We start from the raw sequence: 57,671 nt of genomic DNA on the forward strand, positions 1-57,671 counted from the left end.
GCAGGAGATACAAAAACATATTTTTCTAATAGAGGATACGAATTAAAGTATAGTAGCGTAAATAGTTTTGATGGAATAAAGAATTCTGTTAGAAATGATAGAATAACAGGGATATTATTAGCAAATGGAATAGTCGATTGGCACTGGGTTTTAGGTGTTGGTTATAGAGAATATTCTAGTGGAGATAAATTTATAAGAATAGTAAATGGTTGGAACAATACTATAGATAGATTTTATAAACCTGGTTCAGGCTCTCTTTGGATATCTGCTACGGAGTATTGGATACGATGAAGCTATCAATTACTATTGATAAATTAAAACACACTATTATACAGATGTTTATTTTTATCTTAACTTTTGTAATTTCAAGAAAATATTTTAATAATGTGTATGTATTTGAATGGACTAGCCATAGATACTACTTGTATCTATGGCTAGGAGTCTTAATATTAACCTACCTAGATAAAAAGTATATTTCTTATGCCATAACCTTAGCAAATGTAATCGGATTATTTATTGGGCAATATCTGGGCGACTATATTCAATCAATAAATATAGCAAAAATTACAAACAATACAGATGCCGAAAATATTTATAGGCTAAGCAAGCACTACGGAGTATTTATATGGATTTTCTCTATCATGCTTGCAATATTAATAGCAATCATGATTGGTTTTATTAAGAGATATAAAAAACTAAAGAATTTAAGCTATAAGTAAATCAAGGTATTAGAGAGATTTAGATTATTTATATATTAGGATGGATTTATAATTGAAAAAATTATATTTAATCAAATATATTTTAAATTAAACAAATAAAACATTATCAGGAAAGGTAAAGATAAATTCATATGTAAGATAGTGAGGAGGTGAAATAGTGGATTTAAATCCTATGAGATATAGTAATGGCGATTAGTTTAGAAGCTATATTCTATAATATAGCAAGAAATAACAGTTGGAAAAATAGAATATATTTGATTTTAATGTCAAATATATTGAGGTTAAGCAAAATTATATGATGGAGGTAATTATGAAAAAGTTTAATAAATTTTGGATGGTTTCGTTAATACTATGTCTGGTGGTTGGAATATTCTTACCTAGTTCAGCATTAGCACAAGAAAATAATCAAGCTAATACTTCGTATACTCAATATGAACAGTATATAAGTGAGGGCATATTAGGAGAAGATGTTAGTTATGACGAGTGGAAAAATCTAGTAGAGTCCTCTCAGAAATTAGAAGAGATACTATCTAACTCAACAGATTTTTATGAAGTGTATTCTTCTGATGCCACAATGGCAAGAGCAAGTTTTACACCTAAAAAGGGAGACGTTATAATAACAAATGGAACAAGCTCAGCTGGGATTTTAGGGCATGCTGGGATTGCAACTTCTAGTGGGTATGTTTTCCACATTGCAGGACCAGGATATCATCCAGGATATATTGCGTTTTCTAGCTGGCATAACAACTACACAAATAAAAACAGAACTTCATGGACAAAAGTATATAGACATAATAGCAGTACGGTAGCTAATGCGGCTGCAAATTGGGCAGTTAATACTTATGCGGGTTCTAATGCAGAATATAAGATAACTGGTAATTTAGCTAGTACAGACGTCACTTATTGTTCTAAATTGGTATGGCAAGCGTATTATTATGGTCCATCATCCCATCAAGCTAACGGTCCAACAATAGGATACAGGTTACCATATGATTTACCAGATACAATACACAGTTTAAGCTACAAGCACACTTACTAGGACTTAGTATTATGATAAAGAAAAAAAAGATGATATTATTAGTAGTAGGTATAATCATATTTGGTACAGCTATATACCAATACCCATTACAAAAAGCATTAGCACAGAGAAGCTTTGAAAATTATATAAGTAAACAAGGAATAGCTTCTGAAAACATCAATAGTAAAAGATTTTTTAAAGACTGGAAACAAGGAGGATACTTGGTAGTTGTAACTTTTAATGATGATATAAACAATAAATATTATTATCATTATGATGTGTGGACGCATAAAAAATACGATTCATTAAAATTTAATAGAATGACATTAACTATTATCGATGAAAAAAATTCTGTTACATTAGACCCTCCGTATGACGGTAAGTGTAAGTATCCTCCTATTGATGAGTGATGAAGATGTGGATGAGTAAGCAAAGACTGATAAGGATAGAAATCGTATATTCTTGAAGCTTCATTTAAAATACTAGACTGAATGATGTTGAAAAATACGGATAATGTAACAAATCATGAATAAAATAGATGCAGGGAAAACAATTCCAAGTCCAAAAACTGCTAACGAGATTTCAAATGCGCTTGGAGTTTGTATATTTTAAGTATTTGATTTAGATGTACAGGGAATGTTTATGTGTCCAAATTGTAGTTGATAACTGTGTGTTAAGACTTGAGCTTCAAATATATGAAAGTGGGTTGAACTTTATAAATTATAGCAACCCTCAGAGATATAAGAACGGTGATCAGTTTAGATGCTATATTCTATAATATAGATAAAAGAACTGTAAGAAAATAGATTATATTTGATCTTAATGTCAAATATATTGAGGTCAGACAAAATTATATGAGGAGGTTAGAAATGAAGAGAAGATTTACTCTATTAATAGCCGTGGTGATGCTGTTAACAGCAATGGCAACAAATGTATTTGCTTCATCAGCAAATAATAACTCAAAAGTCAGCCCTAAAGAATGGCAAGAATGGTTTAATGGTCTAAGTAAAGAGGAACAATTAAGTGTAAACTATGAGCCAAGTCAAGTTTTAAAAGCACTTAGTGCTAATGAAGTTTCAAAAGTTAATATTGACGACAAATATGAAACCAAAACCTTTTTGACAGAACTACAGAACCTATATCCGACCATGGAAAAAAAGTCTATAAATCAATATATATCATCTTATATTGAGATTTTCAATATGTACAGGGGTATGTATCCAAATCTTTCAAATAAGGCTATCGCAGAAAAAGCAAAAGCGAATATGTTAAATAAGATAGAGTATACGATTGATGATTCAGAGTATGAAGCTAAGGATATTATAATCCGCTCAGCTAAAGAACCTGATGGGTATGAAGCCATTGTCGACTATATAAATAAAAATCTCAAGCCTAATTACTACGCTACTTTGGACACGACAGAAGAAAATATAAATATTCTAAAAAGACATATTAATAGTTTACCAAACGAAGTCAAAGAATCAGCATTGTTATATATTGAGGATATGGAATCAGAAGATAATTTCGACGAAACAATTGCTAAAAAATATTTGAAAACAAATATTTTATATAGAAGCTCTGAAAAAGATGCAGCTTCAAAATGTGTTGCTTATGCAAAAGAGTATTGGAAAGATTATAATCCCAGTTATCCTGATTGGGATGTTGATTGTGCTAATTTCGTTTCTCAATGTCTGTATGCGGGAGAAAAAAAGATGAAACACGAATATCCTAAAATAGACGATAGTAGAAACTGGTTTTCTTATGGTTCAAAAAAAGAACCAAGCCAAGTATCTTCTACATGGCGTGGGGCAAATATGTTTAAGTGGCACTGGGTCTCAAGATCATATGCTTATAAGGATTTCGATCTGAGTAAAAATGGAGAACTTTCAAGGTTATACAACTATGCACAAGCTGGATACCCTATATCTTTTTTAAACTCTAAAGATGGCGCATATCATACTTTAATAATAACTGGCTTCAACAATAATACAAAAGATGTTGGCGTAAGAAACCATTCAGGTAGAGTCAATAATGAAAATACAGGTGTAAGATGGCTTAGTGGAGATAATGTTAAAGTAAGAGTATATGTCGTTTATAAATTATAACTAGGGTTTGATGAGTTAAGTGTAACAAGACAATACATTAGTCTTTTGGAACGAGGAGAAGCTCAACCAACGATTCCAGTAGGAATAGAAATTGCAAATAAACTAAGTACATGTATTTATACATTATTTGGTTTTGATAAATTTGAGTGTGAGCAGTGTCGTGGAGGCGCAGGAGGAAATTAAATGGTATATTTAAATCCACAAAGGTATAAGAATGGCGATATAGACTGTAGTATATAAACCATAAGAACACAATATATAAGCAAAAAATTCACAGGAAGTCAGTATGAAAAAGATTAAACTTTTTATTGGATATTTATTAGTGCTGGTATCGTTTTTAGCACCAAGTGTTGTATTTGCGGGTAGCTATGTAGATAAGGATATTAAAACAGAAATAGATGAAATATTGAATGATTTTAATTTTAAAACGCAAGGCACTAATATACATTTCTATAGTATGAGTGCTAATGATACTAAAGGTGAAAATATAGAAATAAGAAAAAATGATGGTCTTATATCAATTGTATCTGATGAAGGTAAAAGAAAAATTACTTTAACAGAAAATCTGGATGTAGTCTCTGTAGATCAATATGATATTGCGGATAGTTTATCCTTATACAGATGAAAATGAGAAGTATTTTATTGATACAGATAAAAAATATATTGATTTAATAGTATCTAAATATGTGCCTAATGATTACAACATTATTGAAGTAAAACCTATTTTGGATGGATTCCATCAGATTATTTGTTTGAAAGATAATCAATACGATATAACAAATTATTATGATTCATATAAAATAACAGTAGATTTTAAAACGCATACCGTTTTAGGGTTTAATCAGTGCCATGAGTATATTGTAAATGGTCTACCAAAGATTGATAGAAATGAAGCAATGGAAATAGCAATTAATTATTGTGAGAATAATAATATAAAATTCAATTATTCTGGGATTCCTTTGATAGAGTTGGAAGTCAGAAAAGAAAATGACTATTTTGAAAATAATTCGCTTGAAGGATTAAACGATATTGACTTAGAAATCTATGCCAATAGACAGTTAGAAAGACCATTACATTGTTCATATGTTGTTACATTTGATGATTTTTCTGTTTTGGTTGATGCTTATACCGGTGAAATAATAGGTGGAGATGAGTTTGCAGCGTCAAAAGATGGGGCTTCATATTATGGAACACATAAGGGCAAAAATACAAAATATTTTACTAGTTCAGCATCCAACATTAATTCTATCCTTAATTCGTTGGGATATAATTCATATACAGATTCAGCAGACAATGATAATGGGGTAAGCTTAAGAAGATTTGTTCGAGGAGATGGAAACAATTATGCGTTTGCATTTTCCGGTCATGCCTCACCAATATCTTTAGGAAATGGGTTAGAGTATGGTTATGTAAGATATTTAGGTCTAAACGATGTTACTTGTTGTTGGAAATTTGTTTTTTTAAATGGGTGTAATACGGCAGAAGATACAAGGTGGAGAGACGCTTTTGGTATTAGCGGATCTTCAAATGGGAAAATATTTTTAGGTTGGTATAAAGGGATTAAACTAGGTACAATGTTAGATTTTACTGGAAATTTAAAGCATCAAGTCAGAAGAAATCCAAGCAAAACATTTTATTCTAATGTATTAAGAGCTATTGAGAAGCCAGGAACATATTATTATATACGTTTTTGGGGTGATAAAAATATATCAGGTAGAGTTTAGTAAATACCATGCAAGTGACTATGAAAAATAAAATAATTTTAAAATATTTAATATGTATTTGTTTAATATTTTTATTAATGGCATGCTCCAAGAAAATGAATTCGATTGATAATTTAGATAAAGTTAAAATAATTAGTACCTTAAAGGATTTCGGATATAATGAAAAAGATGGAGAAATGCTCTATAAAGAAAGAGAAAATCTGGATAATGGAGGGATAAAAATTGAGTCTTCTGAAGGGGCTATCTTTATTTTTGATAATAACAGTGATGTGATTCATGTAGATGCTTTATCAACTCTTAAGTGGGATGAAGATAGTGCGGAAGATTTAGAATATCCAAAAAAAGAATATGTAAAATTTATCAAAGATAAATACATTCCATTTGACTATACAGAAGAAGAAATAGGCTATTATACAAAAGAATATAAGATGCATTCTTTTTATAAAGCTAATGCTGCTAATATTTTCAACCCATACAATCAAATTAGAGTAGTATTCGATAGAAATAAGAACGCTATAATTCTATATGATAGTATAGATGACTTTATAATAAAAGAACCACCTAAGATAGATGAAATAAAAGCTAAAAATATAGCAAAAGATTTTTTATCAGCATCTAATGAAAAGGAATCAGAAAGTGTTCAAAATATTTCGTTAAAAGTAATCAAATCTAATAACTTTTTTAAGGATTCATCATTTTTAGTAGACAGTAAAAACAATATCAAAGTTCAAAAAGCTGGTGTTCTTCATTTAGCTTATGTTATAGAGATTGAAGATGTATTAATATATGTTGATGCTTATAATGGTAAAATAATTGGAGGAGATTCGTTTTAATTCATTACGAGATAAAAAAACTTAGCTAAGAAGCATCTAGAAAATCTAGGTGCTTTTTTGATGCCTAAAATTAAGGAGGTGAGATATTGGCAAATAGAATAAAAGGGATAACTGTTGAGATTGGTGGAGATACTACCAAATTACAGACCGCACTAAAACAAGTAAATACAGAGATAAAACATACCCAATCAGAACTTCGTGATGTCAATAAACTTCTTAAACTTGATCCAGGCAACACTGAACTTATCTCACAAAAGCATAAGCTATTAGGTCAGACCTTAGAAGAAACAAAAAATAAATTAACCTCTTTAAAAGAGGCTCAGAAACAAGCTGAACAAGCTCTTGCAGAAGGTAATGGAGAGAAGCTAAAAGAAGAAAAGTCTAAGCTAGAAGAAGAGATTAGAGATAAAGACAATAAGATAGCTCAATTGAATAAAGAAATTGAGGGTCTTAAAAACTCCAATAATGATGAACTAATAGCAGAAATTACTCAGCTTAAAGATGAATTAAAAAGATTACAAGATGAAAATGCAAAACTAAAAGAAGATTATTCATCTACAAAATGGGAGTTAGAAGCTGAGAAAGAAAAGACCGATAAAAACGAAAATAAAATCAAAGAAATGCAAGAAAAGCTTGAGTCTTTAGAAGGAGAACTTGCAAAGAAGACTAAAGAAATTGAGGATAAAGGCAATAGAATTAAGGACTTAGAAAAAGCTATTGATGAAAAAGAAAAAATCTAAACCAAGACTTAACTAAGAAATTAGATGAACTTCTAAAACTCCAAAAAGAAAATAAAGAGAAGAAAGAAGATAAGAAATCTCAAGATAAGAAGTGGGACGAAATTTTGAAAGCTGATGACAAGAATATTCTAAATCAATTTGATTTTAACAAGATGAAAAAGCAAGAGGAACAACAAGGCAAAAAACAAGTTAAAGATGAAAAAGAATTTGCAGTTTTCCAAGTAGACAAAAACTTCTATAACATTATCAACAAAGATGATAAGACAACAGTCTATATGGATGTAAAAACTTATGTAGATCAAGGAAGAACTATGATTCCAGTAAGATATATTGCTTATACTTTAGGTTTTAATGTTGAGTATGACAACTCTACTCGTGAAGCCATTTTCTCAAATAAAGAGAATAATATATTAGCTAAAAAAACGTTAAGACTAAATATTGATACTGGTGTTATGAAAGATTCAGATGGAAAGGTCTACAATTCAGATGTTAAGCCAGTGATTTTAAATGGAAGAATTCATGCTTCAATTTCAAATATTGCTAAAGCTTTTGGAGCAAGTCATGGAGATATTAAAGATGGCAAAAACCAAACAATAGAATGGGACAATGCTAGAAAAGCAGTCTATGTATTTAAAAATGTAAAATAAGAAAGGATAGAAAAATGAATAAGAGCATTAAACGAGGAGTAGCCATAGCGTTACTCCTTTTTACATTTACAGTACCAAAAGCTACATTTGCGATGACAAATGAAGGACAGATTGAAAGTCAAAACGAATCAATCTATGAACCACAAAAAGAAGAATTTGAAAAAATGTTGAAAGATGATGTTTTTACACCATCAAAAGAAGAAATTCCTTATCAAGATGTTCCAAGAATACCAGGAAATACAAGTGAATCAAACATGCCTTCAAATAATCCTCCTAAGAAAACACCACTTGTAAAAGGTGGTAATACAAAGGCAGTAAATAGTCTAGCAACACAGGAAAATAAGGCAAGAGGTTCAGTAATTGAAAATGTAGATAGGAATGGAAAAGATATTACACCAAGTGGAGACACAGAAAAAGATAAAGAAAATCCAGTAGATGTAAGACAATTTTTAACATTTCAAACTAAAAGTGGAAAAACTATGCACCTAATAGTGGATCACTCATCAAATCAAGATAATGTAAGGCTATTAACAGAAGTAGGAGAGCAAGACCTACTTAATATGATTGAATCAGAAGATAAAAATACTATAAAGGTTGAAGAGCCTAAGAAAGAGGAAGTAAAAAAAGAAGAGCCTACGGTTGTTCCAGTAAAAGAAGAAAAGAAAAGTGGTATAGGTTCATTTCTAATTGTTGCACTTGTAATTGGAGGAGTTGTAGGAGCAGGATACTATTTTAAGGTAGTTAAAGCAAAAGAAGATAAAATGTTGGAAGACTTTGAAGAAGATGATGAAGATTATATTAGTGAGTCAGAAGATGAATCTAACAATGAAGAAAGTCATGAAGAATCTTTAGATGAAGATGATGAACTATTATAAATCTCAAGTCCTATCATCGAATAAACAATACAAAAATATGGTATAATTAAGTATAATGTTTGCCAGAGAGGAGGGATACTTTGAACTTAAAAGACTATCTTGGAGAAACAAATCTATATGACAAAAAAGAAAAATTAGAAAGGAACAAACCAAAAGCTTGGTTAAAATCTGTGTCTGCCTTTGCTAATGGTAGAGGTGGGAAGCTAATATTTGGAGTAAGAGAAGATAACACAATTCTTGGAATTAGTGACTATCAAGAAGTTTCCGAAAATATTTCTGAAATCATAAAAATTAAAATGGATCCGAATCCGGAATTTGATATGGAAATAAAGGAAATTGATGGAAAAATTATATTGATTTTAAGTGTATTTGTTGGGAAGAATACACCATATTTTGTAGTTGATGGAGGAAGCAGAACTGCTTATAAAAGAGTAGGAAATCAAAGTGTCCCTGCAAGTCGAATTGATCTTTTTAATTTGTCTTTAAAGGGAGAACATGTAAGTTACGATTCACTTGAGTCAAAGAAAAAACTAGAAGATGTAAGCTTTAAGGAACTTAAAATCGAGTACAAAGAAAGAACGGGAAAAGATTTTGAAGAAAAAGATTTGAAATCTTTCGGACTTGTAAATGATCAGGTAAATCTAACCATAGCAGGAGCTTTATTTGCAGATAACTATCAAGTTTATCAGTCAAGGGTATTTTGTACTAGATGGAATGGACTTACAAAGGCAAATGGTAGAATAGATGCCTTAGATGATGCTGAATTTGAAGGTAATATAATTTATCTTTTAAAAGCAAGTTTGGACTTTGTAAAAAGAAATTCAAAAAAGATGTGGAAGAAAGGTCCAGTCTATAGAATAGAATATCCAGAATATCCTGAAAGGGCAGTCCAAGAAGCTCTAGTAAATGCATTAATTCACAGAGATTATTCTGTTATAGGTAGTGAAGTCCATGTAGATATCTATGACGATAGGTTAGAAATATATTCTCCTGGAGGTATGTATGACGGAACTTTTGTCCAAGACCTCAATCCATTAGATGTATCTTCTATAAGAAGAAACCCAATCATAGCAGATGTATTTGCAAGAATGGATTTAATGGAAAGGCGTGGTTCAGGACTTAGAAAAATAATAGAAGCTTATGAAGCAGAAGAAAATTATAAAGAAGAATTAAAACCAGTCTTTAAGTCAACAGAATCTTCATTTACTACAATTCTAAAGAATTTAAATTATGACACTCAAAATGACGGTCAAAGTGAGGGGCAAAATGAGGGTAAAAATGAAGGTCAAAATGACGGTAAAAAGTTAAAACCAAAAGATAGGCGAAATAAGATAGCGAAACTTATGAAAGAAAATTCAAACATAACAACAATTGAATTATCTCACATATTATTGGTATCTGTAAGCACGATAGAAAGAGATTTAAAAGTTCTCACAGATGAAAAAACAATTGAGTATATAGGCAGTGCTAAAGATGGATATTGGAAAGTAAACAAATAAAGTTAAAAAAGAAAATAGAATTCTCCCGAAAATAATAAGATATTCAGGAGAAATACTTTGAGCGAGAGAGAAATCTTTCGCTCTTTTTTTATTTATGGAGGTATTAATGAAGTTAGTAATAGCAGAAAAACCAAGTGTAGCAGTTACAATTGCAAAAGTAACCCACGCAAGAACAAGAAAAAACGGATATTATGAGGGGAATGGATACATTGTTTCATGGTGTGTAGGTCATTTAATTCAAATGGCAAGTCCAGAAAGACACGATGAAAAATGGAAGAAATGGACAATAGATAATCTTCCTATAATCCCAGAAGAATATATTTATGAAGTATCTAAAAGCACTAAGAAACAATATGGAGTTTTAAAGAAACTTTTAAACGATAAGAACATCGACACAGTTATAAATGCTTGTGATGCTGGAAGAGAGGGAGAACTTATTTTTAGGCTTGTATACAATCAAGCTAAATGTAAGAAGAAAATTCAAAGACTTTGGATATCTTCAATGGAAAACAAAGCTATTGAAGATGGCTTTAGAAATCTTAAAGATGGAGAAAACTTTGAAGACTTATATAGATCAGCTAGTGCAAGAGCCATTGCAGATTGGCTGGTGGGGATGAATCTAAGTAGGCTTTATTCTTGCATTTACAAGGAAACATATTCTGTTGGTAGAGTACAAACACCAACTCTATATTTAATAGCTAAAAGGGATAGTGAAATAAACCTATTTAAGAAGCAAAAATATTATACGGTAGACCTATCTTATGGAGAATTGAAGCTTGTATCAGATAGGATTGATAAAATTGAAGTTGCTGAACAACTATTAAATCTACTAGAAGATGAAATAGTTATTACAGAGGTAGAAGATAAAGAAATAAGCACAAAACCAGATAAGCCTTATGATCTCACTACCTTACAAAGAGAAGCAAATAAATATTTTGGATATTCAGCAAATGATACTTTAAATCTGGCACAAGGTTTGTATGAAAAAAAGCTAATCACATATCCAAGAACAGATAGTAGGTATTTAACCGATGATATGGTTACTACTATGAAAGAATTATTAAAAGGACTTGAAGATGATTTTAAAATCAATGAATCAAACTTTAAGTCTATTTTTAATTCATCTAAGGTTACAGACCACTATGCAATTATTCCTACTATATCAGGTATTGAAAAAGCTAAAGATATATCTGATAAAGAAAGTAAAATCTATAATCTAATTAAGGATAAATTTCTTGCTTCATGTTCGGATAACTTAAAGGAATCTAGCAGAAAAATCAGATATGAATATGACAAGTTTAACTTCAATGCAAGTGGCAAGACTATAATCAATGAAGGTTATACCAAGTATCTAAAGGCTTATGGAAAGGAAAAACAAGAAAATGAATTACCAGATATAAAGACTGGAGATAAAATTAAGCTAACTTCTAAAAATATATCGGAAAAATTTACCAAAGCTCCAGGTCATTATAATGAAGATACACTTTTAAAGGCTATGGAGAATGCAGGAGTAGAATCCTTGGATAAAGATATAGAAGTGGAGAGAAAAGGCTTAGGAACACCAGCTACAAGAGCAGGAATTATCGAAAATCTTATCCATAAGGATCTCATAAGAAGAGATAAGAAAAATTTACTTGTAACAGAAAAAGGCAATAGGCTTGTATCGATTGTAGAGGATAAGTTTAAGTCGGCAGAAACAACATCTGAATGGGAAATGAAACTTGCAAAGATTAGCTCTGGCGAAGTAGATAAAGAAGACTTTTTAAGAGAAATAGAAGATAGTATAAGTGAACGACCCAACCTTATATGCTGAAATTTTTAAATAAAGGCATAGATAACAGTTTTAGAGGGCTACTAAAAGTGATTAAAGATTTTTCTTATACTATTTCTACAAAACAAATGAGAGTACCTAATTCTGGAATAATAGATACTGGAAATGGTCAGTATAGGTATTTAACAGAAAGAGAATGTTTAAGACTCATGGGTTTTGATGATAGTGATATTGACAAACTAGAAGAGGCACATCCAAGAAGAAAAAATTGCACCTCAAGTAAACTATATAAGCAGGCCGGCAATTCTATTGTGGTTGATATTTTAATGGCGATTATTAAAGTGTTAATGTAGATTAGTGTAAATAATATTCTAAAAATGATATAATAACTACAAACAGATTTTTTATATACTAGTAGAATCTGTATGCTATTTTATAGGAAGGGAATAAAATGAAGAAAATATTTTTTAGAATCTTTTCAATAGTTATTATTTTAGTAGTTTTAGTTTTTATTCTTAGAATATATAATGACCATAAGTATAAAAATATCAATACTTTTAAATTTCCTGAATATTATAAGGATGTTACTAATATAAGTTTATATCCTACAGATATTGATGGAGTTGATGTAATTTATGTAGATGAGGGTAGGATGCAAGGCTTTAGATTTGTACCTAAGGAAAAATCACATAAGGGTCTTGTAATTTGTTTTGGAGGTTCTGAGGGAGGTCCAAATTTTGAAACTGCCAAAAGATTGGCTGAAGAGGGATATGAAACCTTTGCACTATTTATGTTTGGCATGAAAAGCCAAGAACAAACTCTGACAAAAATTCCCTTAGAACAATTTGAAGACGTTATCAATTATATAAATGAAAATATTAAAGACAATAAACCGATAAGTGTTTTGGGAGCGTCAAAAGGTGCAGAATATACCCTTAATTTGGCTAGCAAATATCCTGAAATAGATAATCTGATTTTAATGGCACCTTCATCTTATAATTTTGCTGGCTTAGATTTTAATGACTATGGTTCATCATGGTCATATAAAGGCAAGGAACTTCCATATATAGATATTAAAAAATCATCATTTAACTCATTTTTAAAAAATATTATTGCTCCGTCTATTATTGAAAGTCCGATTAGCTATAAAGAAACTTATAACAGTGCAATAAAAGAAGACTCATCAAGCCAAGAAAAATTAATACCAGTCAAAGATATTAAGGCAAATATATTGATGATTGTAGGCGAGGATGATTTGATGTGGGATAGCCTTGCTATGGCAAATAAAATAAAAGAACAAAACTCTAAGGCAAAGATTTATTCATATAAAGGGGCAGGGCATATATTTGCTGGCAATGGTGTTTTAAATTTAGGAAAAATTAGAATTGCAACAGGTGGAACAGCTGAAAGCAATGATAAAGCAGAAAGTGAATCAAGAAAAACTATTGATGCTTTCTTAAAAGAAAACCATAAATAGAAAATTACTTGGATATTTAAGGACGGTAGAAAATTAAAATCTATCGTCTTTTTTTGTTGATCTAAAAAGGAGATAAGAAAGGCTCTATGTCAAATATTGGGGAGACTCGTTAATTCGAGTCTCTCTTTCCATTAAAAAATCAATACTTAGGCGCTATTAGAATATCAAAACTAAAATAACTAAAAAATTACTAAAAATAGGTATAGCAAACAAAACCCCTAGGGGTTTTGCAAAATTTTCCCGTTTTCATATCATTACTTACAAGCAAACATGATTCTCTTTCTAAACAAATTGAAATTTTTCATACCAAAACAATTTCTTTTTAAAGTCTTTATCTTAGTATGAGTACCTTCAAGTGGACCATTAGACCAAGGATAATCAAAAGAATTACATATCTCATCAAACCAGTTATTAAAAGCAGTGATACAAGATTTAAATTCTTTTAAATCAGATTCTTCAGCTCTTCTTATCCATTCCCTTAAAGATTTAGATGCTCTAACTCTATTGGGTTGACTTAGAACATATTGGTAAAACAGTTCCTTTAACCTATATGCTAACTTCAAATCGTTGTTTAAATCAAGCATTAAAGAAACTTCTTTAGCTTGTTCAGTTGTTAAATTAGAAGCAGGTTTTGTAAGTAGACTCCTACTTCTCTTAAAATACTTTCTAAGCTTAGAAGAAATATCTTTTTGAATCCTCTTTCTAACATTCTCTAAAGCCCATGAAACTTGTCTTATGAAGTGATACCTATCAACAATATGGATAGAAGTTTTAAAGAACCTATTCTTAACAGACTTAAAGGTATTGGACATATCACTTACAAAAAACTTAACTTCTTGTCTCTCCTTGTTAGGAACTTTTTTAAAGTATTTAAACAAAAAGTTCTTATCCCTAGTAGGCAAAATATCAATGACAGAGTGCTTATCACCATTAAGAAGAGAAGTTTGATACTTAATATTTCCACTATCACCTTTAAACTCATCTATACACAATACACTTGAAAGTTTTGCTCTTGAAACATATAAACAATGTAAAATTCTCAAAACAGTATTAGAAGAAACATTATACCTACTAGCAATAGAAGAGCTAGAATGAAGTTCATTAAATTCAGCAACAATAGCAAAAACAAGCCTATAAGTCATAGTGTGACCCTTAGCAATAAAATCAAGTTCTCTTTCAAAACGACAACCACAAGACTTACAATCATACCTAGTCTTCTTTAAATGAATAAGACATTTCTTACCATGAATATGAGTATCCTTAATCTTTTGAATCCTATGATCATGAACCCAAATCTTTGTAGAACCACAGTGAGGACAAGTATCCATCTTTGTAACAGAAGCATAAATGTGAACAAATTCCTTATCCTCACAAAAACTATCAAAAATTACATCTTTAAAACCCAACAAATTCATGTTATTATTATTTTGCACTTATATGCACCTCCTAACAAAGTTTGTTGTTATTTTAAGTTTAGGACTAAATGCGTATAGGACTAAATGCGTATAAGTGCAATTTTTTTTACATAAAAATATCTGTTAGAGATTTACTCCCCAACAGATATTATAGAGCCATAAGAAATGCAAGTAAATGATTTTAAGAATATACAAGAATCTATAAAGTATGAAGTTTTGCAAGATGAAAAAGAATATTTAAATCTCTTAAAAGTTATAGGCAATAATCAGAAATATGATTTTTCAAGCCAATTAAGTATATACAACAAAGAACCTGAAGCTAAAGCTTGTGCGACTTTTGATATGTGGAAAAAATATTTTGGCAGAGTTGTTATGAGAGGTCAAAAGGGTATTCCAATTTTAGTTGGAAGTGATATAAACAAAAAAGTTTCATATATTTTTGATATTAGTCAGACCACATCAAAGGATAGGAATATTAATGAGGTTAGCTTATGGCAGTTTGACCACGAAAACCATAACGGGGCTTTAAAAGAAATAATAAGAGATTTTTCATTTGAAGCTAGTGATTCACTCAATGAAAATCTATTTTCTAGGGGTAGTGTCACAAATGTTTGACTTCTCTACAGATAAATTCTAATATATAATGACAATGTGTTGACTACACACGAATTTAGTCATATAATAATCTCAAAGGAGATGATGAAATGGCTACAACAAATTTGAATATAAGGACAGATAAAGAAATAAAAGAAGCAGCAGAAAAAATATACTCCAGTTTAGGTTTAAATATGACCACTGCAATTAACATGTTTTTAAGGGCGAGTATTAGAGAAAGCGGCATTCCCTTTGATTTAAAACTTAATGTTCCAAGTGATGAAACTATAAAAGCGATTGAAGAAGGAAGAATGATAGCTAAAGATACGAATGTGAAATCCTATGACAATATGGATGACTTGAGGAAAGCCCTTGAAGTATAAAATAAAGTTTACAAAGAGATTTAAAAAAGACCTAAAGCAGGCTAAAAAACAAGGGAAAGATATTGAAAAGTTGTTTGATATTATTGAAAAAATAGCTAGAGATGAAACTCTTGATGAAAAATATAGAGATCATTCATTAGCTGGAAATTACAAGGGGACTCGTGAATGTCATATAGAGCCAGATTTTATATTAATATACGAAAAAATAGATGAGGTTTTAGTATTATCTCTAGTAAGAACTGGTTCACACTCTGAATTATTTAAGTAACAACGATGAATTTAAAAAAGCAGGAATGGAATTAAATTGTAAAAAATAAATTATGGTTGATACTAGCAATAATCGCATTTATCATACTTATACTATCAATATTTATGTCATATAAGACAGGAAAAACAGAGTATGCATGGATAATTGGTTCTATGCTTTTTGGTATAGGGTGTGGAAGTAAATATAATAAAGAGAAAAAGAAATAAAAAATTAAGGAGGAAGTTATGTGGTTAATTTTTGGGATAGGTGCCATTGTATTTGCACTATTAAATGTGACAACAGCAATAAAAAATAAAAATGCAGAAAGATATAGATTTTTGAGTTTATCTTTAACAGCTTTGACAGTATGCGCATTCTATTTTGATGGAGCTAGCCGTGTAATTAAAGAAGACTGGAGTGGTCTTATGGACATTATGCCTACAATGAGCAAAGCGTTATGGGTTCTAGTTATATTGTCTATAGCTGTCAACTCTGTATCTATTTTTAAAAAGAAACGACTAAATGAAAATTGATTTTAAATTAATATTGAATAATGTTTACAGCACTTACTAATTTGTAGGTGCTTTTTTGATGCCTAAAATTAAGGAGGTAAAAAATGCTGAAGGGTAGATCAGTCATTGAACTTACAGATGTAAGGACTAGTGAAAAAGAGATGTATGAAGATGAGAATTTAATTACTAATGCCGTTCCATACATATTTAGACTAAATCCTATGGGACTTATGTATCCAATAGGAGATTATAGGGTTACACAATATGACAAAGAATTATTTCCAATAGCAAATAAATGTTATGGTGGAATACTTCTTTTTGAAGATACATTGGAAGAAGATCCAAATAAGATATTTGCTCCATCTAATAATCAAATCATAGGTTACGCATCTAATGACGTAAATTCAATAGATGCTCCGAAAAGAGGATCGGCAAATTTAACAGAAACAACACCACTTGAAAATGGTTATAAGTTTGTTTGGGATTTTTCTACATCTCAAGCTAATGGAAGAATATCATCATTGGCATTAACGCACTATAGGGGAGGAAGATACTTTTATGGAGACACACATGGAAAAGATCCATTTATCTTACTAAACAGGACTCATTTATATAATAACCGAGATATTTCAGATAGCTATAATGGTTGTGTTGAGATGGATTTAGAGAAGAAATTGCTAATATCAATTTGGCCTTTAGATGAAAAGTCTATAGAACTAGTTAAGTTAAAAGTTCCATTTACAAGTATTGGTTTGAATAACTCCATCCATGGAAAAGCTTATAAAGCAGAAGAAAAAATTACTATTGATGTATCAGAATTTTTTAATGAGTGTTACAACTGGTATGATACTTGTTTTCACGATGGGAAAGATGGATACTGGTATGGTTTTGGAACTAAAAATGAAAATTTAGTGAGAATAAAGATTAATAAAGAGGATTATTCTACTAAGATTGACGTGTGGTCTTTAAATGATATTCGTCTACCTAAGCTAGGCAGTTATAATAAAAAAACAGGTAGTTATTGCTATCGTTATACCTATTGTTGTATCAAAAATGGATACCTTTATGTGTTTAGCCAATACACAACAGATAAAATATATAAAATCAACATAAATAATCCTGTAGATATCTCAATAATAGAATTGGGCAAGAAAGTTAATTCTAGTAGATATTCAGCAGAGTTCAATTATTTATATAATTGGGGTGATTATATTTTGGGATTTAAATTTGTTATAGACAAAAACGATCAAGTTATAGTAAGTGATGTTTCTAATTATGATGGAAGATTACCTAATAATTTAATGACAGAAGTGAAAACTATAGGGCCACTAGCTATAGGTTTTGGAGGATATGAAGAAAGGTTTTATAAACTATTATTTCTTCACACTCCATATCTTGGAACAATTAATAACTTATCAAGTCCAATATTAAAAACGGCAGATAAGACAATGAAAATAACTTATACATTAACAAAGGAGGAATAAAATGAACAAATTCTTTGAAATATTAAAAGTATGCTTTACAGCCATTGGAGGATGGTTGGGATTTTACCTTGGAAGTGTAGATGCCTTTATTTATACGCTGCTAGCTTTTGTAATAGCTGATTATATAACTGGAGTTTTAAGAGCAGGAGTAGAAAGAAAGCTGTCCTCATCCATAGGATTTAAAGGAATAGCAAAAAAGATTATGATTTTTATAGTTGTAGGAATAGCAAACCTATGTGACGTAAATTTAATTAAAGGTGATGGAACAATGATAAGAACAGCCATCATCTTTTTTTATATTGCAAATGAGGGTCTTTCTATCTTGGAAAATTCTGTGGCTTTAGGTATGCCAGTACCAGAAAAGTTAAAAAGAGTATTAGAATAATTCAAGGAGGAAAAATAAATGAGTAATAGCCCATTAGTACAAGCAACAATTCTTTCACCAAACCATAATGGAAGAAGAAATCAGAAAATAACAAAAATAGCTATTCATCACGCAGCTGGAGTTATAAATGGTAGAAATCTTGCTGGAGTATTTGTGCCAAAGTAAAGACGAGCCTCGGCTAACTATAACTTAGGATCTGATGGAGTAATTGTTTTAGGAGTTGATGAAGTCAATAGAGCGTGGACAACCTCATCTGGATGGTGTGACAACCAAGTAGTAACAATTGAAGTAGGGAATTCTACTAGAGGGCCTCAGTGGTTGGTTTCTGATTACGTTTTAAATAGACTAATTGATTTAGTGACAGACATCTGCAGAAGAAATGGCATCTATCCTTGTACCTATACTGGGGGTAAAGATGGTGTACTTCAAAAACATGAGTGGTATTCAAGCACTAATTGTCCAGGTCCATATCTTGGCAGTAAGTTTCCATATATTGCAAGCGAGGTTAATAAAAGACTAAGAGGCGATAAGACTGTTAGTAAATCAGTAGGTGGACTATATAGAGTTAGAAAATCTTGGTCTGATGTAAATAGCCAGAAAGGTGCATTTAAGAATTTGGAAAATGCCAAAAGATGTGCTGATAGATTTAGATTAAAAGTATTCGATGCTAATGGTAAGATAGTTTATCCAAAAGATAAAACAATCGACCAATTAGCCAGAGAAGTTATAAGTGGAAAATGGGGAAATGGAGAAGAAAGAAAAAGAAGGTTAATCAATGCTGGATATGATTATTATGCTGTTCAGAAAAGAGTGAATCAACTATTATAATATTTAAGTAAGAAGCCTGTGCCGATTTTGGTGCAGGCTATTTTTTTATTTCATAACAAAGTTGACAAAATTTAACTGTTATATTAAAATAAGAACAGTTAAAACAGAAATAACAGTAGGTGGTTAAAATGGATATACAAATAAATAATTCCTGTGATGATCCCATATATTTACAAATCAAAAATCAAATTAAGGCACAAATAATTTCTGGAAAGCTAGTAGTTGGGGAACAGCTACCCTCGATAAGGTTTTTAGCAAAAGAATTAAGAATAAGTATGCTAACAGCTAAAAGAGCTTTTGATGAATTGGAAATGGATGGTTTCATTAATTCGGTACAAGGTAAGGGGAATTTTGTTGCTCCACAAAATAAAGAACTTATACGTGAAGAATACTTAAAGGAAATTGAATTAATGTTACAAAAATCAGTTGAATTGTCAGAAATCGCAGATATATCGATTGACGAATTGATAAATATGCTAAAAAGTTATGTGGAGGGTGATTATGATTAATAACGCAATTGAGATTCAGAATTTAGTAAAAGAATTTAACGATTTTAAATTAGGACCAATAAATATTTCTATTCCAAAAGGAACAATTGTTGGATATATCGGTCAAAATGGTGCTGGAAAAAGTACAACCATAAAATTATTATTGGGTTTGTTAAACAAAGATTCTGGAATTATTAAAATATTTGATAGCCAAGATTATAATAGTATTCAAATAAAAGATAGTTTAGGTGTAGTGTTTGATGATTTGTTATTTCCTGAGGAGATGAATTTATTAGACGTTGAAAGATTTTGTTCGAGAGTCTATTCAAAGTGGGATAAAGTTTTTTTCAATAAGTTGAAAGACAAGTTTAATTTGCCATCAGAAAAAATGATAAAAAATTATTCTCGAGGAATGAGGATGAAGCTTTCAATAGCAATAGCTTTATCGCATAATGCTGAAATTCTTATATTAGATGAACCGACAAGTGGATTGGATCCTATTGTAAGAGAAGAAATATTAGATTTACTTTTGGATTATATGCAAGATGAAAATCACACGATACTAATATCATCACATATTTTATCAGATTTAGAAAAAATTGCTGATTACATTGCTTTTATACATGAAGGTAAAGTTTTATTCTTTGAAACAAAAGAGGAACTAGAAGAGAATTATGCGCTTTGTAACTTATCAGATAAAGAAGTGGAGAACATTGATGATGAAGCAATTGTAGGAAGAAGAGTTCACTCTTTTGGTCAACAACTATTGGTTAAGAGAAATCTTGTTCCAAATGGGATAACATTACAGAAGCCGTCAATTGAAGATATAATGGTATATTTTGTGAAAGGAGAGAATAAATGATGACTGCTTTAATTATAAAAGACATAGCAACTTTGAAGAAGACACTTTTATTATCCTTTGTAATATGTATTGCTCTAAGTGTTTACGCCATATATAGTAAAACATTAATCATGATTCCCTTGATGTGTGCTTTCATGCCATTAATTTTAAATTCTATAGCTTTTGGCTACGATGTTCAATCTAAATTTGAACAGTTTGCTTTTTCGATGCCAATTAAAAAGAGTTCCTATGTTTTTAGCAAATTATTCTTTGCATTTGCATTTAGTTTAATTGCATCAATTATTATTTTTATATATCTATTTATAGAAGGAAGTCTTGGTTTAGATAAAATAATAATATTATCACTTTTGAGCATCGTATCAATAAATTTATTGCCTGCAATTCAGTTGCCTTTCATTCTTAAATTTGGTGCGGAAAAGGGCAGAATTATTGTTATGATAACATTTTTGATAATATTTGCCATATCTAATTTACTAAAAGAGAAATTGGGTATCATACCCAATTTAATCGATACATTTAGCCTATATTCATTTAAGATGACAACCATAGGCATAATAGTTTTATTCCTTATAGTCCTTGGAATTTCCATAAAAATATCAATTAAAATTATGGAGAAAAAACAATATTAAAAACATAATTTTTATTCGTTAGGAGGAAAGTTCATGGAAAAACAATTTATTTATATTTCAGCGACAATATTATTAGTTTTTGGATTAGTAGATTTAGGGCGAAGTTATATATTGAGAAATAATACTGAATATACTGTCGGTAAGGTAATATCAATATGGCAACCTAATCCTGAATCAGTAAAAAAGGGCAATTCAAAATGGGCGCAATTTGAATATTCAATAAATGGGAAGACTTATGTATCAAAGAATAAAATTCAAGTGCCTATGAGCATGGAAAAGGGAGATATAAAGAAAATAAAATATAGCAAAAGAGAGCCTGAAAAAATATATAGCTTTTCGCTGACAAGAGCCTTTGTGCTGTGTGCAGTTTCTGTTGTGTTATTTATTGTTGGTAAATTTAACTTACTTTAAGGAGGTGTGGGATATGGGTAAAATACCTACAGTATGGGTGTATATTTTAATTGCAATTCCAATAATCAGATTAATTTATTTATGGCTGAAAAATAAAAAAGATAATGAGTAATTGTAAAATAAGGTCGTATACGAAGTGACAAGAAAGAATTATTGAAAAATTAATAAAATACAAGAATTAGAAGTCTGTGCCGATTTTGGCGCAGGCTATTTTTATGCCTACATTTCTAACGCCATATTTCTCTTTACATATATTAGAGATTATAAACTTTACTCAAAACTAATCCATTTGTCCTAAGGAATATAGAGGAAAGAAAATTAGGGTTAAAAATAGACCTGATTTCTTTGCCTGTGATATAGGAGGTGGAGCATGAGAGTAGAAAAGTTGGAAGGCAGAAAAGAAATTTTAAAAACTGAATATACAGAGATAGATTTAAAAGCAGAGCTTAACTTTTATCTATCGGATAAGTTCATCCAGGATATCTTTCTTTTAGATGAAATTAGCCTTGAAGAATATAGGAAAATTAGGAGAGAAAACATTAAAAAATTCAGACCTATTCTTTCAGAATTATTGCTATAAGACTTGATAAATACTCACTTGTACGGGAATATAGCACTAGCAGAAAGGAGGTTGAATGGATGAAAAAGATAACAAAAATAGAAGCAAATCAAAGAGAAGAATCCATATTAAGAGTAGCTGCCTATGCAAGAGTATCGACAGATGAAGACGCTCAGCTTGTAAGTCTTAAAACGCAAAAGAGCCACTACGAAAAGATGATATCTGAAAATGAATCATATACATTTGCAGGTCTATACTTTGATGAAGGCATCACTGGAACCAAGAAAGAATGCAGGGATGGACTTCTAAAAATTCTAAAAGACTGTGAAGACGGAAAAATAGACTTTATCCTAACTAAATCAATCTCAAGGCTTGCAAGAAACACAACAGACTGTTTGGAAATTGTAAGAAGACTCCTTGATTTAAATATTGGTATCTATTTTGAAAAAGAAAACATTGATACAAGAACCATGGAAAGCGAGCTCATGTTATCCATACTTTCATCCCTTGCAGAAAGTGAATCCAGGTCTATATCAGAAAATAACAAATGGTCTATAAAGAAGAGGTTTCAAAGCGGAACGTTTATTATATCAAGCCCACCTTATGGCTATGAGAATATAGACGGAAAGATAGTAGTGAATGAAGAAGAAGGAAAAATAATAAAAGAGAATATTAAAAAAACCATCACAAGTGATGGAAGTGGAAGGATAGAAAAAATAGACAAAAAATGCTGAAGGCCTAGGAAGAGCTTTTGAAAATTGCTAATGCAAAGAAAGACTACACTGGACTTGCAAAAAGGGTGGAAAAGTTAAGAAATGAAAAAGAAAAGATACTTTTAGATTTATCGGAAGAGAAGAATGAACAAAGCAGGCTAATGGAATTAGAAGAGTTTTTAGATAATCAAGAATTAGAAATAGAAAGATACGATGAAGACTTGGTAAGGAAACTTATAGAGAAGATAGTGGTTTATGAAGAAAAACTGAAAGTAATGTTTAAGTCAGGAATTGAAATTTATATCAACAAGTAGGCAGTACTTATATAGGATTGTTGTTCTTCCTTGGAAATGGCATAATACAATTAGTTGAGATTTATGGAGTAGGTGTATGGTTGAACAAGAAGTGATATTAGAATTGATAGATCTTAGGCGGGAAGTTGGGTACTTGGATTAAAAAAAGAAAGGTATAAATCTGATAAAAAAGGAAAGCAAGATTTGCTTCATGATATTATTTTCATGGCTGATAGTAGAGATGCTTTCATGATAATAGGTGTTGACGAAGAAGATAAGTATAATATCAAAGATGTCAGGAAAGATAAGGGAAGAAGTAATACTCAAAATGTTGTTGATTCTCTAAAGCTTAAAAATTATAATCAGCTTGTAATAATTAATTTACTTTATCAGTGTTGATAATATAGTAAAATTGATTAACATAAGGAGGTATTTTATGAAGTATGAAGATATTAGATTAAATGTTTCAAATGATACTATTAGTGATTATAAAGCATTCAAAGGAATAAAATTATATTCTGAAATGTTTAAAGCAGAAGATGGGAAAAAACTCATTAATAAAAGAGTGTTTGTAACTCCAAAAAGAAATTATGTATATTATGAAAGGACAGATATAAATTGGAATTATTGGTCAGATAAAACAAAATATGACTCGAGTTTTGATTTAAGTGATAAAAATCATAATATAATATTTGAAGTAACATCTGAATTGGATGATTTCTCAAAATACTTAGATGAAGAAGTAATCAAAAAAATTATAATGAAAGAAAAAAGAGAAGAGATAGTAGAAGTACTAGATATTTGAGACTGTGTAAAATTCTGTGTATAGAAACCTCCTGATTATGGTTAAGAAAAACTAATCAGGAGGAATTTTTATGCCATAAGAAAGCGATCAGAAACAAAATCTCTAAGATGTTAATTGAAGAATATTAACAAGAAACAGCACAAGATTTACAAGATGCTCTAAAATACCTTTTAGGTAATACAATGGAGCCTTTGTTGAAGAATATGAAAATGCATTAGTTTTAAATAAAATGTTAAAAGAATTTAGAAATAATTGAGAATAAATATATTCCCACATACGAAGCTTCCCTAAAATATTAAATATTATCCATACTGACCACTCAAGCCATGTAGAGACTGTAGCATTGCTGACAAGAAAATAAGATAAGAGACTAAAAGTGTTTAGATTAGTTTATAATAAATGCAAGTAGAATGTTTTAAGAAAATTAAGGAGAAAGAGAAATACGAAATACGAATTTATTGATGTAGCCCTTAAAGGAGAGTTAAAGACTACGAAAACAGAAGCCTTTGATGAATGTAAAAAAATCATTCAAGAAAAAGCTGCTATGGGTTGGGAACTTGTGCAAGTAATTGCAGTTAAAAATGAAAAAAACTGGAATTGGAATGCTTGTTCATTATACCATTATTTTTAAAGTTAATGATTAAGCAATAGACAATATTGTGTTATGTATTTTTTGCTTTTCAAGAAACCTCAGATTTCCCTGCAAATAACTTATAAAACAATATTTAATGTAAGGATTTTATTTAGGTAGGAGGATAAAGGCAAATTTAGAACAAGTAGAAAGTTTAATGAACTAGCAACTAATACAAAAGCAAATTTACAGGCAAGTTTAAGAGTCTTAATATAGGAAGTTCATGACTTGAAGATACTGTCGTAAAGATTATATACCTACAAAAGGAAATCAACAGAGACATATATAAGTTATTGTAATTAAAGAAAAAATTATTAGAGCGATAAAAAGGATTGAAGATAAGAACTTCAAGTGGTTCTAGAAAAAAATACATTTGTTTTGAATCTTGAGAAAAGATAGTGGTTGAGATGCATTACTTTATAAGAGTATATTTTTAGGCTTCATAGTTATGTTTTTAAAATAATGTTTCTGATCTATTCAAAACAGGTTTAACTATAGTGTCCATTATGATATAATTACCATATAGAAATTATATGAAGGGAGATTAGTTATGAACTTAAAGACTGCTCTAATGGAATTGCAATGTGAAATGGTTGCAGAAAGAAATCTTGTAAATCCAAAAGAAATTACATGGCTACAATATGATATTTTATATCAAGTTGAAAAAGAAGGAGAAATTTTGCCTTCAGATTTAAGCTTAATCTTAGGGGTATCTAGGACTAAATTATCAAAAGCATTAAAAAGCCTAAAGCAAATGGAATATATAGAACAACTTCCTAATAAATTAGATGGAAGAGAGTTATATACTTCTTTAACTGATAGTGGTAAAGAACTTTTAGAGAGTATTTCAGAAAAGCATAATTCACTTTATAAAATAGCTTTAGAATCTTTTGACAAAGAAGAACAGAAAGAGTTTATTCATCTGTCCAATATTTTATCCAATGAGTTACGAAAGACAAGGATAGAAAAAGATGAATGATTATATACTTGTAAAAAATGCTAGGATAAATAACTTGAAAAATATTTCAGTAAAAATCCCTAAGCATAAAATCGTTGCAGTTACTGGAGTTTCTGGTTCAGGCAAGTCTTCTTTTGTATTTGATACTATTGCAAGTGAATCACAAAGGTTGCTTAATGAAACCTATTCTTCTTATGTGCAAAATCTTTTGCCCAAATATAGAAAACCACCTGTAGATTCCATATCAAACCTTCCAGTTTCTTTGGTTATAAATCAAAAGAGAATTCGTGGAAATTCTAGATCAACAGTAGGTACAGTTACAGACATATATGCAGATTTAAGGCTCCTTTTCTCTAGACTTGCTCATCCTTTTATAGGTTATTCTATGAAATATTCATTTAATAATCCAGAAGGAATGTGTAAGACCTGCCAAGGATTAGGAGAGGTTAAGTCAATAGACGTTTATAAATTAATAAATTTTGACAAATCTTTAAATGACAATGCCATAAATTTTCCTACCTTTAAAGATGGTGGTTGGAGATTAACTCGTTATACAGAATCGGGATATTTTGATAACAATAAGAAAATATCTGATTTTACTGAGGATGAACTTGATTTGCTTTTATATTCTCAAAAAATAAAACCTGAAAACCCAAGTCCAAATTGGCATAAGACAGCTAAATATTATGGCGTGATTCCAAGAATTATGGAAAGTTTTGTAAATGTGGAAAATCCACAATACAAAAAAGACTTGGATAGGATTTTAATAAAAGAAACTTGTCCAGTTTGTCACGGAGCAAGGCTCAATGAAGAAGTATTAAGTGCTAAAATAAAAGGTAAGTCTATAGCAGATTGTACCAATATGGAAATTAATGATCTCTTTGATTTTGTAGCTGAAATTAAAGAAGAAATTGTAGGGGAAATTACTCGTGGATTGAAAATTAAATTAAAAAGTTTATCTCTTGTTGGTTTAGACTACTTAAAATTAAATCAACCCACCACAACTTTATCCGGTGGAGAATCCCAAAGAATTAAGATGGTAAAATATCTTAATAGCTCTTTGTCTGATGTGCTATATATTTTTGATGAGCCAAGTGTAGGACTTCACCCAGAGGATATTAAGGGAATTATAAATATTTTTAAAGGGCTTAAAGGAAGGGGAAACTCTATCTTATATGTTGACCATGATCCGGGTATGATTAAAGAATGTGATTACCTTATAAATTTTGGAGAAGGAGCAGGAAGCAAAGGGGGAGAAATAACCTTTCAAGGAAATTATTCTCAACTTTTAAAGTCTAATACAATAACTGCAAGGGCCTTACTTAAGGACCATCATATAAACAAGAAGAGGAAGGACTTTGCTGAGTTTTTTAAATTAGATAATGTTTCAAAATATAATATCAAAAACTTATCTGTAAAAATTCCTAAAAATGCTCTCACCCTAGTAACAGGTCTAGCGGGTTCTGGCAAAAGTACTTTAATAAGAGAAATATTTAAAGATAAGTACCCTGATTCTACAATATTGGATCAAAGTTTGCCAGTTGGTTCTAGTCGTTCTAATATTGTCACTTATTTGGGAATATATGATGAGATTAAAAAAATATTTAGTAAAGAAAATAAGGTTGACAAATCCTTATTTTCAGTAACAGGCAAAGGGGCTTGTCCTGAATGTAAAGGGAAGGGTATTATAAAACTCGACTTGGCTTACTTGGGGGAATCTGAATATGTTTGTGAAAAATGCCAAGGTAAAAGATTTAATGCCAAGGCTCTTTCCTATTTATATAGGGGTGAAGACATTAGTCAGATATTTGAATTGACAGCTATAGAAGCTAGGGAGATATTTTGTGACAATCCTAAAATAAATGCAGCTTTAGAGTCATTAATTAAAGCAAACTTATCCTATATTAAACTTGGACAGACCTTGGACACTTATTCTGGTGGAGAACTTCAAAGACTAAAGATAGCTCAAATGCTATTAAATAATACCTATGAGACAATAATATTAGATGAACCGACTACTGGACTTCATGAATCAGACATAGATAATTTAATGAGCCTTATTCAAGAATTAATAAGAAAAGGATATACTCTGATAATCATTGAACACAATCTTTCTGTAATTAGTCAAGCTGATTGGATTATAGATCTTGGACCAAAAGGAGGAAAACTTGGAGGTGAGCTGATGTTCCAAGGTTGTCCTATAGATTTTATTAAATGTAGAGACTCTTACACAGCCAAACATTTAAGAGAATTTATTAACAGAGGTAAAAGTATCTTATAGGATTAAAAATTATTCATCCTAGTTGTAGAAAAAGTAAAAAAGATTTTTTAAAATATTGTTTTATCAATTAGATATCTATTGAATAAAATTTATGAGATTTTAGAATGTATTTTTTGAGTGTTCTATATAAAGATACATTATTTTAAAAGATATCATAAAAAAGAGAATGTTTCGACTGCTAACACAATGCTATTGATTTCAAGACTATATTTTTACTCACTTAAAGGAATGATGGGTAATATTTTTTATTCAAACAGACCCTGCAGGAAATATAAAAGTAGATAAGGAAAAATCTACAGAGAAGATAGCCAGAGTTATTGCTACCATCATGGCACTTGATAGAACAATAAGATGTGGCAATGATACAAGAAGTGAATCTGTATACGACGACAGAGGGATAATAGTTTTCTAAATTGGGTATATGTTATAAAAATAGTATTAGGAGGTACAGATAAATGATTAATACAAATAGTTTTCTAAATAACTAAGAGAGGAAAAGAAATCCTCTCAAAAAAACATAGGAGGATTTATGATATATATACAAAACTTGATAAAAACTGTTCCTAATAGAAGACTATTTGAAATCAATAGCTTATCAATAAATAAAAATGATAAGATAGCCTTAATAGGTGAAAATGGAACGGGTAAAACTACTCTTTTAAGAATAATATTAGGCTTAGATAAAGACTATACTGGTCAAGTAAGAGTGGATAGTGAGCTAGGTTATTTATTAAATTATGATAGTAAAGTCAACGACTTTTCTAACGAAATCTATTTTAGATCACAGTTAAAGGTTGATGATAACTATAGTCCAGGAGAGGCACAAAGATTAAAAATAATAGACCTATTATCAGATAGTTTTAAATTTCTATTAATAGATGAACCTACATCTCACTTAGACTTAAAGCAAAAGGAAGAACTTATAGAAAAGCTAAATTCAAGAAAAGTAGGATATCTTCTAATTTCACATGATCGTGATTTCATAAATAGAACTTGTAAAAAGATTTTAGAATTAAAAAACGAGAAAATTGAAGAATATAATGGAGATTACAAATTCTATCTTGAAGAAAGACAGAAAAGACTTAAGTTTAAAGAAAAAGAGTATTCAAATTATATAATAGAAAAAAGAAGACTTGAAAATTTGGCTATAAATATAAAAGACCAATCATCAAAAGTAAGAACCACTCCAAAAAGGATGGGGAACTCAGAAGCAAGACTCCATAAGATGGGCGGTCAAGAAAACAAGAAAAAACTAGATAAACAAGTAAAATCTGTAGAGTCCAGAATAAATAAACTAGAAGTAAAAGAAAAACCTAAAGAAGATACAGAAATACAACTATCCATTCCTGATAATAAACGACTTCACTCTAAAATTTTGATAAGAGGAGAAAAGCTAAATAAAGAGTTTGGAAATAAAATTTTATTTGAAAAATCAAACTTTGTAATAAAAAATAATTCTAAAATAGCTCTTATAGGAGAAAATGGAAGTGGGAAATCCACACTTTTAAATATGATTCTCTACAAAGAAAATGTATGGGTGCATCCAAATCTTAAAATAGGTTATTTTAGTCAAATGAGTGATATTTTAGAAGAAGATGCTGACATTCTAGAAAATGTATTAAATACATCTATATACGACGAAACAATGACGAGGATTGTTCTTGCAAGATTAGGATTTAAGACTAATGATGTCTACAAGATTGTAAGTATTTTAAGTGATGGAGAAAAAGCCAAGGTAAAATTAGCTAAAATATTAACATCTGATTTTAACTATCTTATTTTTGATGAACCAACAAACTTTTTAGATATAAATGCTATAGAAAGCTTGGAAAATCTATTGAAATCTTATGATAGACCATTTATATTTGTAAGCCATGATGAGGAGTTCATAAATAACATAGCAGATACACTTTTAATTATAGAAGATAAAAGAATCAAAAATTTTAAAGGTAATTTATCACAATACAAAAATAGAAATAAGAAGACAATAAATGGCAAGGAGAGAAATAGTTTATTACTTGACTTTAGAATATCTTCCATAAGTTCTAGACTAGCAATGGAGATACCTAAAGAGGAAAGAAAAAAACTAGAAGATGAATATAATAAACTCATTGAAGAAAGAAAAAAATAAATTTTAGCATCTACATTAGTAGGTGCTTTTTTCATACCTACTTTTAGGAGGTGGTAATATAAACATTTTAAATTTAATATTCAAGTAGAGAGACAAACCTAAAGACGGGGAGAGGATATCTTCATCGTCTTTTTTATTTGGGAGAACAACAGCAGGTAGGAATGTCAACGAATTTACTGCTATGCAAATGACGGCAGTTTATTCCTGTGTAAGAGTCCTTGCTGAAACTTTAGCAGGACTTCCTCTTCATCTGTATAAAAGAGGTAATTCAAATTCAAATGAAAAAGCAAAAGACCACATCATATATTTTCTTTTGCACGATGAGCCAAATACTGAGATGACTTCATTTGTATTTAGAGAAACACTAATGACTCATCTTTTATTATGGGGTAATGCCTATGCTCAAGTTATTCGTAATAGAAGAAATGAGATACCAACCAATAGCCATAGCATCAAATGAGGCTCAATTTTTGGAAACAAGAAAATTCCAACTAAACGAGATAGCTAGAATTTTTAGAATTCCACTTTATATGATTGGAGATTTGGAGAGATCAAGCTTTTCAAATATAGAACAGCAGTCACTAGAATTTTTGTACATTTGTAAATGATGTGATACCAAAAATATAAAAATAAATATCCTATGTACTAATCTATTATTGGGGACTAGCCATAAATAATAGATTTCGTTTTTCAATAGGCGTCAGCCAATTTAGTGCTTGCATTGGTAATCTATTTGATTTATATAAATACTTTTTCATTTGAAGTTTTAAATCATCGTAGCTATAAAAGATAAATATTTATAAAATATCTCATTATCATTTCTATGAATTCTTTCGACCTTACCATTATGTCTTGGTGTTCTAGGTCTTATTAACTGATGTTTTATGCCTAGTTCATTACATAAAATATCAAAGGGATGTATCTTTTTTGTTTCCTTAAAATGAGTAAATTCAAATCCATTATCTGTTTGTATAATTTCAGGTTGATATCCAAAATAATCTATAGCCATTTTTACAAACTCTACAGTTGAATATGAAGACTGTTCTTTAAAGGGATATATGAATCTTTCACGCCTTGCCTCATCTATCATAGTATATTGATAAAATTTATCGGGAATTTCACCTACGTAACATTTTTTGGAACGTATTTAACGTCTAATTGCCATTTTACACCAATATTTTTAGAAGTATTATACGGTTTAGGAATGTAAGGCTTTTTCTTTTTAACCTCATCTTTAAAATATCCCAATTTCCTTAAAACTCTAAATAATGAACAAGGATGTCTTTTATATCCTTTATCAAACTTAAGCTTTGCATATAGTTCTATCATGGAAATATTAGGATTTCTTTTAATATAATTTTTTATCCATAAAATTTCCTCATCAGTATGAGTATTAGGATGTTTACTTAAAGGCTTATGAGATCTATCCATAAGAGAAGCCTTTGTTCCACCAAATCTTTTATTCCATCTCATTAAAGACGACTTAGAAATTTTGTATCTCCTTATTACAAAGGCAATAGAATATCCACTTCTATAAGTTTTAACAGCGTGATATCTTGTATCTAAAGTATGTGGCAAATATCCTTGGTTTTTTGATATAATTGTATTCGTAGAGTATCCTTTCTTTTTATATTTGGTTAATTTAATTATATAGGATATCTCTCTATTTTTCTTCTATTTGGTTTCACATCAATTGTAACACTACATAAGAATTTAGTTAAAAAAATAGATTACTTTACATTTACGGCATTATATGGTAAGATATACAAGGTTAAATAGCTATTCACAGTTCGACGCTCCTCGACGTGTACTTTGATTAGCTTTATTAAAAATTAGGAGGAAAATATGCTAGAACCAAATATTAAAAAAATTATTATTGATGAATTTAAAACTCACGAAGGTGATACTGGTTCACCAGAGGTACAAATTGCTATTCTAACTAGAAGAATTAACGATTTAAATGAACACCTAAGAATTCACAAGAAAGACCATCACTCAAGAAGAGGACTTCTTAAAATGGTTGGTAAAAGAAGAAACTTATTAAGATATTTAAAAAATAGTGATATAGAAAGATATCGTACACTTATTAAAAAACTACAAATAAGAGGATAGTAGGAGCGGTAATTCCGCTCTTTCTTATTAGAAGGAGGAAATAATGGAAAAAACTTATACTATGGATCTTGCAGGTTCCCAATTAAAAGTTACAATTGGAAAGGTTGCAGAACAAGCTAATGGTGCTTGTTTAGTACAATATGGAGATACTGTTGTTCTAGTTACGGCTACAGCTTCATCTAAACCAAGAGAGGGAATCGACTTTTTTCCTCTAAGTGTTGATTATGAAGAAAAAATGTATGCAGTTGGAAAAATTCCCGGTGGATTCATTAAACGTGAGGGAAGACCAAGCGAAAAAGCTACTTTATCTGCTAGATTAATTGACAGACCTCTTAGACCTCTTTTTCCAGAGGGATATAGAAATGATGTACAAATTGTTGCAACTGTGTTATGTGTTGATCAAGATCACTCACCTGAAATTGTTGCTATGATAGGTTCTTCTATTGCTCTTTCTATCTCTGATATTCCCTTTGATGGGCCTACTGGATCTGTTGAGGTTGGTTTTATTGATGGAAAATACATTATAAATCCTAATGAAGAAGAGAGAAACAATTCTAGAATTAATTTATCTCTTTCTGGCACTGAATCTGCTATTATGATGGTTGAAGCTGGTGCAAAGGAAGTAAGTGAAGCTGAAATGTTAGAGGCAATCTTAGAGGGACATGAAGTTATCAAAGAAATTTGTACCTTTGTTAATAAGATTACTTCAGAAGTTGGAAAAGAAAAGGCTGAATACGAAGTATTTAAAGCTGACGAAGAAATTGTTGCTAAAGTTAAAAAATATGGCAAGGATCTATTGGTTGATGCAATAAGACAAAAAGATAAAGTTACAAGAGTTGAAAAAACTGAAGCTGCAAAAAATGATATAAGAGAACATTTCAAAGATCTTATGGAAGAAAATGAAAAAGATATTGAATTTGCTTTAGAAGAAATTGAAGTAAATGAAGTTAGGAGAGGAATACTTGAAGAGGAAAGAAGACCTGACGATAGAAAGCTTACAGAAATAAGACAACTTTCTTCTGAAGTTGGAGTCTTACCAAGAGCTCATGGTTCGGGACTATTTACCAGAGGACAAACTCAAGTACTATCAATTGCAACTCTCGGTGCAATTTCTGAAGAACAAGTTATAGATGGACTTGGAGATGACAAGCCAAAAAGGTATATTCATCACTACAACTTCCCAGGATTCTCTGTTGGTGATACTAAACCATCAAGATCTCCTGGCAGACGTGAAATTGGTCATGGTGCTCTTGCTGAAAGAGCTCTTAAGCCTGTAATTCCTGATAGTGAAACTTTCCCATATACAATTAGAGTTGTGTCTGAAGTTTTATCTTCTAATGGTTCTTCTTCTCAAGCATCAATTTGTGGATCTACTCTAGCTCTTATGGATGCAGGTGTTCCCATTAAAGCTCCTGTAGCTGGCATTGCAATGGGTCTTATTGAAGAAAATGGTGTTATAAAAATCTTAACTGACATTCAAGGGCTTGAAGATCACTTTGGAGATATGGACTTTAAGGTAGCTGGAACTCGTGAGGGAATCACAGCTATTCAAATGGATATTAAAGTTGAGGGAATTAAAAAAGAAATTCTCGAAGTTGCACTTGAAAGAGCTAAAGTTGCAAGAATTGAAATTCTTGATCACTTAGCTAAAACTATAGATAAACCAAGAGCTAAACTTTCTAAATATGCTCCGATTATTCACATGATTTCTATTGATCCAGAAAGAATTGGTGAGGTAATAGGTGCTGGTGGAAAAATAATTAACAAAATTATTGAACAAACTGGCGTTAAAATTGATATTGACGATGATGGAAGAATTTCCATACTTTCTGAAAGTGATGTAAAGGCTAAAGAAGCTATTGCAATCATAGAAGATATTGTAAAAGATATTGAAGTCGGTGATGTTTATATGGGTAAAGTTAAAAAGATAGTTAAATTCGGTGCCTTTGTTGAAATCAAGAAGGGAACTGAGGGACTTCTTCATATTTCTGAAATTGCCCATGAAAGAACAAATAATGTTGAAGATGTTTTAAAAGTTGGCGACACTGTTGAAGTTAAAGTTATCGAAATATCTGAAGACACTGGAAAAATTTCACTTTCAAGAAAAGCTCTTATAAAAAGAGAAGATACAAAGACAGAATAAGATAAATAAATAATATTTTAGTCGCATTAAGGTTTATTTTAATGCGATTTTTTAAAGGGGAATTTATGAAATTAAAAATTATAAATAAAAGCAAGCATCCACTTCCTAAGTACGAAACCAAAGGTTCTTCGGGAATGGATTTGAGAGCAAATCTTGAGGAAGATTTAGTATTAAAACCACTTGATAGAGTATTAGTTCCGACGGGATTATTTCTTGAATTTGAAAAAGGATATGAAGCCCAAGTTCGAGCAAGATCTGGACTTGCCTTGAAAAAAGGCATAGGACTTCCAAATGGAATAGGCACAATAGATTCAGACTATCGTGGAGAATTAAAAGTGATTTTAATAAATATGAGCAATGAAAAAGTTACTATTAAAGATGGTGAGAGAATTGCGCAAATTGTCTTCATGAAAATTGAAACTCCCGAAATTATTGAAGTTGAAGAGATAAGCGATACAGAAAGAGGCTATGGAGGATTCGGTCATACTGGCGTTTGAGAGGACAAATTGTTATAATATTAATGAGGTGCTTTCTCTTGATAAAAAACAAAAAAAACAATAAAAAAACTACAAATAAAAAAACATTCAAAAAAGAAGAAAAACTTCTTCAAATATTTCTTCTGGGAAAGAAATTATTGGATTATTTTTAATTGTCATAGGTATAGTATTTTTTATTTGCCTATACAGTCAAAAAATGGGTTTAATTGGTACTTTAATATATAAATTATTTTCTGTTATTACGGGTTCAGGAAATTTTATCATTCCTCTTCTTTTAATTTTCTGGGGAATATTATTTAATATTCAAGCTACTAAATTGCATATGAGAAGATATATTGTTTGTTCTCTTATAATATTTTTGTGCATCTTAATTTTCCTTGACGGGTCAAAGGAAATGGACATGACTTTAATAGAAAGAATCATAAAATCAACAGAGTATATGGACATAACGAGAAGTGGCGGTATAATTGGAGCAATCTTTGGATTTTTTTCATACAAACTTTTAGGTTCACTTGGTACTTATTTAGTTCTTGGAATAATAATTGTGGTTTCAATTTACTTTATGATAAAAATAAACATTGATCAAATAATTATGTTTTTTGAAGATATGGGAGAATATATTGAAGATAAAAAGAAACTACTAGCAGAAAAAAAAGCTGATAGAAAAATTAAATTAGAAGAAAAAGAAAAAAAGAAATTGGAAAGAGAAAATCTTAGAAAAGAAAAAAATGAACTAAAAAAGGCTAAAGAAAATTCAAAAGATGCAGAGGAATTTGGAGAAAATTTAATTATTAAAGATTATTCTGAAGAAGATATTAAAGAAGAATCTGAAAAAATTAAACAAGATATCGATGAAAATATAGAAGAAAATAGTTCTAAAACAACTATTCAATTAAAAGATGGAAGTAATGATGAAGATGTTGTGGATACTATAAAAAACGATATTGAAAATAAAAATAAAGAAGAATTCACTTACACTTATCCAGATATAGCTTTATTAGATAGAACTAGCTCGAAGGGTAGATTTTCTAAAGACGAAGTTATTGAAAAGGGAAGAATTATTGAAAACACTATGAGAAATTTTGGAATTGAATCTAAAATTGTTGCGATAAATCGTGGGCCTGTAATAACATCTTACGAATTAAAACCAGCTCCTGGCATTAAATTATCTAGAATAGTTGGGTTAAACGATAATATTGCAATGGCTCTTTCTAGTTCTGATCTTCGTATAGAAGCTCCAATCCCTGGAAAAAATGTAGTTGGTATTGAAGTCCCAAATAAAGAAAAAGATCCTGTTAGTCTTAAAGAACTAATTGATTCCCAGGAATTTAAAACTATTAATTCAGATATACCTCTAACTCTTGGCAAAGATGTTGAAGGGAATATATTAATTTCAGGCATGGAAGATATGCCTCATTTATTAATTGCTGGTGCAACTGGTTCTGGTAAATCAGTATGCATTAACTCTATAATCACAAGTGTAATATATAAATCATCTCCAAAAGATGTAAAACTTATGCTTATAGATCCAAAAGTTGTTGAGCTTAGTGTCTATAATGGCATACCACATCTTTTGATAGATGTTGTTACTAATCCCAAAAAAGCAGCCTTTGCACTTAACTGGGCTGTAGATGAAATGGAAAAAAGATATGCATCCTTTGCCGATAAACACGTGAGAGATTTAAAGAGTTACAACAAAAAAATGGTTGAAGAGGGAAGGGAGAAAGAAAAACTTCCTAAAATCTTAATTATTGTCGATGAACTTGCAGACCTAATGATGGTTGCTTCTAAGGAAATTGAAGAATATATTGCAAGACTTGCACAAAAGGCAAGAGCTGCCGGAATGCATCTTATTCTTGCTACGCAAAGACCTTCAGTGGATGTAATTACAGGAACAATCAAGGCAAATGTCCCTTCACGTATTGCATTCTCAGTTGCATCATCTGTTGACTCGAGGACAATTCTTGATATGAGTGGAGCTGAAAAGCTCCTTGGAAAGGGAGATATGCTATTTTATCCAAGCAAGTATCCAAAGCCAAAGAGAATACAAGGTGCTTTTATAAGTGATAGCGAAGTTGAAAGAGTTGTCGATTTTGTAAAGAACAACAATGAAATAAAGGGAAATGTTGAATCAAAAATTGAAAAAGCTATTGAAAATAAAAAAATAAAGGGCGAGGAAGAAAAGGACCCACTCTTTAAAGAAGCAGTTGAACTTGTAGTTAACGATGAACAAGCTTCAATTTCTTATATTCAAAGAAAATTAAAAGTTGGTTATTCAAGAGCTGGTAGAATCGTAGATCAAATGGAAGAGATGGGTATAATTGGTCCACATGAAGGTTCAAAGCCTAGGAAACTTTTGAAGACGAAGGAAGAAATAGATATGATTTTAGGTGATGAAGATGAATAATGTGCATATAGTTACATTGGGTTGCTCAAAGAATGATGTAGACTCATCTATAATGTACTCCCTTTTAGATAAAAAAGAATACAAGATTGTAAATTCTGCCAATGAAGCTGATATTTTAATTATCAACACTTGTGGGTTTATTGATGCTGCAAAGGAAGAATCTATTGATACTATTTTAGAATCAGTGGAATACAAAAATAAAGGAAGATGTAAAAAAGTTCTTCTATCAGGTTGTCTAGCTCAAAGATATCCTGAAGAACTATTAAAGGAAATTCCAGAAATAGATGGAATTATTGGCACTGGAAATATAAATTATATAAATGAACTTTTAAACAGAAGTCTTGCAGGAGATTTATTTATAAAAACTGATAATTTAAATTCTGCCTATATAGAGGGCATAAAAAAAGAAGTTGTAAACATTACTGAGTTTGTGAAAATTTCTGAAGGTTGCAACAACAATTGTTCTTACTGCATTATTCCATCGCTTCGTGGCAAAAACAGATCTAGAAAAATTGAAGATATATGCTCTGAGGTTGAGTATTTAGTAAGTAAGGGTGCAAGAGAAATTATTTTAATCGCACAAAACACTACTGATTATGGAATCGATCTATACTCGAAATATTCTCTTGCAAATTTAATTAAAGAAATTTCAAAAATAAAAGATTTGAAATGGATTCGTGTTTTATATTTGTATCCAGATCACTTTACAGATGAATTAATTGAAGAATTTAAAACTAATGAAAAGTTAATAAAGTATGTTGATATGCCACTTCAACATATTTCTGATAATGTTTTAAAAAAAATGAATAGAAAAACTAATAAAGATCACATCATTAAAACTCTTAAAAACTTACGCCAATCAATTCCAGAAATTGTAATTAGAACAACTTTTATAGTTGGATTTCCTGGAGAAAGTGATGAAGATTTTAAAGAGCTTATTGATTTTATTAGGGAAGCAAAATTTGATAAACTTGGGGTTTTTGAATACTCTAAAGAAGAGGGCACAAAAGCTTCTACATTTGAAAATCAAATATCAGACGAGGTAAAACAAAATCGCAATGATGAAATTATGGAAATTCAAAGCGATATATCTAAAGAAATTCTTTCAAAAAATCTTAATAAAACTTTAGAAGTATTAATCGAAGAAAAAATTGATGAAAATAATTATATTGGACGAACTTATATGGATGCACCAGAAATTGACGGCGTGACATATATTGAATCCAGTGAAAATCTTGAAGTTGGGGATTTTGTTAAAGTTAGAATTACTGATACTTTAGATTATGATTTAGTAGGTGAAGTTATATGAATATCCCAAATAAATTGACTATTATGAGGACTTTGATGGTTCCAATTTTTGTATTATTTATGTACTTGGATTTTAACAATTCAAGAATTATTGCCACTCTTATTTTTGCTATTGCTTCTTTTACAGATTTTTTAGATGGACATTTAGCAAGGCGTGACAATTTAGTCACAAATTTTGGGAAATTTGCAGATCCTCTTGCAGATAAAATTTTAGTATGTTCTGCAATGATTATGTTAGTTAGCTCTGGCGAAATGCCTGCATGGGCTGTAATAATTATTATTGCAAGAGAATTTACTATTACCGGATTTAGAATTATAGCAGCTTCTGAAAATATTACTATAGCAGCAAGCCCCCTTGGTAAATTTAAAACTGTTACACAACTTGTATCTAATATTTTACTCTTGACAGGAATTAACACTTTTAGACCTATTGGAATGGGTATATTTTACCTAGCTGTTGTATTTACAGTAATTTCAGGTGCAGATTATTTAATTAAAAATAAAAAAGTTCTTGATTTAGAGAATATTTAAGGAGAATTATGAAAGCTAGCATTTTGACAATTGGCAAAGAAATTTTAATCGGTTCAATTACAAATACAAACTCAAAATATATTTCTGAAAAATTAACTGATATGGGAATTGAAGTAAATAGACAGGTTTCCATTGATGATGACTTAGATGAGATAGTCAAGGAATTAAATTATTCTACCAATAATTCGGATTTAATTATTATAAGTGGTGGACTTGGACCTACTAATGACGATATAACAAGAGATGCCGTAGCAAAGTTTTTAAATAGGAATATCTATATTGATGAGTCAGAAAAAGAAAAAATGGAAAATAGATTTACACGACTTGGCAGAACCATGACTCCAAACAATTTAAAACAAATTATGCTAATAGAAGGTTCAGAAAAAATTGAAAATAAATGGGGAGTAGCTCTAGGCGAATCCATTAAATTTGACAACAAAAGAATTATTCTTTTACCAGGACCGCCAAGTGAAATGGAGCCAATGATAGATTATTATTTTGCTAATAAATCCTTTACTAATGAAAATATAATGGTAAAATCACTTGATATTATTGGTCTTGGCGAATCTTTAATAGAAGATAAAATTAGAAAAATGTCCTTTGACGATAAAAGTGTAAGCGTAAATACTTTTGCACACGGAACTTATACTGAAGTCAAAATTATTGGCAAAAATACAAAAAAAGATGAATTGCAATTTTCTGTAGAAAAAGTTTTAAAATCACTTTATGCTGAATTTGAAACGCATATTTATTCTGAAAACAACGATGATGTTGCAAAAGAAATTGTAAGAATATTAAACAAAAATAATCTAAAAATTTCCTTTGCTGAATCCATAACTGGCGGAATGGTAAGTGCTGCAATTACGGATATTAGTGGTGCATCTAGTGTTATGGAAACTTCTTTTGTCACATATTCCAATAATTCAAAAAATAAAAATTTAGGTGTATCTAAAAATATTTTAGATAAATTTGGAGCTATTAGCGAAAACACTGCCTATGAAATGGCAAGAAAAATAAAAGAAAAAACTAATGCAAATATTGGCGTATCAACTACTGGTGAAGCTGGACCTAATTCTTCTGAAACTGAAGTAGGTAATGTATTTACTTGCATTTATTTTTCTGATAAAAAATATTATACAAAACACTATTTCTTTTCAGGTGATAGAAATAAAATAAGGAGAAGCACTGTCAATAGAGTATTATCTCAAATACTTTATGTACTTAGAAAAAATTTTAAGGAGTAATTATGAAAGATAGCAATTCAAACAAGGAAAAACAAGAAGCCCTTCACAATGTATTATCAAAAATTGAAAAACAATATGGAGAAGGATCAATAATGATTTTAGGAGAAGATGTTAAGCTTAATATTGATTCAATACCTACGGGATCTCTAGCTCTAGATATTGCTCTTGGGATTGGTGGGATACCTAAGGGGAGAATTATTGAAATATACGGGCCTGAATCCTCTGGTAAAACTACATTAGCACTTCATATGTTGGCAGAAGCTCAAAAAAAAGGGGGAACAGGTGCTTTTGTGGATGCCGAACACGCTCTTGACCCTGGTTATGCAAAGAACCTTGGCTTAGACATAGAAAATTTGATTATTTCACAACCTGACACTGGAGAACAAGCTCTTGAAATTACAGAAGCTCTAGTTAGATCTAATGCTGTCGATTTAATTGTAATTGATTCTGTTGCAGCTCTTGTTCCAAAGGCTGAAATTGATGGAGAGATGGGTGCAGCTCAAATTGGTCTTCAAGCAAGATTAATGTCGCAAGCTCTTAGAAAACTCACTGGTGCAATAAACAAATCTAAATGTACAGTTGTATTTATCAATCAACTTAGAGAAAAGGTTGGAGTTATGTTTGGAAATCCTGAAACTACTACTGGCGGGAGAGCTCTTAAATTTTATTCTTCAGTAAGACTTGATATTAGAAGGTCAGAAATTATTAAAAAGGGTGACGAAATAATAGGAAATAGAGTTAAAGTTAAAGTTGTTAAAAATAAAATTGCTCCTCCATTTAGACAAGCTGAATTTGATATCATGTATGGCAAGGGAATTTCTAGTGTTGGAAATATTCTAGATGTAGCAGCAGAAGCTGATATTGTAAAAAAAGCAGGAGCTTGGTATTCCTATGGCGAAGAAAGGCTTGGTCAAGGTAGAGAAAATTCCAAGGAGTTTTTAGAAAAAAATCCTGAAATATTAAAGGAAATTGAACATAAAGTTAGAGTTTACTACAATCTAATGTCAGATGATGAACTCAATAATGAATCAGCTAAGCCAGAAAACTTTCTAGAAGAGGATAAATAGGGCGTGATTTTTTGAAAATACTCTATCTAACAGACACTCATATTAGAGGGACAAATCCTCAAAATAGGTTAGATGATTATAAAGAGACTTTAAAAGAAAAATTAAGGGAAATTGCAGATATTATAAAAGAAGAAAAAATTGACTATGTCTTGCATGGTGGCGATCTATTTGATAGACCTGACGTTTCTGTGAGCATAGTCTCAGAATTTGCACAAATTTTTCAAAACTATGGTATACCAATATATATTATTAGTGGAAATCACGATATTTTTGGTCATAATCCAGATACTTTAGATCGAACTATGCTTGGACTTCTTTGTAATTTAGGTGTTATGCATTTAGTAAATTATAAAAAAATAATTTTAGAAAAAGACATAAAGGTACAACTAACTGGATCGCCCTATGTATATTCTATGGATGAAGTTTCCAATAGGCATAATTACATTTTAAACGAAGTTGATGAAACTTGTAGATTTTCAATTCACATGACTCATGGTTTTTTAATTGACAAACCCTTTATGAAAGAAGTTCCTCATACTTTAATTGACGACATTAAGGAAACTAAGGCAGATATAACTCTTGGAGGTCATTATCACTTTGGTTTTAAAACCGTTAAAATAGACAATAAATATTTTGTAAATCCCGGAGCATTAATTAGAATATCAAATTCTAATGCAGAAATTAAAAGAAGACCAAAAGTCAATATTATTACTTTAAATGACAAGATAAAAATAGAAGATCGCTTTTTAAAATGTGCAAAACCAGGAGATGAAGTCTTAGACAGATCGGAAATGGAAAGGCATCAATTTAAAGGTATTAAACTTGCTGAATTTAAAGAAAGTATTGATTCAACCTCTAACTATAAGAGCTTAGATATTTTTGATTTACTTTTAAAAATTTCTAAAAGTGAAAATATTTCTGAAGAAGTAAAAAAAGAAGCTTTGAAGAGGTTCGAAGAAGCACAGATTAATGGAGTTAGTTATTCATGATTTATATAAAAAAAATTGAACTTCATAATTTTCAATCTCACGATTACACAGAAATGGAATTTGATCGGGGGTTGAATGTAATCTTAGGTAATTCCGATGTAGGAAAAACAGCAATTTTAAGAGCTATAAAATGGGCTCTCTACAACGAACCAAAGGGAGATTATTTTATTAGGCAAGGTGAGAAAGATGTCTCAGTAAAAATTACTTTCTCCAATGGTGTAATAGTTGAAAGATCAAAAACTCCATCAAAAAATTCTTATTTTTTCGTTGACTCTTCAGGAAATGAAATGAGGTTTGAGGGCTTTGGCGTTGATGTCCCAAAGGAAATTACAGATGCAACAAATATGTATAAAGTTCCCTTAGATAATTCAAATAACAAAACTATTTTAAATATTGCCCAACAATTAGATGGACCCTTTTTATTAAATGAGCAGGGATCTCTTCGTGCATCTGCAATTGGTAGATTAATAGGCGTAAATTATGTTGATGATGCATTAAGGACTGTGGTAAGGGATAACAAGCGAGTTAATCAAGAAATTGCTGAATTAATAAAAAGTAGAGATGAACTAAAAGAAGAACTAGAAAAGTTTAACTATATTAAAGATTATAAGGAAAAGTTCAAGAAGATCACCGAGATTAGAAATAAAATTAAAAATCTGCAAGAAAGGTTGAATCTTAGTATTAAATTAAAAGAAACTTTTGATAAAAACAAAATTGAACTTGATGAAATCACAAACTTAGTTAAAAAGTTTAAGAGTCTGAATGATTTAGAAAAAATAGCTTCAAAACTAGAAAATTTTATTTTTAAGAAAAATAGTTTTGAAAATTATCTAAAAAAAATTCATAGGACAGATATTGAGATAAACTCTATTAATAACAATCTAACTGAACTTCAATCTCTAGACGAATTAAATCTCATAATTTCTAAAATTGACGATAATAAAAAAAATTTAGAAGTTTACGAAAATTTATACATTAAGTATTTTACAAATATCAAGAATATAGCTGATGTAAATAATGATTTGAAAAGTTATGAAAATAATGGCGATGTTCAAAAAATTATAGAAAAGTTGGAAAAAAATTTGATTTTTTATTCAAAAGTTTATGCATATGAGGACAGTTTAAATAAAATTAATTTAAAGCTTGATTTAGGTAATGAATACATAAAAAACTTTGAAAACAATGATAAGATTAATTTTATTGAGACAAATATAGAAGATAAATTAAATGATTTAAAAAATATTATTGAAATAAATAATATTTTTAAAGAACTTTCTGCACAAATTGTTGATGAAGAAAACAACCTTAAAAAGGTTTATACAAGTATTAAAGAATGTTCTGACTCTTACGAAAATATAATTTTAGAAATGGGAGTGTGCCCTTTCTGTTATAGCCAAATTGATGAAAATTCAATTGAGCATATTAAATACCACTTGAGGAATGATTAAATGAATTACGAAAACAATTTAAAAATTTTAAAAGATAAATTAGATAGATTAAAAAATATGAAATATAAATCTGAAGCTAGATTAGAACAATTAAATTCACAAAAAAAAGATATTCTTGCTGAAATTGAAAAGCTAGGTATAAAACCTGAAGACCTTGAAAGTGAAATCTCTAATTTAAAAAATGAAATTGACAAACTTTTTGACGAAGCCAATAATTTAATGCCTAGGTTGTGATTTTTTGGACTTAAAAGAACTTGATTTAAAACTAGTTGAACTAAATAATAAAATTTTAAGCGATGAGGGTAAAATTGAAATTTTATCTAATCAATTAGATAAAACTGAAAAAACTTTATATGATAGAGAAAAATATAGCGATGTTCTTACGAAAGTTTCTCTTTTATTTCAAAAAACTTCTGAATTTGCAAGAGAACAATCTAAAAGACAAATTGAGGATATTGTTACAAAATGCTTGCAATTTATTTTTGAAACAGATATTGAATTTTTAATTGAACTATCCGAGTCTCGATCTGTACCTGTTGCAGAATTTTTTGTACAAAGTAATTATCCTGAAGGATACAGTATAAAAACTAAACCTGAAATTTCTAGAGGCGGAGGAGTGGTTGATATTATTTCACTTGCCCTTAGAATTGCATTTTTGCAGCTAAATCAACCAAAGCTATCTGGTCCACTTATCCTTGATGAACCTGGAAAACATGTAAGCAACGATTATATATTTAATTTAGGTGAATTTCTAAAAAAATCATCAAATTTATTTAATAGACAGATAATTATGGTTACTCACAATCCTCATCTTTCTCAAATTTGTGATAAAGCTTTTCAAGTAACTAATAAAAAAGGAATTAGCGAAGTAAGTGTATATGATCAGTGATTTTTATCTTGACTTTAGCAAGTAAAATTGTTAGTATATTAGTGAAAATATGAATTGTTTATATATTGCATTATTATTTAAGTCAGGAGGATATAATGATTTACGACTCAAAAATAAAAAGTAAAGAAATAGATGGATTATTCGAAGCTATTTTACTTTTAGAAAACTTAGAAGAATGTTATAGATTCTTTGAAGACATTTGCACTGTTAAAGAACTACAAGCAATTGCACAAAGATTACAAGTTGTAAAACTACTTGTTAAAAATAAAACCTATCACGAAATTGAAAGTGAAACAGGAGCTTCAACGGCAACTATTTCAAGAATTAATAGATCTTTAAATTATGGAGCTGATGGCTATAAATTAATTTTAACAAGATTAAATATTATAGATGAAGAAAAAGAATAAGAATAGTCTTGTTCTTATATTATTGATAAAATAGGTATATTTGTTAATATAGCTTTATGTCAAATTTGTGAGAGGCTAGATAATATCTAGTCCCTTTACTTTAAAAACCAATAAATATAGATAAAATTTTTTATAAAGATATATGTAATCGATAATAAGTCGATTACATATATCTTTTTTTTGTAATTCTCTATTAATTTAGATAGTGATTAGAATTTAAGATGATATATAAAAAAAATTATGTAAAAAAACTTAAATAATTGACAAAGGACAAATAATACTATAGAATAATTAAGTAAAGATTTTTAACTAATTGGAGGAAGAAAATGAATTTAGAAAATTTAAAAGATATTATTGCTAGTAATTTTGGAATTAATAAAGATGAAGTTAAGATGGAGTCTAATCTACGAGATGATCTTGGACTAGATTCTCTTGATGCAGTTGAATTGACAATGGCCATAGAAGAAGAAACAGGAAAGGAAATTCCTGATGATGTATTTGAAAAAATAATAACTATAGAAGATTTAATAAAATATTTGGATAAATAAAATGGAAAAATATTTAGAGGTTACGGAAAAACTCATTAAGTCTTTGGAAGATTCTTCACTTAATATTCTTGAGTTTAAATTAGATAATTTTTCTTTAAAAATTAGTAAGAGTCCTTTTTATGAAAATAACTTACAAGTAATGGATCTACAAAATAAGAGAAATGACAAATCTAACAATTTAATAACTGATAAAAAAATTGAAGATAAAGATGAATTAAAAGAAGAAACAAATATAAAGGTTTTAAAGGCTCCAATTCTTGGAGTTTTTTACTCCTCTAAAGCTCCAGATGAAGAGCCCTTTGTAAAAGTTGGGGATGAGGTAAAAAAAGGAACTACATTATGTATTATTGAAGCGATGAAGATGATGAATGAAATAAAAGCTCCCTATGATTGTAAGATTGTTGATTGCCTTGTATCAAATGAAGACTTTGTTGAATATGATGCTGAAATTTTTAAGTTGGAGCAATTATGATAAAAAAAGTTTTGATTGCAAATCGTGGCGAGTGTGCACTTTCTATTTTAAGAAGTGCTAGGGAATTAGGGATTGAAACCTTAGTTATTTATTCAAAAGCTGATGCAAATCAATCTTATATTTATTTAGCTGATGAGGCAATATGTATAGGAGATAAGTTTTCAAAGGATACTTATCTAAATATGGATGCAATTATAACATGTGCAAAGGAAAAAAGTTGTGATGCAATTCATCCGGGATATGGATTTCTATCAGAATCTTATGAATTTGCTAAAAAAGTCGTGGATGAAGGGATTATTTTTATAGGTCCTAATCCAGAAGTGATAAAGTTAATGGGCGATAAAATTCAAGCTAAAAAACTTATGGAAAAAATTGGAGTACCTGTTGCAAAGGCTGTTGCACTAGATAATCAAAGTGATGAAGAAATATTAAAAATTTGCACAGACATTGGCTATCCCATACTCTTAAAAGCCAGAAGTGGTGGTGGAGGAAAGGGAATGAGGAGAGTTGATTCTGCAGATGAAATTTTTCATTCTATTAATTTAGCTAAGGTTGAAGCAAAAGCATCTTTTGGTGATGAAAAAATATTTATTGAAAAATTAATTGAACAACCAAGACATATTGAAGTGCAAATTTTATCAGATGGAGATAAAGCTATACATTTATTTGAAAGAGAATGTAGCTTACAGAGAAATAATCAAAAACTTTTAGAAGAAGCTCCTTGTAATTTTATATCCATGAAATTAAAAGAAAAGCTTTATAAGGCAAGTCTTGATTGTGTGAATGCTACAAAATATACGGGTGCAGGGACAATTGAATTTTTAGTTGATAATGATGAAAATTTTTACTTTTGCGAGATGAACACAAGGCTTCAAGTGGAACATGCAGTAACAGAAATGATTACTGGAATTGACATAATTAAGGAACAATTTAAGATTGCATCAGGTATCGGTCTTTCAATAAATCAAGAAGATGTAAAATGCTCTGGTCATTCAATTGAAGTTAGAATAAATTCAGTTGATCCATTAAATAATTTTATGCCATCAAGTGGAAGAATAAATTTTTTATTTACTCCCGGTGGTATGGATACCAGGTTTGATTCAGCTATCTATAAAGACTTTGATGTTCCTATTTACTATGATTCTATGATTGGAAAAATAATCGTAAAAGACAATAAAAGGCTAAATTCAATAAAAAAACTAAGACGAGCCATTGAAGAAACAATGATTGAAGGAATAAAGACAAATTTAGGATTTATGTATGCACTTTTGTTTGATGTAGATTTTCTAAAAGGCAGACTTCATACAAATTATATTAAAGATAAGGAAGAAGTCATAATAAATAAAATGAAAGAGGTAGCTAAAAATGTCCATGAGAGATCTTAAAAATAGAAAAACTTTGCTAGGAGCGATAAAAAATCTTAGCAAAATTGCAAAAGATTTTTCAACAAAAAAAAACAATGAAAAAATCTTGGTTTGTAAAAAATGTGGAAGAGCAAGTCGATTAGAAGATTTAAAAAAAAACCTATTTATTTGCCCACAATGTTCTTCATATTTTCCCTTAACTGGAATAGATAGATTTGATATGCTCATGGACAAGGGATATAGATTAATTAATTATAATTCAAAAAAAATAAATCCTATAAATTTTCCAAATTATAGAAATAAGGAAGAAGATAAAAGTTCTGAAGCAGTAAAAATAGCAAGGGGTAAAATTTTAGGAAGTCCAGTTTTAGTGGCTTCGCTAATTGATACTTATATGTTGGGAAGTCTAGGAACTTATGTTGGAGAAGAAATCACAAATATGATAGAGGAAGCAGAAAGGAAAAAACTTCCTATTGTAATTATTTCATTAAGTGGAGGAGCTAGAATGCAGGAGGGAATTTTTTCTCTAATGCAAATGGCAAAGATTAGTTCTGCTATTTATTCCTTTGGAGAAAAAGGAGGACTTTACATAAGTCTTTTAACTAATCCTACTATGGGAGGAGTTAGTGCTAGCTTTGCTGCTCAAGGTGATTACAATATAGGAGAGCCGGGTGCTTTAATAGGATTTGCTGGTCAAAGAGTAATAAAAGAAACCCTCCGCGAAAAAATTCCAGAAAATTTTCAAAAGGCAGAAAATCTTGAAAACTTTGGATTTCTTGACATGATAGTAGAGAGAAAAAATCAAAGAGAAATGATTGGAAAAATTTTGAGGATGCATAGGAGGAAATATGGACGCTTATGAGATAGTTATAAATGCAAGATCTAAAGGCAGAAGTGTATCCAAGGAAGTTATAGAAGACTTATTCGACGATTTTTATTATGTAAAAGGTGATAGGGCTTTTGGAGATTCTCAATCAATAATCGGCGGAGTAGGAGAACTTGAAAACTATACAATGACTTTTATAGGCATACAAAAAGGCCACAGCATGGAAGAAGCCATAAAAACAAATTTTGGAATGCCTGAACCTCATGCATATAGAAAAGCTATAAGATTAATGAAATCAGCTGAAAAATTTAAAAGACCTGTTATCACTTTTATAGATACCCCTGGTGCATACCCTGGCGTTAAAGCAGAGGAAATGGGCCAACATCAACTTATTGCTGATTGTCTTATTACTATGGCTGGATTAAAAGTTCCTAGCCTTGCATTTATAATAGGCGAGGGAGGATCTGGAGGAGCTTTGGCTCTTGCTCTTGCAAATAAAATTTATATGGGAGAGGGAGCTGTTTTTTCAATTTTATCACCTGAAGGTTTCTCCTCAATTTTATATAAAAGTAAATCTAGGGCAAGGGAGTCCGCTGAATTAATGCGACTAACTTCACATGATTTACTTGAAGATAGAATTATTAATGGTATTGTAAAAGAAAATAAAAATAAAATCTCAATTTTAGATTTAAAGAAGATTATTCTTGAAGATTTGAAATATTATTCAAAATTTTCTTCAAAGGAAATTATTAGAGATAGACATAATAAGTTTAGAAAGATAGGTGTTAAGTGGGTTTAAAAATCTTAGAAGCTCATAAATTTGATATAGAAAAATTTATAGAAAATAAACATTTTGAACAAAATCTAGACACAAGCTCAGAATGGATTGAAAAAAGAACAGGAATAATTACTAGACAATTTTCAGATTATGGAACTGATGTAATGGCATTAAATTTGGCTAAGAAATTTAAAAATAATATGGAAAATCTAGACTTAATAATTTGTGCATCTTTTTCTTCTAAAAAAAGGATGCCATCAGTTTCTAATTTAGTAAGAGAAGAACTTAAAAATAATCCCCACTGTCTTTGCCTAGACATAAATCTTGCATGTAGTGGATTTGTGGCAGCTTTACTTATTGCAGAGTCCTATCTCTTAGAAGGAAAGAGAGCTTATATTTTTGCAAGTGAAAAAATATCTGACTTCATGGATATGGAAGATAGAAAGACAGCTATACTTTTTGGAGATGGTGCTGGCGGAGTTTTAGTAGAGAAAAATAATAAGTTATGGAAAACAGATGTAGCATCTTTTTCAAATGAAAATTCCTTGAATTTAGATGAAAACTCTAAAATCACTATGGATGGAAAAAAAGTTTATAGATTTGCAATTGAAGAAGTTTTAAATTCTATAAAAAGACTTTTAAATAAGAATAAATTTACAGGGAAAGATATTGATAAAATGATTTTGCATCAGGCTAACAAAAGAATAATTGACCATGTAGTGGAAAAAATTGGAATGGATAGAAAAAATTGTCTATTAAATTTACAAAAATATGGAAACACATCTGCTGCATCAATTCCTCTAGTTATTGCAGAAAATTTTGCTCTTATAAAAGGTGGCGAAAAAATAATTTTATCTGGTTTCGGTGCAGGCCTTTCTGTTGTAAGTGTTTTAATGGAGTGGTGAGATGGATTTAAAAAAATTACTTGATATAAAATACCCGATTTTACAAGGGGGAATGGCACATATTGCAAAGGGAGAGTTTGCTGGAGCGGTCTCAAGTGCTGGCGGTTTAGGTATTATTGGGTCTGGTGGAATGGATACTTATGAACTAAGAGAAAATATAAGGGCATTGAGGAATATAACAGATAATCCCTTTGGGGTAAATTTGATGATGCTTAGGCCTGATATTGATGAACTAATTAAAGTTCTTTTAGAAGAAGATGTAAAGATCATAACTGTTGGAGCGGGAACATATGAAAAATTTGCTGACAAATTTATAAGCAAAAATATTAAAGTTTTGCCAGTAGTATCATCGCCAATTCAAATAAAAAGATATGAAGCACTTGAACCTATTGCTTTTATAGCAGAAGGTTTAGAGGCTGGAGGACATATAGGGCAAATGACGACTATTACTCTCATTCCTCAAGCCATAGCACAAACTAAAAGACCGATTATAGCAGCTGGAGGCATAGCTTCTGGTAGAGAAATTTTTGCAGCAGAAGTTTTAGGAGCAAGTGGAGTACAAATAGGAACAGGATTTTTATTCACTAAAGAATGTCCAATTCATGAAAATTATAAGAAGCTATTATTAAAATCAAATTCATCAAAGGTAACTGTAATTGGAAATATAAATGGAATACCAATGCGAGTCTTAAAAAATAAAATGACAAGAGAATATCAAAAACTTGAGAGGAATAATTCTACTTTAGAACTTGAAAACTTCACTCTTGGCAGACTTAAAAAAGCTGTAATTGAAGGAGATGTAGAAAATGGATCTGTAATGACTGGCTTATCTGTTGGATCCTTTAATTCAATAATATCTGTCAAGGAATACATTGAAAAATTAATGAGTGAATATAAAGAGATAAAAAATGAGTATAAGAATAAAAGATAAATATATAGAAATACCAATTATTCAGGGAGCCATGGCGATTGGTATGTCAAGTAAAGACTTGGTAGGAGCAGTAGCAAATAGAGGAGCAATAGGCACTTTATCAATGGTAAATCCAGGTTATGCACAAAAGGATTTTTTGAAAAATCCCTTTGAGGCAAATAAAAGAGCCTATATAGAAGATTTAAAATTTGCAAGAAAAAAGTCAAAAGGAAGAGGACTCATACTGACAAATTTAATGCATGTTGTAGAGAGGTTTGATGAATATTTAGAGTTTTTAAATAGTACAGATGTTGATGGTGTAGTTGTAGGAGCAGGACTTCCCCTTGAATTGCCAAAATATATTTCAGAAGAAAAAATAATTGGTCCTATTGTATCATCTGCAAGAGCTCTAAAGATTATCATGAAAAAATGGGAAAAGTACAAAAGGAAACCAGATTTAATAATTTTAGAAGGGCCGAAAGCTGGTGGGCATCTTGGATTTAAAAGAGAGGATTTAGAAATAGACATTCTTGACGAGTTGCAAAAAATTATTAAATTAGTAAAAGATATTCCGATTTTCGTTGGAGGTGGTTTTGGCACTCCACAAGCTATGAGAGAAGCTTTAAGAATAGGAGCAACTGGAGTTCAAATAGGAACGGGTTTTTTATTTACAAAAGAATCGGGACTGCCAAAATCTGCAAAAGAAAAAATTTTAAATGCAAAAAATAAGGGAAACCTTAAAAATGTGATACTGGAGAGTCCTGTTGGTTTACTTGCAAGAGGCATGGAAAATAATCTTGTTAAACAAATGAAATCAGAAAAAATTCCACCTAAGCATTGCCTTTCATGTATAAAAACTTGTAAAAGAAAAGATACAAATTATTGTATAAGTGAGGCTCTTATAAATGCCGTAAAAGGCGATATAAATAAAGGATTATTTTTTGCAGGAACTGATATCGAAAACATTGAAAGAGTTAGATCTGTAGATGATTATATAGACTGGTTATTGGAGGAGAAATGAATAAAATAGGAGTAGTTTTTGGAGGTCAAGGCTCTCAATATGAAAATATGGGCAGAGTCTTTTTAAATCATCCAAAAACAAAAAATATATATGAAGAGATTTCTGAATATGAAAAAATTATTTTAAATGGAAGTCTGGAAGAATTATCTAGGACTAAAAATCTTCAACCAATAATGCTTGCTTTTCAAATTGCTGCACTAGAATTCTTGAAAAAGGATGAGAATATAGTTGCAACTTGTGGATTAAGTCTTGGAGAATACGCAAGTCTTGTGTTGGCAGGATCATTGTCATATAAAGATGCACTTTTTCTTGTTAAAAGAAGAGGAAGTCTTATGCAAAACGAAAGCCAAAAATACAATACTAAGATGCTTGCAATTTTGAATAAAAACGAAAATGAAGTAGAAAATCTTATTGCAAATTTTTCTTACCCTGATAAAATCTATATTTCAAATATAAATAGCCCAAAGCAGGTTGTAGTAGCTGGAGATAGGGAAAATATAGATTTATTTAAAGAGTACTTAAATAAAGAAAAAATACGCTCTATTGAAATGAAAGTAAGTGGAGCCTTTCATACATGCTATATGGAAAATGCTGGAGAAAAATATTTTGAAGAGTTAAAAGAAATAGAATTTGAAAAACCTAGGATAAATTATTATTTAAATTTAACAGGGGAAATATATAGTGGAGAAGACTTAAGAATGGTTTTATCAAAACATATATACAATCCCGTAAGACTTTTTGATGATATAAAAAACATGATAGATGATGGAGTGGATAAGATTATAGAGATCGGTCCAGGAGATGTAATTTCTAAAATAATTAGAAAAAATTTTAAAGAAGTTCAAGTAATTTCTCTTAAAAACGAAGAAGAAATAATTAAGAGGTGAGCAATGGAAAATAAAAAATATGCACTTATAACAGGTGCTAGCGGAGGTATTGGAAGTGCAATTGCAAGAAAGCTTGCAAGGGATTATAATTTAATCCTTCATACAAGAAGTAAGATAGACAAGATAGAAAAACTAAAAAATGAATTAGACACAGAAGTTATTTGTATAAGTGCAGACCTATCCAAGTTTAAGGATTGTGAGAAAGTTTTCAATATATGCAGAGAACAAAATCTTGAAGTAGAAGTTCTTGTAAACAATGCTGGCATGACTTTAGATAATTTAATTTTTAGGATGAAGGAAGAAGAATTTATAAAAGTAATCGAAACAAATTTATATTCTGTTTTTTATCTTTCAAAATTATTTGCAAGACCTATGATGAAAAGAAAAAGTGGAAGAATAATAAATATTTCATCTATAAGTGGAATTAGAGGTAATGCTGGACAAACGAATTATAGTGCATCAAAAGCTGGAATCATTGGTTTTACTAAGGCACTGGCTAAAGAGCTTGCAGCAAAAAATATTTTAGTAAATGCAGTTGCACCAGGTTTTATAGATACAGAAATGACAAATAATTTAGATGATGCAGTTAAAGAAGAAATTTTAAGAGATATTCCATTAAAAAGATATGGAAAAGCAGAAGATGTAGCTGATCTAGTTCATTTTTTATCAAAAGAAGAATCATCATACATAACTGGTCAAGTTATTTCAGTTGATGGAGGAATGAATATATGAGAGTTGTAGTTACAGGTTTTGGTGCCTTAACACCGATTGGATCAACAAAAGAAGAACTTATAAGTGCCATGCGTAATTGCAAATGTGCTATTGATGAAATCACACATTATCCAATAGAAGATAGAGTAGTTACCCTTGCAGCTGAACTTAAAGATTATGCTGCAGATAAAGAGTTTTCTAGGAAAGAAATAAATAGACTAGATAGAGTAAACCAATTTGCAATGATAGCTGCAAAAAATGCGATGAAAGATTCAAAACTTTCAAAAGAAGAAATAGAAAACAAGCGAGTTGGAGTTTATATAACTTCAGGGATTGGTGGACTTAGAACAATTGAAGAAGATCATTTAAGAGGAATGAATAGGAGTTTCGACAAGTTAAGTCCTTATTTCATACCAAAGGCAATAATAAATTCCGTAGGAGCAAATGTTGCGATAGATTTAGGCGCACATGGTTCTTGTTTATCTATTGTTACTGCTTGTGCATCATCTACAAACGCAATTGGAGAAGCTTATAGAGCAATAAAAGGTGGTTATGAAGAAATTATTTTTGCTGGAGGAAGCGAAGCATCGATTACTGAACTTGGAATTGGTGGATTTACATCAATGAAAGCCCTTAGCACTTCTAAAGATAAAAACAGGGCATCAATTCCCTTTGACAAGGATAGAAACGGATTCGTAATGGGAGAAGGAGCTGGAGTTTTAGTTTTAGAAAGTTTGGAATCAGCTTTAGAAAGAGGAGCAAATATAATTGCAGAACTTGTCGGCTACGGTGTTAATTGTGATGCCTACCATATAACATCACCATCACCTGATGGAAAATTTGCAACAAAAGCAATTTCAGATGCTATAAAAGATGCTGGGATAAAAGTAGATGAAATAGATTATATAAATGCCCACGGAACTTCAACATTTTTAAATGATAAGATTGAAACTCTTGCAATAAAAAATGTATTTGGAGATAGAAAAATCAAAGTATCATCATCAAAATCTCAAATTGGACACTTACTAGGAGGATCTGGTGTTGTTGAATCAATACTTTCAATTTTGGCAATGAATGAAAATTTTTTACCTCCATTGATAAATTTTAAAAATAAAGATCCAGAATGTGAACTTAATTTTGCTCTAGAAGCAGAAGAATATGATATAAATTACTTCCTCAAAAATTCACTTGGTTTTGGAGGACATAATGCAGCCTTAATTTTTAAGAGGTATTAATATGGAAATAAATTTTAATCAATTAAAAGAAATCTTACCACATTCCTATCCCTTTATAATGGTTGACAAGATCATTGAAATGGACAATAATAAATATGCAAAGGGAATTAAATCAGTATCTGGCGGAGAATATTATTTTCAGGGACATTTCCAGCAAGAAGCTATAATGCCTGGGGTTCTTCAAATAGAAGCAGTTGCTCAAGTTGGAGCAGTAGCACTTTTAAAAGAAAATCCTAAAAGACTTGCTTTGCTTGGAGGAATAAAAAATGCACGCTTTTATAAGCCAGTAAGACCAGGAGATTATTTAGTAATAACTTGTGAAATGATAAAAATAGTAAAAAATCTCGGTATAGGAAAGGGAAATATCACAAGAGACGGAGAAATGGTGATGAGTTGTGAAATATCCTTTGCATTAAGATAGGAGGAAAAATGTACAATAATTTGGAAAAAATATTTGATGAAGTGTATGAAAAGTTTAAGCTGAATTTATACAAGAATATGTTTGCAAACCTACAAGATAGAGAAGCAACTTTGACAGCAACTGAAACATTTACCATAGAAGTTATACATGCATTAAATAGACCGAGGGTAAGTGATGTTACTGAATTTCTTGAATGCTCTCATCCAAATATTGCTTATAAAATATCTTCTCTAATAAAAAAGGGATATCTTAAAAAAGTTCAATCCGAAGAAGACAGAAGAGAATATTATCTAGAATGTACAGAAAGATTTTATGAATACTACAACATGAAAAACTCTTATATAGAATTAGTTTTAGATAGACTTAGAAAAAGAGTTGATAAAAAAGATATAGAAACTATGGAAAAGATTCTTGAAATTATGAGTGAAGAACTTATGCCAGAAGTGACTAAATTTATAAATTCTAGAAATGATGACAAGATTCCAATTGGTAAAGAATAGTAAAATTAGATTTGTAATTTTAACGAAAAACTAAGCATTTAAGCAAGCGAAAAATATTTAATGCAAAAGAGTTGTATAAAGGACTTTTAATGTTTTAAGCAGAAAACAAAAACAGCTTTCTTATATTGAAATTAGAAAAATCCAAGTTTTGATGCTGAGAGGGGAATATTAAAAAATCAAACTTTATAAATTTAATCCTATTATATAAAGAATTGATATAATATAGATGATAAAAAATATCAATTGGAGGATTGCATTTATATGTTTAAAAGTTTTTTTGAAAATGTTGTTAAACCAAAAGAAAGTTTTTCTGGTAGATTTATGCTAAAAAATATGAATAAAGGTCATGAAAAATTAGCAAAATGGGGAAGAAGTTTTTTGCAAATTTATAAAGAAGATATCATCTTGGATTTAGGTTGTGGTGGTGGACGCAATATAGAGTATTTTTTGACAAAAGCTTGTAAAGTTTATGGAATTGATTATTCAAAGGCAAGTGTAGAAATGGCGAGTTTTTTAAATAAAGATGCAATAAAAGCTGGAAGATGCAAAATCATTGAAGGAAATGTACAAAAAATCCCTTTTAAAGATAAATCTGTAGATATTGTTACAGCTTTTGAAACCATATATTTTTGGAATAATATAGAGGATTGTTTCAAAGAAGTCTATCGTGTATTAAAGGATGATGGACAATTTTTAATTTGCAACGAGGGTGCATTTAGAGAACAAAAAAATATAAAAAAATGGGCTGATATGCTAAATTTTGAAGTATATTCTCCTACTGATTTAACAAAAATGTTATCAAAAATTGGATTTATTTGTGAATATCATTTGGATGATAAAAAACAATTAGCCTTTATAGCTAAAAAACATAAATAATCTTAACATTTATTAGCATCTATTTTTATACTTAAATCTAAGAGGTGGCAGTAGAGGACTTTTAGAGAAAATATTCACCCTAAAGTGTATAGGCAAATCAATAAACAAAGTTAAAGATGAGGAGAAAATATCTTCTTCATCTTTTTTATTTTACAGAAGGACTTTGGGAAAAGATGTCGATGAATTTACTGCTCTATGTTTTTTGTGTAAGAGTTTTATCCGAAAAACCAGCCAGCTTTCCTTGCAATTCTATCGAAAGACTGTACCTAATATTATATATTTTTGTTTTTTTACGAATACAATGTATCAAAAAAGACGAGGATTTTTATTTTCCTCGTCTTTTTTGATACATTTTTAATAGCCTATTTTAGTTGATCTTTCTATATAGACCAATGATTTTTCCCAATATATCGACTTTATCGAAGTAAAAAGGTTCCATTGTGTCATTTTCAGGTTGAAGTCTATATCTATTCTTTTCTTTGTAAAAAGTTTTAATAGTTGCCTCGTCATCGATTAAAGCTAAAACTTTTTCACCATTTCTAGCAGAATTTGTCTTCTCAATGATCACATAATCACCATCAAAAATTCCTGCATTAATCATGCTTTCTCCTTTGACTTTTAAAATAAAAAGTTCTTTATTTGAAACAAAGTCAACTGGAAGAGGCATAGTGTCTTCAATATTTTGAACAGCTAAAATAGGAGCACCTGCTGTTACTCGCCCAACAATTGGAACGTCAACAGTTTTCTTTTTAAGCATAAGGATGTCATCATCCTGTGGAATAATTTCTATAGCTCTAGTTTTTGATGCGTCTTTTTTAATATAATTTGTTGATTCTAATTTTTCAAGAGCATAGTATACAGTAGAAGTTGATTTAATGTTACAACCAGAACAGATTTCACGAACAGTAGGTGGATAGGATTTTGATTCAATAAATCTTTTAATAAAAAATAAAATTTCAAGATCTCTTTGGTTTAGATCTTCGTACATAATTTACCTCCTTGTATTTTTATATTAATAATACCACATTTAAACAAATATTTCAAACTGTCGTTTAAAATATTTATATTTTACTTGACATTATAAAACTTTTGTTGTAACATTTGTTTAGAACTTATATTTGACACTGCTGTTTGATACTGAAGTTTAAACTTATTGCG

The 57,671-nt window shown here is 30.0% G+C and carries 61 protein-coding genes and 6 pseudogenes (1 of these 67 cut by a window edge); 64 read left to right on the forward strand and 3 right to left on the reverse strand.

Going from position 1 to position 57,671, the window contains the following annotated elements:
* From BIV18_RS10610 to BIV18_RS00615, 15 genes and pseudogenes are all read left to right on the forward strand, one after another.
* On the forward strand, positions 1-291 hold the 3' end of the coding sequence (locus tag BIV18_RS10610) for a hypothetical protein (protein ID WP_075658688.1). It extends 930 nt beyond the left edge of the window; 291 of the gene's 1,221 nt are visible here — the last part of the coding sequence; its start codon lies off the left edge, out of view; its stop codon occupies positions 289-291.
* Positions 288-719 carry a hypothetical protein gene (locus tag BIV18_RS00555; RefSeq protein ID WP_075658690.1) on the forward strand — a complete coding sequence of 144 codons (432 nt, stop codon included), beginning with the start codon at positions 288-290 and terminating at the stop codon, positions 717-719. Before BIV18_RS10610 ends, BIV18_RS00555 begins: the two co-directional genes overlap by 4 nt.
* Positions 720-1,029: 310 nt before the next feature.
* Positions 1,030-1,758: a hypothetical protein gene (locus BIV18_RS00560; protein WP_075658692.1), complete on the forward strand. Its 729-nt coding sequence runs from the start codon at positions 1,030-1,032 to the stop codon at positions 1,756-1,758.
* A gap of 11 nt (positions 1,759-1,769) precedes the next feature.
* A complete protein-coding gene (locus BIV18_RS00565; protein ID WP_235860748.1) occupies positions 1,770-2,147 on the forward strand; it encodes a DUF3139 domain-containing protein in 378 nt (125 codons plus the stop codon).
* A gap of 459 nt (positions 2,148-2,606) precedes the next feature.
* Entirely contained in the window at positions 2,607-3,842 is a 1,236-nt protein-coding gene (locus BIV18_RS00570) for an amidase domain-containing protein (protein ID WP_075658694.1), read from the forward strand.
* A 45-nt stretch (positions 3,843-3,887) separates the two neighbouring features.
* Positions 3,888-4,025, forward strand: coding sequence for a hypothetical protein (locus tag BIV18_RS10465; protein WP_178385761.1), 138 nt, complete (start codon positions 3,888-3,890; stop codon positions 4,023-4,025).
* 103 nt (positions 4,026-4,128) lie between these two features.
* Entirely contained in the window at positions 4,129-4,467 is a 339-nt protein-coding gene (locus BIV18_RS00575; protein ID WP_075658696.1) for a hypothetical protein, read from the forward strand.
* Positions 4,433-5,566: a hypothetical protein gene (locus BIV18_RS00580; protein WP_075658698.1), complete on the forward strand. Its 1,134-nt coding sequence runs from the start codon at positions 4,433-4,435 to the stop codon at positions 5,564-5,566. Before BIV18_RS00575 ends, BIV18_RS00580 begins: the two co-directional genes overlap by 35 nt.
* Positions 5,567-5,586: 20 nt before the next feature.
* Positions 5,587-6,399 (forward strand): hypothetical protein, encoded by an 813-nt coding sequence (locus BIV18_RS00585; RefSeq protein ID WP_075658700.1) that lies wholly within the window; start codon positions 5,587-5,589, stop codon positions 6,397-6,399.
* 86 nt (positions 6,400-6,485) lie between these two features.
* Positions 6,486-7,786: pseudogene (locus BIV18_RS10845) on the forward strand (copper amine oxidase N-terminal domain-containing protein).
* Positions 7,787-7,800: 14 nt separating this feature from the next.
* Positions 7,801-8,661 carry a CD1107 family mobile element protein gene (locus BIV18_RS00595; protein ID WP_075658702.1) on the forward strand — a complete coding sequence of 287 codons (861 nt, stop codon included), beginning with the start codon at positions 7,801-7,803 and terminating at the stop codon, positions 8,659-8,661.
* A gap of 80 nt (positions 8,662-8,741) precedes the next feature.
* Positions 8,742-10,160, forward strand: coding sequence for an AlbA family DNA-binding domain-containing protein (locus BIV18_RS00600; protein WP_075658704.1), 1,419 nt, complete (start codon positions 8,742-8,744; stop codon positions 10,158-10,160).
* 106 nt (positions 10,161-10,266) lie between these two features.
* Positions 10,267-11,973: a DNA topoisomerase 3 gene (locus BIV18_RS00605; protein ID WP_075658706.1), complete on the forward strand. Its 1,707-nt coding sequence runs from the start codon at positions 10,267-10,269 to the stop codon at positions 11,971-11,973.
* Positions 11,955-12,284 (forward strand): annotated as a pseudogene (locus tag BIV18_RS00610) (DNA cytosine methyltransferase); the annotation flags it as partial. The gene BIV18_RS00605 and the pseudogene BIV18_RS00610, both read left to right, overlap by 19 nt.
* A gap of 98 nt (positions 12,285-12,382) precedes the next feature.
* The gene (locus tag BIV18_RS00615; RefSeq protein WP_075658708.1) at positions 12,383-13,408 is read left to right on the forward strand and encodes an alpha/beta fold hydrolase; all 1,026 of its coding nucleotides are present in this window, start codon (positions 12,383-12,385) and stop codon (positions 13,406-13,408) included.
* A 254-nt stretch (positions 13,409-13,662) separates the two neighbouring features.
* Here the strand turns inward: BIV18_RS00615 and BIV18_RS00620 are convergent, their stop codons facing one another.
* Positions 13,663-14,823 (reverse strand): ISL3 family transposase, encoded by a 1,161-nt coding sequence (locus BIV18_RS00620; RefSeq protein WP_083635506.1) that lies wholly within the window; start codon positions 14,821-14,823, stop codon positions 13,663-13,665.
* Between the two features lie 165 nt (positions 14,824-14,988).
* On the opposite strand from BIV18_RS00620, the pseudogene BIV18_RS00625 reads away from it, so the two are divergent.
* The 22 genes and pseudogenes from BIV18_RS00625 to BIV18_RS11525 all read left to right on the forward strand — a co-directional run.
* Positions 14,989-15,414, forward strand: a pseudogene (locus BIV18_RS00625) (hypothetical protein); the annotation flags it as partial.
* 113 nt (positions 15,415-15,527) lie between these two features.
* A complete protein-coding gene (locus tag BIV18_RS00630; RefSeq protein WP_004812197.1) occupies positions 15,528-15,800 on the forward strand; it encodes a type II toxin-antitoxin system RelB/DinJ family antitoxin in 273 nt (90 codons plus the stop codon).
* Positions 15,790-16,068: a type II toxin-antitoxin system YafQ family toxin gene (locus BIV18_RS00635; protein ID WP_075658712.1), complete on the forward strand. Its 279-nt coding sequence runs from the start codon at positions 15,790-15,792 to the stop codon at positions 16,066-16,068. Before BIV18_RS00630 ends, BIV18_RS00635 begins: the two co-directional genes overlap by 11 nt.
* Before the next feature lie 224 nt (positions 16,069-16,292).
* On the forward strand, positions 16,293-16,580 hold the full coding sequence (locus tag BIV18_RS00640; protein WP_075658714.1) for a hypothetical protein: 288 nt from the start codon (positions 16,293-16,295) through the stop codon (positions 16,578-16,580).
* An 83-nt stretch (positions 16,581-16,663) separates the two neighbouring features.
* The gene (locus tag BIV18_RS00645) at positions 16,664-18,043 is read left to right on the forward strand and encodes a hypothetical protein (protein ID WP_075658716.1); all 1,380 of its coding nucleotides are present in this window, start codon (positions 16,664-16,666) and stop codon (positions 18,041-18,043) included.
* Position 18,044: 1 nt separating this feature from the next.
* Positions 18,045-18,428: a phage holin family protein gene (locus BIV18_RS00650; RefSeq protein WP_075658718.1), complete on the forward strand. Its 384-nt coding sequence runs from the start codon at positions 18,045-18,047 to the stop codon at positions 18,426-18,428.
* An 18-nt stretch (positions 18,429-18,446) separates the two neighbouring features.
* Positions 18,447-19,256: pseudogene (locus BIV18_RS00655) on the forward strand (N-acetylmuramoyl-L-alanine amidase).
* Between the two features lie 128 nt (positions 19,257-19,384).
* Positions 19,385-19,765 carry a GntR family transcriptional regulator gene (locus tag BIV18_RS00660; RefSeq protein WP_075658720.1) on the forward strand — a complete coding sequence of 127 codons (381 nt, stop codon included), beginning with the start codon at positions 19,385-19,387 and terminating at the stop codon, positions 19,763-19,765.
* A complete protein-coding gene (locus tag BIV18_RS00665; RefSeq protein ID WP_075658722.1) occupies positions 19,758-20,606 on the forward strand; it encodes an ABC transporter ATP-binding protein in 849 nt (282 codons plus the stop codon). Before BIV18_RS00660 ends, BIV18_RS00665 begins: the two co-directional genes overlap by 8 nt.
* A complete protein-coding gene (locus BIV18_RS00670) occupies positions 20,603-21,235 on the forward strand; it encodes an ABC-2 transporter permease (RefSeq protein ID WP_202968679.1) in 633 nt (210 codons plus the stop codon). Before BIV18_RS00665 ends, BIV18_RS00670 begins: the two co-directional genes overlap by 4 nt.
* A 33-nt stretch (positions 21,236-21,268) precedes the next feature.
* Complete coding sequence (locus BIV18_RS00675) at positions 21,269-21,646, forward strand: hypothetical protein (RefSeq protein ID WP_075658724.1); 378 nt, start codon at positions 21,269-21,271, stop codon at positions 21,644-21,646.
* A 370-nt stretch (positions 21,647-22,016) separates the two neighbouring features.
* Positions 22,017-22,226: an SHOCT domain-containing protein gene (locus tag BIV18_RS00680; RefSeq protein ID WP_075658726.1), complete on the forward strand. Its 210-nt coding sequence runs from the start codon at positions 22,017-22,019 to the stop codon at positions 22,224-22,226.
* Positions 22,227-22,285: 59 nt separating this feature from the next.
* Positions 22,286-22,915: pseudogene (locus tag BIV18_RS00685) on the forward strand (recombinase family protein); the annotation flags it as partial.
* A 41-nt stretch (positions 22,916-22,956) separates the two neighbouring features.
* A complete protein-coding gene (locus BIV18_RS00690) occupies positions 22,957-23,232 on the forward strand; it encodes a resolvase (RefSeq protein WP_075658728.1) in 276 nt (91 codons plus the stop codon).
* Between the two features lie 204 nt (positions 23,233-23,436).
* Positions 23,437-23,610, forward strand: coding sequence for a hypothetical protein (locus BIV18_RS10620; RefSeq protein ID WP_178385762.1), 174 nt, complete (start codon positions 23,437-23,439; stop codon positions 23,608-23,610).
* A gap of 37 nt (positions 23,611-23,647) precedes the next feature.
* Complete coding sequence (locus BIV18_RS00700) at positions 23,648-24,016, forward strand: EXLDI protein (RefSeq protein WP_075658732.1); 369 nt, start codon at positions 23,648-23,650, stop codon at positions 24,014-24,016.
* 457 nt (positions 24,017-24,473) lie between these two features.
* The gene (locus BIV18_RS11405) at positions 24,474-24,647 is read left to right on the forward strand and encodes a DUF4177 domain-containing protein (RefSeq protein WP_075658734.1); all 174 of its coding nucleotides are present in this window, start codon (positions 24,474-24,476) and stop codon (positions 24,645-24,647) included.
* A 550-nt stretch (positions 24,648-25,197) separates the two neighbouring features.
* Positions 25,198-25,626, forward strand: coding sequence for a MarR family winged helix-turn-helix transcriptional regulator (locus tag BIV18_RS00710; RefSeq protein WP_075658736.1), 429 nt, complete (start codon positions 25,198-25,200; stop codon positions 25,624-25,626).
* Complete coding sequence (locus BIV18_RS00715) at positions 25,619-27,886, forward strand: ATP-binding cassette domain-containing protein (RefSeq protein ID WP_075658738.1); 2,268 nt, start codon at positions 25,619-25,621, stop codon at positions 27,884-27,886. The genes BIV18_RS00710 and BIV18_RS00715 overlap by 8 nt, the downstream gene beginning before the upstream one ends.
* Positions 27,887-28,415: 529 nt before the next feature.
* Complete coding sequence (abc-f, locus tag BIV18_RS00720) at positions 28,416-30,017, forward strand: ribosomal protection-like ABC-F family protein (RefSeq protein ID WP_075658740.1); 1,602 nt, start codon at positions 28,416-28,418, stop codon at positions 30,015-30,017.
* Positions 30,018-30,204: 187 nt separating this feature from the next.
* Positions 30,205-30,477, forward strand: coding sequence for a phage portal protein (locus BIV18_RS11520; protein WP_075658742.1), 273 nt, complete (start codon positions 30,205-30,207; stop codon positions 30,475-30,477).
* On the forward strand, positions 30,443-30,625 hold the full coding sequence (locus tag BIV18_RS11525) for a phage portal protein (RefSeq protein ID WP_075658744.1): 183 nt from the start codon (positions 30,443-30,445) through the stop codon (positions 30,623-30,625). Before BIV18_RS11520 ends, BIV18_RS11525 begins: the two co-directional genes overlap by 35 nt.
* A gap of 45 nt (positions 30,626-30,670) precedes the next feature.
* Here the strand turns inward: BIV18_RS11525 and BIV18_RS10480 are convergent.
* Positions 30,671-31,664, reverse strand: a pseudogene (locus tag BIV18_RS10480) (DDE-type integrase/transposase/recombinase).
* A 198-nt stretch (positions 31,665-31,862) separates the two neighbouring features.
* On the opposite strand from BIV18_RS10480, the gene rpsO reads away from it, so the two are divergent.
* From rpsO to BIV18_RS00870, 27 genes are all read left to right on the forward strand, one after another.
* Positions 31,863-32,129 (forward strand): 30S ribosomal protein S15, encoded by a 267-nt coding sequence (rpsO, locus tag BIV18_RS00740; protein WP_075658746.1) that lies wholly within the window; start codon positions 31,863-31,865, stop codon positions 32,127-32,129.
* A 43-nt stretch (positions 32,130-32,172) separates the two neighbouring features.
* Positions 32,173-34,272 (forward strand): polyribonucleotide nucleotidyltransferase, encoded by a 2,100-nt coding sequence (locus tag BIV18_RS00745; protein ID WP_075658748.1) that lies wholly within the window; start codon positions 32,173-32,175, stop codon positions 34,270-34,272.
* 65 nt (positions 34,273-34,337) lie between these two features.
* Positions 34,338-34,769, forward strand: coding sequence for a dUTP diphosphatase (gene dut, locus BIV18_RS00750; RefSeq protein WP_075658750.1), 432 nt, complete (start codon positions 34,338-34,340; stop codon positions 34,767-34,769).
* Positions 34,770-34,965: 196 nt separating this feature from the next.
* Complete coding sequence (locus BIV18_RS00755) at positions 34,966-37,176, forward strand: FtsK/SpoIIIE family DNA translocase (protein ID WP_178385763.1); 2,211 nt, start codon at positions 34,966-34,968, stop codon at positions 37,174-37,176.
* The gene (gene rimO, locus BIV18_RS00760; protein ID WP_075658754.1) at positions 37,169-38,485 is read left to right on the forward strand and encodes a 30S ribosomal protein S12 methylthiotransferase RimO; all 1,317 of its coding nucleotides are present in this window, start codon (positions 37,169-37,171) and stop codon (positions 38,483-38,485) included. Before BIV18_RS00755 ends, rimO begins: the two co-directional genes overlap by 8 nt.
* On the forward strand, positions 38,482-39,015 hold the full coding sequence (pgsA, locus tag BIV18_RS00765) for a CDP-diacylglycerol--glycerol-3-phosphate 3-phosphatidyltransferase (RefSeq protein ID WP_075658756.1): 534 nt from the start codon (positions 38,482-38,484) through the stop codon (positions 39,013-39,015). The genes rimO and pgsA overlap by 4 nt, the downstream gene beginning before the upstream one ends.
* An 8-nt stretch (positions 39,016-39,023) precedes the next feature.
* Positions 39,024-40,259: a competence/damage-inducible protein A gene (locus tag BIV18_RS00770; RefSeq protein ID WP_075658758.1), complete on the forward strand. Its 1,236-nt coding sequence runs from the start codon at positions 39,024-39,026 to the stop codon at positions 40,257-40,259.
* Positions 40,260-40,261: 2 nt separating this feature from the next.
* Positions 40,262-41,326 (forward strand): recombinase RecA, encoded by a 1,065-nt coding sequence (recA, locus tag BIV18_RS00775; RefSeq protein WP_075658760.1) that lies wholly within the window; start codon positions 40,262-40,264, stop codon positions 41,324-41,326.
* A gap of 11 nt (positions 41,327-41,337) precedes the next feature.
* Positions 41,338-42,315 carry a metallophosphoesterase family protein gene (locus tag BIV18_RS00780; RefSeq protein WP_075658762.1) on the forward strand — a complete coding sequence of 326 codons (978 nt, stop codon included), beginning with the start codon at positions 41,338-41,340 and terminating at the stop codon, positions 42,313-42,315.
* Entirely contained in the window at positions 42,312-43,763 is a 1,452-nt protein-coding gene (locus tag BIV18_RS00785) for an AAA family ATPase (RefSeq protein ID WP_075658764.1), read from the forward strand. The genes BIV18_RS00780 and BIV18_RS00785 overlap by 4 nt, the downstream gene beginning before the upstream one ends.
* On the forward strand, positions 43,764-43,997 hold the full coding sequence (locus tag BIV18_RS00790) for a hypothetical protein (RefSeq protein ID WP_075658766.1): 234 nt from the start codon (positions 43,764-43,766) through the stop codon (positions 43,995-43,997). It abuts the gene before it with no gap.
* 4 nt (positions 43,998-44,001) lie between these two features.
* Entirely contained in the window at positions 44,002-44,652 is a 651-nt protein-coding gene (locus BIV18_RS00795) for an OLD family protein (protein WP_075658768.1), read from the forward strand.
* A 95-nt stretch (positions 44,653-44,747) separates the two neighbouring features.
* Positions 44,748-45,059 (forward strand): YerC/YecD family TrpR-related protein, encoded by a 312-nt coding sequence (locus BIV18_RS00800; RefSeq protein ID WP_075658770.1) that lies wholly within the window; start codon positions 44,748-44,750, stop codon positions 45,057-45,059.
* 326 nt (positions 45,060-45,385) lie between these two features.
* Positions 45,386-45,607 (forward strand): acyl carrier protein, encoded by a 222-nt coding sequence (gene acpP, locus BIV18_RS00805; protein ID WP_075658772.1) that lies wholly within the window; start codon positions 45,386-45,388, stop codon positions 45,605-45,607.
* A gap of 1 nt (position 45,608) precedes the next feature.
* Entirely contained in the window at positions 45,609-46,079 is a 471-nt protein-coding gene (accB, locus tag BIV18_RS00810) for an acetyl-CoA carboxylase biotin carboxyl carrier protein (RefSeq protein ID WP_075658774.1), read from the forward strand.
* Positions 46,076-47,464, forward strand: coding sequence for an acetyl-CoA carboxylase biotin carboxylase subunit (locus tag BIV18_RS00815; protein WP_075658776.1), 1,389 nt, complete (start codon positions 46,076-46,078; stop codon positions 47,462-47,464). The genes accB and BIV18_RS00815 overlap by 4 nt, the downstream gene beginning before the upstream one ends.
* Positions 47,451-48,305: an acetyl-CoA carboxylase carboxyltransferase subunit beta gene (locus BIV18_RS00820; RefSeq protein WP_075660353.1), complete on the forward strand. Its 855-nt coding sequence runs from the start codon at positions 47,451-47,453 to the stop codon at positions 48,303-48,305. Before BIV18_RS00815 ends, BIV18_RS00820 begins: the two co-directional genes overlap by 14 nt.
* The gene (locus tag BIV18_RS00825; RefSeq protein ID WP_075658778.1) at positions 48,292-49,068 is read left to right on the forward strand and encodes an acetyl-CoA carboxylase carboxyltransferase subunit alpha; all 777 of its coding nucleotides are present in this window, start codon (positions 48,292-48,294) and stop codon (positions 49,066-49,068) included. Before BIV18_RS00820 ends, BIV18_RS00825 begins: the two co-directional genes overlap by 14 nt.
* Positions 49,059-49,952, forward strand: coding sequence for a 3-oxoacyl-ACP synthase III family protein (locus tag BIV18_RS00830; protein WP_075658779.1), 894 nt, complete (start codon positions 49,059-49,061; stop codon positions 49,950-49,952). The genes BIV18_RS00825 and BIV18_RS00830 overlap by 10 nt, the downstream gene beginning before the upstream one ends.
* A gap of 1 nt (position 49,953) precedes the next feature.
* Positions 49,954-50,883: an NAD(P)H-dependent flavin oxidoreductase gene (locus BIV18_RS00835; RefSeq protein ID WP_075658781.1), complete on the forward strand. Its 930-nt coding sequence runs from the start codon at positions 49,954-49,956 to the stop codon at positions 50,881-50,883.
* Complete coding sequence (locus BIV18_RS00840; RefSeq protein ID WP_075658783.1) at positions 50,861-51,883, forward strand: NAD(P)H-dependent flavin oxidoreductase; 1,023 nt, start codon at positions 50,861-50,863, stop codon at positions 51,881-51,883. The genes BIV18_RS00835 and BIV18_RS00840 overlap by 23 nt, the downstream gene beginning before the upstream one ends.
* On the forward strand, positions 51,880-52,770 hold the full coding sequence (locus BIV18_RS00845) for an ACP S-malonyltransferase (protein WP_075658785.1): 891 nt from the start codon (positions 51,880-51,882) through the stop codon (positions 52,768-52,770). The genes BIV18_RS00840 and BIV18_RS00845 overlap by 4 nt, the downstream gene beginning before the upstream one ends.
* Positions 52,771-52,773: 3 nt before the next feature.
* On the forward strand, positions 52,774-53,502 hold the full coding sequence (gene fabG / locus BIV18_RS00850) for a 3-oxoacyl-[acyl-carrier-protein] reductase (protein ID WP_075658787.1): 729 nt from the start codon (positions 52,774-52,776) through the stop codon (positions 53,500-53,502).
* Positions 53,499-54,716 (forward strand): beta-ketoacyl-ACP synthase II, encoded by a 1,218-nt coding sequence (gene fabF / locus BIV18_RS00855; protein ID WP_075658789.1) that lies wholly within the window; start codon positions 53,499-53,501, stop codon positions 54,714-54,716. The genes fabG and fabF overlap by 4 nt, the downstream gene beginning before the upstream one ends.
* A gap of 1 nt (position 54,717) precedes the next feature.
* Entirely contained in the window at positions 54,718-55,137 is a 420-nt protein-coding gene (gene fabZ / locus BIV18_RS00860) for a 3-hydroxyacyl-ACP dehydratase FabZ (protein ID WP_075658791.1), read from the forward strand.
* Positions 55,138-55,145: 8 nt separating this feature from the next.
* A complete protein-coding gene (locus tag BIV18_RS00865) occupies positions 55,146-55,637 on the forward strand; it encodes a MarR family winged helix-turn-helix transcriptional regulator (protein WP_075658793.1) in 492 nt (163 codons plus the stop codon).
* Between the two features lie 261 nt (positions 55,638-55,898).
* Positions 55,899-56,513, forward strand: a complete 615-nt coding sequence (locus BIV18_RS00870) for a class I SAM-dependent methyltransferase (protein ID WP_075658795.1) — start codon at positions 55,899-55,901, stop codon at positions 56,511-56,513.
* 367 nt (positions 56,514-56,880) lie between these two features.
* On the opposite strand, the gene lexA is transcribed toward BIV18_RS00870, so the two are convergent.
* A complete protein-coding gene (lexA, locus tag BIV18_RS00875) occupies positions 56,881-57,501 on the reverse strand; it encodes a transcriptional repressor LexA (RefSeq protein WP_075658797.1) in 621 nt (206 codons plus the stop codon).
* Positions 57,502-57,671 lie beyond the last annotated feature (170 nt).

Source organism: Peptoniphilus grossensis, assembly GCF_001940285.1.
In the GTDB taxonomy this organism is placed as follows: domain Bacteria; phylum Bacillota; class Clostridia; order Tissierellales; family Peptoniphilaceae; genus Peptoniphilus_A; species Peptoniphilus_A faecalis.

Coding starts and splice junctions, on each gene's coding strand:
- BIV18_RS00555 (WP_075658690.1), top strand. CDS start 288: ATGAAGCTATCAATTACTATTGATAAATTAAAACACACTATTATACAG.
- BIV18_RS00560 (WP_075658692.1), top strand. CDS start 1,030: ATGAAAAAGTTTAATAAATTTTGGATGGTTTCGTTAATACTATGTCTG.
- BIV18_RS00565 (WP_235860748.1), top strand. CDS start 1,770: ATGATAAAGAAAAAAAAGATGATATTATTAGTAGTAGGTATAATCATA.
- BIV18_RS00570 (WP_075658694.1), top strand. CDS start 2,607: ATGAAGAGAAGATTTACTCTATTAATAGCCGTGGTGATGCTGTTAACA.
- BIV18_RS00575 (WP_075658696.1), top strand. CDS start 4,129: ATGAAAAAGATTAAACTTTTTATTGGATATTTATTAGTGCTGGTATCG.
- BIV18_RS00580 (WP_075658698.1), top strand. CDS start 4,433: ATGATATTGCGGATAGTTTATCCTTATACAGATGAAAATGAGAAGTAT.
- BIV18_RS00585 (WP_075658700.1), top strand. CDS start 5,587: ATGAAAAATAAAATAATTTTAAAATATTTAATATGTATTTGTTTAATA.
- BIV18_RS00595 (WP_075658702.1), top strand. CDS start 7,801: ATGAATAAGAGCATTAAACGAGGAGTAGCCATAGCGTTACTCCTTTTT.
- BIV18_RS00605 (WP_075658706.1), top strand. CDS start 10,267: ATGAAGTTAGTAATAGCAGAAAAACCAAGTGTAGCAGTTACAATTGCA.
- BIV18_RS00615 (WP_075658708.1), top strand. CDS start 12,383: ATGAAGAAAATATTTTTTAGAATCTTTTCAATAGTTATTATTTTAGTA.
- BIV18_RS00620 (WP_083635506.1), bottom strand. CDS start 14,823: ATGAATTTGTTGGGTTTTAAAGATGTAATTTTTGATAGTTTTTGTGAG.
- BIV18_RS00630 (WP_004812197.1), top strand. CDS start 15,528: ATGGCTACAACAAATTTGAATATAAGGACAGATAAAGAAATAAAAGAA.
- BIV18_RS00640 (WP_075658714.1), top strand. CDS start 16,293: ATGTGGTTAATTTTTGGGATAGGTGCCATTGTATTTGCACTATTAAAT.
- BIV18_RS00645 (WP_075658716.1), top strand. CDS start 16,664: ATGCTGAAGGGTAGATCAGTCATTGAACTTACAGATGTAAGGACTAGT.
- BIV18_RS00650 (WP_075658718.1), top strand. CDS start 18,045: ATGAACAAATTCTTTGAAATATTAAAAGTATGCTTTACAGCCATTGGA.
- BIV18_RS00660 (WP_075658720.1), top strand. CDS start 19,385: ATGGATATACAAATAAATAATTCCTGTGATGATCCCATATATTTACAA.
- BIV18_RS00665 (WP_075658722.1), top strand. CDS start 19,758: ATGATTAATAACGCAATTGAGATTCAGAATTTAGTAAAAGAATTTAAC.
- BIV18_RS00670 (WP_202968679.1), top strand. CDS start 20,603: ATGATGACTGCTTTAATTATAAAAGACATAGCAACTTTGAAGAAGACA.
- BIV18_RS00675 (WP_075658724.1), top strand. CDS start 21,269: ATGGAAAAACAATTTATTTATATTTCAGCGACAATATTATTAGTTTTT.
- BIV18_RS00680 (WP_075658726.1), top strand. CDS start 22,017: ATGAGAGTAGAAAAGTTGGAAGGCAGAAAAGAAATTTTAAAAACTGAA.
- BIV18_RS10620 (WP_178385762.1), top strand. CDS start 23,437: ATGGCTGATAGTAGAGATGCTTTCATGATAATAGGTGTTGACGAAGAA.
- BIV18_RS00700 (WP_075658732.1), top strand. CDS start 23,648: ATGAAGTATGAAGATATTAGATTAAATGTTTCAAATGATACTATTAGT.
- BIV18_RS00710 (WP_075658736.1), top strand. CDS start 25,198: ATGAACTTAAAGACTGCTCTAATGGAATTGCAATGTGAAATGGTTGCA.
- BIV18_RS00715 (WP_075658738.1), top strand. CDS start 25,619: ATGAATGATTATATACTTGTAAAAAATGCTAGGATAAATAACTTGAAA.
- abc-f (WP_075658740.1), top strand. CDS start 28,416: ATGATATATATACAAAACTTGATAAAAACTGTTCCTAATAGAAGACTA.
- BIV18_RS11520 (WP_075658742.1), top strand. CDS start 30,205: ATGACGGCAGTTTATTCCTGTGTAAGAGTCCTTGCTGAAACTTTAGCA.
- BIV18_RS11525 (WP_075658744.1), top strand. CDS start 30,443: ATGAGATACCAACCAATAGCCATAGCATCAAATGAGGCTCAATTTTTG.
- rpsO (WP_075658746.1), top strand. CDS start 31,863: ATGCTAGAACCAAATATTAAAAAAATTATTATTGATGAATTTAAAACT.
- BIV18_RS00745 (WP_075658748.1), top strand. CDS start 32,173: ATGGAAAAAACTTATACTATGGATCTTGCAGGTTCCCAATTAAAAGTT.
- dut (WP_075658750.1), top strand. CDS start 34,338: ATGAAATTAAAAATTATAAATAAAAGCAAGCATCCACTTCCTAAGTAC.
- BIV18_RS00755 (WP_178385763.1), top strand. CDS start 34,966: ATGGGTTTAATTGGTACTTTAATATATAAATTATTTTCTGTTATTACG.
- rimO (WP_075658754.1), top strand. CDS start 37,169: ATGAATAATGTGCATATAGTTACATTGGGTTGCTCAAAGAATGATGTA.
- pgsA (WP_075658756.1), top strand. CDS start 38,482: ATGAATATCCCAAATAAATTGACTATTATGAGGACTTTGATGGTTCCA.
- BIV18_RS00770 (WP_075658758.1), top strand. CDS start 39,024: ATGAAAGCTAGCATTTTGACAATTGGCAAAGAAATTTTAATCGGTTCA.
- recA (WP_075658760.1), top strand. CDS start 40,262: ATGAAAGATAGCAATTCAAACAAGGAAAAACAAGAAGCCCTTCACAAT.
- BIV18_RS00785 (WP_075658764.1), top strand. CDS start 42,312: ATGATTTATATAAAAAAAATTGAACTTCATAATTTTCAATCTCACGAT.
- BIV18_RS00790 (WP_075658766.1), top strand. CDS start 43,764: ATGAATTACGAAAACAATTTAAAAATTTTAAAAGATAAATTAGATAGA.
- BIV18_RS00800 (WP_075658770.1), top strand. CDS start 44,748: ATGATTTACGACTCAAAAATAAAAAGTAAAGAAATAGATGGATTATTC.
- acpP (WP_075658772.1), top strand. CDS start 45,386: ATGAATTTAGAAAATTTAAAAGATATTATTGCTAGTAATTTTGGAATT.
- accB (WP_075658774.1), top strand. CDS start 45,609: ATGGAAAAATATTTAGAGGTTACGGAAAAACTCATTAAGTCTTTGGAA.
- BIV18_RS00815 (WP_075658776.1), top strand. CDS start 46,076: ATGATAAAAAAAGTTTTGATTGCAAATCGTGGCGAGTGTGCACTTTCT.
- BIV18_RS00820 (WP_075660353.1), top strand. CDS start 47,451: ATGAGAGATCTTAAAAATAGAAAAACTTTGCTAGGAGCGATAAAAAAT.
- BIV18_RS00825 (WP_075658778.1), top strand. CDS start 48,292: ATGGACGCTTATGAGATAGTTATAAATGCAAGATCTAAAGGCAGAAGT.
- BIV18_RS00835 (WP_075658781.1), top strand. CDS start 49,954: ATGGATTTAAAAAAATTACTTGATATAAAATACCCGATTTTACAAGGG.
- BIV18_RS00840 (WP_075658783.1), top strand. CDS start 50,861: ATGAGTATAAGAATAAAAGATAAATATATAGAAATACCAATTATTCAG.
- BIV18_RS00845 (WP_075658785.1), top strand. CDS start 51,880: ATGAATAAAATAGGAGTAGTTTTTGGAGGTCAAGGCTCTCAATATGAA.
- fabG (WP_075658787.1), top strand. CDS start 52,774: ATGGAAAATAAAAAATATGCACTTATAACAGGTGCTAGCGGAGGTATT.
- fabF (WP_075658789.1), top strand. CDS start 53,499: ATGAGAGTTGTAGTTACAGGTTTTGGTGCCTTAACACCGATTGGATCA.
- fabZ (WP_075658791.1), top strand. CDS start 54,718: ATGGAAATAAATTTTAATCAATTAAAAGAAATCTTACCACATTCCTAT.
- BIV18_RS00865 (WP_075658793.1), top strand. CDS start 55,146: ATGTACAATAATTTGGAAAAAATATTTGATGAAGTGTATGAAAAGTTT.
- BIV18_RS00870 (WP_075658795.1), top strand. CDS start 55,899: ATGTTTAAAAGTTTTTTTGAAAATGTTGTTAAACCAAAAGAAAGTTTT.
- lexA (WP_075658797.1), bottom strand. CDS start 57,501: ATGTACGAAGATCTAAACCAAAGAGATCTTGAAATTTTATTTTTTATT.